This window comes from Vibrio sp. A1-1 (genome assembly GCF_021728175.1).
GTDB classification, from domain to species: domain Bacteria; phylum Pseudomonadota; class Gammaproteobacteria; order Enterobacterales; family Vibrionaceae; genus Vibrio; species Vibrio diabolicus.
Map to the genome: position 1 here is coordinate 230,686 of NZ_JAKKCL010000002.1, position 57,671 is coordinate 288,356.

At 44.5% G+C, this 57,671-nt stretch carries 53 protein-coding genes, 1 tRNA gene and 1 riboswitch (2 of these 55 only partly in view); of the genes, 17 read left to right on the forward strand and 37 right to left on the reverse strand.

Annotated elements, in window-relative coordinates; genetic code table 11:
• The 5 genes from L3V30_RS05100 to L3V30_RS05120 form a co-directional block, all read right to left on the reverse strand.
• Positions 1 to 461, reverse strand: the start of a protein-coding gene (locus L3V30_RS05100; RefSeq protein WP_237308470.1) for an efflux RND transporter periplasmic adaptor subunit. 679 nt of this gene lie to the left of the window's left edge; the window shows 461 of its 1,140 coding nt (coding positions 1–461); it begins with the start codon at positions 459 to 461; its stop codon lies off the left edge, out of view.
• A 463-nt stretch (positions 462 to 924) separates the two neighbouring features.
• Entirely contained in the window at positions 925 to 2,562 is a 1,638-nt protein-coding gene (locus L3V30_RS05105; protein ID WP_054867757.1) for a methyl-accepting chemotaxis protein, read from the reverse strand.
• Between the two features lie 360 nt (positions 2,563 to 2,922).
• A tRNA-Ser gene (locus L3V30_RS05110) sits at positions 2,923 to 3,010 on the reverse strand.
• Between the two features lie 143 nt (positions 3,011 to 3,153).
• A complete protein-coding gene (locus tag L3V30_RS05115) occupies positions 3,154 to 3,603 on the reverse strand; it encodes an L-alanine exporter AlaE (protein WP_237308471.1) in 450 nt (149 codons plus the stop codon).
• A 519-nt stretch (positions 3,604 to 4,122) separates the two neighbouring features.
• Positions 4,123 to 6,543 carry an ATP-binding protein gene (locus L3V30_RS05120; protein WP_237308472.1) on the reverse strand — a complete coding sequence of 807 codons (2,421 nt, stop codon included), beginning with the start codon at positions 6,541 to 6,543 and terminating at the stop codon, positions 4,123 to 4,125.
• A 53-nt stretch (positions 6,544 to 6,596) separates the two neighbouring features.
• On the opposite strand from L3V30_RS05120, the gene L3V30_RS05125 reads away from it, so the two are divergent.
• Positions 6,597 to 7,208: a YecA family protein gene (locus tag L3V30_RS05125; RefSeq protein WP_237308473.1), complete on the forward strand. Its 612-nt coding sequence runs from the start codon at positions 6,597 to 6,599 to the stop codon at positions 7,206 to 7,208.
• Between the two features lie 73 nt (positions 7,209 to 7,281).
• Here L3V30_RS05125 and L3V30_RS05130 read toward each other — a convergent pair whose 3' ends face one another.
• From L3V30_RS05130 to aspS, 21 genes are all read right to left on the reverse strand, one after another.
• Entirely contained in the window at positions 7,282 to 8,448 is a 1,167-nt protein-coding gene (locus L3V30_RS05130; protein ID WP_237308474.1) for a glutathionylspermidine synthase family protein, read from the reverse strand.
• Positions 8,449 to 8,456: 8 nt separating this feature from the next.
• Positions 8,457 to 9,026, reverse strand: coding sequence for a DUF1190 domain-containing protein (locus L3V30_RS05135; RefSeq protein ID WP_005390768.1), 570 nt, complete (start codon positions 9,024 to 9,026; stop codon positions 8,457 to 8,459).
• Positions 9,027 to 9,034: 8 nt separating this feature from the next.
• Positions 9,035 to 9,451 (reverse strand): DUF350 domain-containing protein, encoded by a 417-nt coding sequence (locus L3V30_RS05140; RefSeq protein WP_005390766.1) that lies wholly within the window; start codon positions 9,449 to 9,451, stop codon positions 9,035 to 9,037.
• On the reverse strand, positions 9,451 to 10,494 hold the full coding sequence (locus tag L3V30_RS05145; protein WP_237308475.1) for a potassium channel family protein: 1,044 nt from the start codon (positions 10,492 to 10,494) through the stop codon (positions 9,451 to 9,453). The genes L3V30_RS05140 and L3V30_RS05145 overlap by 1 nt, the downstream gene beginning before the upstream one ends.
• Positions 10,495 to 10,612: 118 nt before the next feature.
• Complete coding sequence (gene nadA, locus L3V30_RS05150) at positions 10,613 to 11,674, reverse strand: quinolinate synthase NadA (RefSeq protein WP_005390762.1); 1,062 nt, start codon at positions 11,672 to 11,674, stop codon at positions 10,613 to 10,615.
• Positions 11,675 to 11,927: 253 nt separating this feature from the next.
• Positions 11,928 to 12,680, reverse strand: a complete 753-nt coding sequence (ybgF, locus tag L3V30_RS05155) for a tol-pal system protein YbgF (RefSeq protein ID WP_006742904.1) — start codon at positions 12,678 to 12,680, stop codon at positions 11,928 to 11,930.
• Between the two features lie 15 nt (positions 12,681 to 12,695).
• The gene (gene pal, locus L3V30_RS05160; protein ID WP_005378293.1) at positions 12,696 to 13,220 is read right to left on the reverse strand and encodes a peptidoglycan-associated lipoprotein Pal; all 525 of its coding nucleotides are present in this window, start codon (positions 13,218 to 13,220) and stop codon (positions 12,696 to 12,698) included.
• Between the two features lie 30 nt (positions 13,221 to 13,250).
• Positions 13,251 to 14,603: a Tol-Pal system beta propeller repeat protein TolB gene (gene tolB, locus L3V30_RS05165; protein WP_005390758.1), complete on the reverse strand. Its 1,353-nt coding sequence runs from the start codon at positions 14,601 to 14,603 to the stop codon at positions 13,251 to 13,253.
• 12 nt (positions 14,604 to 14,615) lie between these two features.
• A complete protein-coding gene (tolA, locus tag L3V30_RS05170) occupies positions 14,616 to 15,683 on the reverse strand; it encodes a cell envelope integrity protein TolA (RefSeq protein WP_046874744.1) in 1,068 nt (355 codons plus the stop codon).
• Between the two features lie 13 nt (positions 15,684 to 15,696).
• A complete protein-coding gene (locus L3V30_RS05175) occupies positions 15,697 to 16,140 on the reverse strand; it encodes an ExbD/TolR family protein (protein ID WP_005378298.1) in 444 nt (147 codons plus the stop codon).
• A gap of 3 nt (positions 16,141 to 16,143) precedes the next feature.
• A complete protein-coding gene (tolQ, locus tag L3V30_RS05180; protein ID WP_005378301.1) occupies positions 16,144 to 16,842 on the reverse strand; it encodes a protein TolQ in 699 nt (232 codons plus the stop codon).
• Positions 16,832 to 17,251 carry a tol-pal system-associated acyl-CoA thioesterase gene (ybgC, locus tag L3V30_RS05185; protein WP_012841975.1) on the reverse strand — a complete coding sequence of 140 codons (420 nt, stop codon included), beginning with the start codon at positions 17,249 to 17,251 and terminating at the stop codon, positions 16,832 to 16,834. Before ybgC ends, tolQ begins: the two co-directional genes overlap by 11 nt.
• 172 nt (positions 17,252 to 17,423) lie before the next feature.
• The gene (gene ybgE / locus L3V30_RS05190; protein WP_046874743.1) at positions 17,424 to 17,726 is read right to left on the reverse strand and encodes a cyd operon protein YbgE; all 303 of its coding nucleotides are present in this window, start codon (positions 17,724 to 17,726) and stop codon (positions 17,424 to 17,426) included.
• Positions 17,719 to 17,826: a cytochrome bd-I oxidase subunit CydX gene (cydX, locus tag L3V30_RS05195; protein ID WP_000270284.1), complete on the reverse strand. Its 108-nt coding sequence runs from the start codon at positions 17,824 to 17,826 to the stop codon at positions 17,719 to 17,721. The genes ybgE and cydX overlap by 8 nt, the downstream gene beginning before the upstream one ends.
• A gap of 12 nt (positions 17,827 to 17,838) precedes the next feature.
• Positions 17,839 to 18,975, reverse strand: coding sequence for a cytochrome d ubiquinol oxidase subunit II (gene cydB, locus L3V30_RS05200; RefSeq protein ID WP_006742909.1), 1,137 nt, complete (start codon positions 18,973 to 18,975; stop codon positions 17,839 to 17,841).
• 17 nt (positions 18,976 to 18,992) lie between these two features.
• Positions 18,993 to 20,579: a cytochrome ubiquinol oxidase subunit I gene (gene cydA, locus L3V30_RS05205; RefSeq protein ID WP_012841977.1), complete on the reverse strand. Its 1,587-nt coding sequence runs from the start codon at positions 20,577 to 20,579 to the stop codon at positions 18,993 to 18,995.
• A gap of 461 nt (positions 20,580 to 21,040) precedes the next feature.
• Positions 21,041 to 22,045, reverse strand: coding sequence for a Holliday junction branch migration DNA helicase RuvB (ruvB, locus tag L3V30_RS05210; protein ID WP_164666256.1), 1,005 nt, complete (start codon positions 22,043 to 22,045; stop codon positions 21,041 to 21,043).
• 286 nt (positions 22,046 to 22,331) lie between these two features.
• The gene (gene ruvA / locus L3V30_RS05215; protein WP_012841979.1) at positions 22,332 to 22,943 is read right to left on the reverse strand and encodes a Holliday junction branch migration protein RuvA; all 612 of its coding nucleotides are present in this window, start codon (positions 22,941 to 22,943) and stop codon (positions 22,332 to 22,334) included.
• Between the two features lie 67 nt (positions 22,944 to 23,010).
• Positions 23,011 to 23,532: a crossover junction endodeoxyribonuclease RuvC gene (gene ruvC / locus L3V30_RS05220; RefSeq protein WP_012841980.1), complete on the reverse strand. Its 522-nt coding sequence runs from the start codon at positions 23,530 to 23,532 to the stop codon at positions 23,011 to 23,013.
• Between the two features lie 91 nt (positions 23,533 to 23,623).
• A complete protein-coding gene (locus L3V30_RS05225; protein ID WP_048626191.1) occupies positions 23,624 to 24,370 on the reverse strand; it encodes a YebC/PmpR family DNA-binding transcriptional regulator in 747 nt (248 codons plus the stop codon).
• Positions 24,371 to 24,512: 142 nt separating this feature from the next.
• Positions 24,513 to 26,291: an aspartate--tRNA ligase gene (aspS, locus tag L3V30_RS05230; RefSeq protein WP_237308476.1), complete on the reverse strand. Its 1,779-nt coding sequence runs from the start codon at positions 26,289 to 26,291 to the stop codon at positions 24,513 to 24,515.
• A 273-nt stretch (positions 26,292 to 26,564) separates the two neighbouring features.
• On the opposite strand from aspS, the gene L3V30_RS05235 reads away from it, so the two are divergent.
• From L3V30_RS05235 to L3V30_RS05265, 7 genes are all read left to right on the forward strand, one after another.
• On the forward strand, positions 26,565 to 27,431 hold the full coding sequence (locus L3V30_RS05235) for a DUF72 domain-containing protein (protein ID WP_074191082.1): 867 nt from the start codon (positions 26,565 to 26,567) through the stop codon (positions 27,429 to 27,431).
• Between the two features lie 92 nt (positions 27,432 to 27,523).
• Positions 27,524 to 28,261 (forward strand): carboxy-S-adenosyl-L-methionine synthase CmoA, encoded by a 738-nt coding sequence (cmoA, locus tag L3V30_RS05240; protein ID WP_237308477.1) that lies wholly within the window; start codon positions 27,524 to 27,526, stop codon positions 28,259 to 28,261.
• A gap of 85 nt (positions 28,262 to 28,346) precedes the next feature.
• On the forward strand, positions 28,347 to 29,318 hold the full coding sequence (cmoB, locus tag L3V30_RS05245; protein WP_237308478.1) for a tRNA 5-methoxyuridine(34)/uridine 5-oxyacetic acid(34) synthase CmoB: 972 nt from the start codon (positions 28,347 to 28,349) through the stop codon (positions 29,316 to 29,318).
• Between the two features lie 276 nt (positions 29,319 to 29,594).
• Positions 29,595 to 30,341: an ATP-dependent zinc protease gene (locus L3V30_RS05250; protein WP_237308479.1), complete on the forward strand. Its 747-nt coding sequence runs from the start codon at positions 29,595 to 29,597 to the stop codon at positions 30,339 to 30,341.
• Between the two features lie 11 nt (positions 30,342 to 30,352).
• Positions 30,353 to 31,858: an inactive transglutaminase family protein gene (locus L3V30_RS05255; protein ID WP_005390741.1), complete on the forward strand. Its 1,506-nt coding sequence runs from the start codon at positions 30,353 to 30,355 to the stop codon at positions 31,856 to 31,858.
• A gap of 3 nt (positions 31,859 to 31,861) precedes the next feature.
• The gene (locus tag L3V30_RS05260; RefSeq protein ID WP_006742116.1) at positions 31,862 to 32,830 is read left to right on the forward strand and encodes an alpha-L-glutamate ligase-like protein; all 969 of its coding nucleotides are present in this window, start codon (positions 31,862 to 31,864) and stop codon (positions 32,828 to 32,830) included.
• 219 nt (positions 32,831 to 33,049) lie between these two features.
• Positions 33,050 to 33,202: a hypothetical protein gene (locus L3V30_RS05265; RefSeq protein ID WP_005390736.1), complete on the forward strand. Its 153-nt coding sequence runs from the start codon at positions 33,050 to 33,052 to the stop codon at positions 33,200 to 33,202.
• Between the two features lie 142 nt (positions 33,203 to 33,344).
• Here the strand turns inward: L3V30_RS05265 and mukB are convergent, their stop codons facing one another.
• Genes mukB through cmoM form a run of 4 tightly spaced genes read right to left on the reverse strand, consistent with a single transcriptional unit; the run spans position 33,345 to position 40,648 of the window.
• Positions 33,345 to 37,808, reverse strand: a complete 4,464-nt coding sequence (mukB, locus tag L3V30_RS05270; RefSeq protein ID WP_237308575.1) for a chromosome partition protein MukB — start codon at positions 37,806 to 37,808, stop codon at positions 33,345 to 33,347.
• A 2-nt stretch (positions 37,809 to 37,810) separates the two neighbouring features.
• Entirely contained in the window at positions 37,811 to 38,536 is a 726-nt protein-coding gene (mukE, locus tag L3V30_RS05275; protein ID WP_005390733.1) for a chromosome partition protein MukE, read from the reverse strand.
• Positions 38,517 to 39,854, reverse strand: coding sequence for a chromosome partition protein MukF (gene mukF, locus L3V30_RS05280; RefSeq protein ID WP_182032611.1), 1,338 nt, complete (start codon positions 39,852 to 39,854; stop codon positions 38,517 to 38,519). Before mukF ends, mukE begins: the two co-directional genes overlap by 20 nt.
• A gap of 2 nt (positions 39,855 to 39,856) precedes the next feature.
• The gene (cmoM, locus tag L3V30_RS05285) at positions 39,857 to 40,648 is read right to left on the reverse strand and encodes a tRNA uridine 5-oxyacetic acid(34) methyltransferase CmoM (protein ID WP_031780158.1); all 792 of its coding nucleotides are present in this window, start codon (positions 40,646 to 40,648) and stop codon (positions 39,857 to 39,859) included.
• 114 nt (positions 40,649 to 40,762) lie between these two features.
• On the opposite strand from cmoM, the gene elyC reads away from it, so the two are divergent.
• A complete protein-coding gene (gene elyC, locus L3V30_RS05290; protein WP_199803836.1) occupies positions 40,763 to 41,548 on the forward strand; it encodes an envelope biogenesis factor ElyC in 786 nt (261 codons plus the stop codon).
• Positions 41,549 to 41,621: 73 nt separating this feature from the next.
• Here the strand turns inward: elyC and torR are convergent, their stop codons facing one another.
• Positions 41,622 to 42,332 carry a two-component system response regulator TorR gene (gene torR, locus L3V30_RS05295; protein ID WP_005390726.1) on the reverse strand — a complete coding sequence of 237 codons (711 nt, stop codon included), beginning with the start codon at positions 42,330 to 42,332 and terminating at the stop codon, positions 41,622 to 41,624.
• Positions 42,333 to 42,598: 266 nt separating this feature from the next.
• Here torR and torD point away from each other — a divergent pair, with 266 nt between their 5' ends.
• The 5 genes from torD to L3V30_RS05320 all read left to right on the forward strand — a co-directional run bounded on the left by torD (position 42,599) and on the right by L3V30_RS05320 (position 46,941).
• Entirely contained in the window at positions 42,599 to 43,246 is a 648-nt protein-coding gene (torD, locus tag L3V30_RS05300) for a molecular chaperone TorD (RefSeq protein WP_006742122.1), read from the forward strand.
• A 465-nt stretch (positions 43,247 to 43,711) separates the two neighbouring features.
• Entirely contained in the window at positions 43,712 to 44,716 is a 1,005-nt protein-coding gene (purR, locus tag L3V30_RS05305; RefSeq protein WP_005390722.1) for an HTH-type transcriptional repressor PurR, read from the forward strand.
• 285 nt (positions 44,717 to 45,001) lie between these two features.
• A riboswitch (cyclic di-GMP riboswitch) is annotated at positions 45,002 to 45,091 on the forward strand.
• Positions 45,092 to 45,207: 116 nt separating this feature from the next.
• On the forward strand, positions 45,208 to 45,798 hold the full coding sequence (locus L3V30_RS05310) for a TfoX/Sxy family DNA transformation protein (protein WP_005390721.1): 591 nt from the start codon (positions 45,208 to 45,210) through the stop codon (positions 45,796 to 45,798).
• Between the two features lie 115 nt (positions 45,799 to 45,913).
• Entirely contained in the window at positions 45,914 to 46,600 is a 687-nt protein-coding gene (locus L3V30_RS05315) for a TVP38/TMEM64 family protein (RefSeq protein ID WP_237308480.1), read from the forward strand.
• A 20-nt stretch (positions 46,601 to 46,620) separates the two neighbouring features.
• Entirely contained in the window at positions 46,621 to 46,941 is a 321-nt protein-coding gene (locus L3V30_RS05320) for a hypothetical protein (RefSeq protein ID WP_005390719.1), read from the forward strand.
• Positions 46,942 to 46,978: 37 nt separating this feature from the next.
• Here the strand turns inward: L3V30_RS05320 and L3V30_RS05325 are convergent, their stop codons facing one another.
• From L3V30_RS05325 to topA, 4 genes are all read right to left on the reverse strand, one after another.
• Complete coding sequence (locus L3V30_RS05325; protein WP_006742124.1) at positions 46,979 to 47,782, reverse strand: alpha/beta hydrolase; 804 nt, start codon at positions 47,780 to 47,782, stop codon at positions 46,979 to 46,981.
• Positions 47,783 to 47,892: 110 nt separating this feature from the next.
• Complete coding sequence (glgA, locus tag L3V30_RS05330; protein WP_237308481.1) at positions 47,893 to 49,350, reverse strand: glycogen synthase GlgA; 1,458 nt, start codon at positions 49,348 to 49,350, stop codon at positions 47,893 to 47,895.
• Positions 49,340 to 50,557, reverse strand: a complete 1,218-nt coding sequence (gene glgC / locus L3V30_RS05335; RefSeq protein WP_005390714.1) for a glucose-1-phosphate adenylyltransferase — start codon at positions 50,555 to 50,557, stop codon at positions 49,340 to 49,342. The genes glgA and glgC overlap by 11 nt, the downstream gene beginning before the upstream one ends.
• Before the next feature lie 610 nt (positions 50,558 to 51,167).
• Positions 51,168 to 53,798 carry a type I DNA topoisomerase gene (topA, locus tag L3V30_RS05340; RefSeq protein ID WP_005390711.1) on the reverse strand — a complete coding sequence of 877 codons (2,631 nt, stop codon included), beginning with the start codon at positions 53,796 to 53,798 and terminating at the stop codon, positions 51,168 to 51,170.
• Positions 53,799 to 54,235: 437 nt separating this feature from the next.
• Here topA and L3V30_RS05345 point away from each other — a divergent pair, with 437 nt between their 5' ends.
• Positions 54,236 to 54,484 (forward strand): YciN family protein, encoded by a 249-nt coding sequence (locus L3V30_RS05345; protein ID WP_005387884.1) that lies wholly within the window; start codon positions 54,236 to 54,238, stop codon positions 54,482 to 54,484.
• A gap of 65 nt (positions 54,485 to 54,549) precedes the next feature.
• Here L3V30_RS05345 and aroA read toward each other — a convergent pair whose 3' ends face one another.
• Both aroA and L3V30_RS05355 read right to left on the reverse strand, forming a co-directional pair.
• Complete coding sequence (aroA, locus tag L3V30_RS05350; protein ID WP_237308482.1) at positions 54,550 to 55,830, reverse strand: 3-phosphoshikimate 1-carboxyvinyltransferase; 1,281 nt, start codon at positions 55,828 to 55,830, stop codon at positions 54,550 to 54,552.
• A 289-nt stretch (positions 55,831 to 56,119) separates the two neighbouring features.
• The gene (locus tag L3V30_RS05355) at positions 56,120 to 56,596 is read right to left on the reverse strand and encodes a glycine zipper 2TM domain-containing protein (protein ID WP_182032776.1); all 477 of its coding nucleotides are present in this window, start codon (positions 56,594 to 56,596) and stop codon (positions 56,120 to 56,122) included.
• Between the two features lie 39 nt (positions 56,597 to 56,635).
• Here L3V30_RS05355 and aat point away from each other — a divergent pair, with 39 nt between their 5' ends.
• Together aat and L3V30_RS05365 are read left to right on the forward strand one after the other, a co-directional pair.
• A complete protein-coding gene (aat, locus tag L3V30_RS05360; protein WP_104971465.1) occupies positions 56,636 to 57,343 on the forward strand; it encodes a leucyl/phenylalanyl-tRNA--protein transferase in 708 nt (235 codons plus the stop codon).
• A protein-coding gene (locus tag L3V30_RS05365) for an arginyltransferase (protein WP_237308483.1) crosses the window boundary here: on the forward strand, positions 57,340 to 57,671 show its 5' end (the start). It continues 370 nt past the right edge of the window; only the first 332 of its 702 coding nucleotides appear in the window; it begins with the start codon at positions 57,340 to 57,342; the stop codon falls past the right edge of the window. The genes aat and L3V30_RS05365 overlap by 4 nt, the downstream gene beginning before the upstream one ends.

The window sequence follows — 57,671 nt, forward strand, 5'->3', positions numbered from 1 at the left end:
GCTTGCGCTTCCTTGTATGCTGCTTCTGCTTCATCCAAATCTTGTTGGCTGATGGACTTTTTGGTGATCAAGGTTCTGTAACGCTTCACTGTGGCATGGGTCGATTCTGCCGCTGCTTGAGCTCGGATTAATTCCGCTTCAGCGCTCAGCAAATCCGCTTGAAATGATGAATCATCAATTTGATATAGGGACTGTCCTTGTTCAACAAGGCCGCCTTCAACAAAATTTCGCTCTGAAATAATGCCTGTAACTTGCGGACGAACTTCCGCTTCTTTGAATGCACGGCTACGACCTGGCAACTCAACAGTTAACGCTTGGCGAGTTGGCTCCACCGTTAACACTTCAACTTCGGTTGCGGGCGCAGGACCACTACCTTGACTCGATCCTTCTTCGCTAGGTTGACATCCAACCACAAAAAGGCTCGACGCAATCAGCAGAGATAGCGTGGTTTTACGTCTCATGAATTTTTCTCTCTTTTACCTACAAGCCTTCAAGATTCCTTGCTAAAAACTTCTAGAATGACTTAATGATGACTAACGGATGTATATCCAGAACAAATTAATTAGGATGATAATTACCCAGTGTTGTACATACAACAAAATTTACAGTTCTATACGCTTACTAAAAACGTTTATGGTAAAGGTGTAATGAAGTTCTCAAATTTGAAGATTTTGGGTTGGAAATCACACTTTCCTGTGAGCAATTGCAATGGTTAAAAAGCAGCAAAAGTGATGATAAAAGCATCATCACGCTGTACAGAGTTTGTCACAGCTGTCTAGGATTATTTGCACCTCTGGTATACAAAGTTAAGTAAAAGAGGAATGTAAATATAGTCGAGCCTTCACAAGTCAGGTTCGACCCTTATCTAAAAAATAACCCGCTAAGAAGCGGGTTATTTCGTCAGTGAGACTGCAGTTCTCAAGCTTATACTTTGAACTGACTAACCTGATGATCTAAGCGCTGGGTTTGCTCTGATAACATGGCTAAAGATGCTTGCGCTTGGTTTACGATTTCCACAATAGATGTACTGCTATCTGCAATGCCTTGTACGTTGCTATTTACTTCGTCACTTACCGTACTTTGCTGGCTTGCAGCCGTTGCAATGTGTGTGTTCATCTCGTTCATACGTGAAATCGCGTTTAAGATTTCAGAAAGGGATTGACTCGCTCTCCCTGCCGATTGAATTGTTTCATCACTGCTATTTTGGCTACCACGCATCACTTCTACGGCTTGTCCCGCACCAGATTGTAGCTTTTCAATCATGGTTTGGATTTCACCCGTGCTCTGTTGTGTGCGACTGGCTAACGAGCGGACCTCATCTGCGACAACAGCAAAGCCTCGCCCTTGTTCTCCTGCACGAGCCGCTTCAATCGCTGCATTAAGCGCCAATAAGTTCGTTTGCTCTGCGATACCACGAATGACATCCAATACAGAAGCAATGTTACTCACATCATGATCCAATGTGTTAATGACGTGGCTTGCACTTTCGATTTCACTTGCGAGGCTACGAATTGAGCTAACGGTTTGATCCAAAATAACATTGGTATTGGTAAGTTCATCATTCGCTGTTTGGCTCGCAACCGCTGCTTCGTTAGCGCTATCGCTGACATTTCTGCTGGTGACTTGCATTTCATGCACTGCCGCTGCTACCGCCTCGCTGTCTTTTTGCTGTGAAACGGTCGAGTTCGCGATGGTCGTGGTCAACGAGCTAAGATTTTCCATCTCATTACGCAAGGTATTCGAACTTTCAATTACTTGAGAAACTGTCGCTTGGATTTTAGACACAAACTGATTAAACGCGTTCGCTAAATTGCCAATTTCGTCTTGTGTTTTCACATCGATTCGCTGGCTTAAATCACCTTCACCAGAAGCAATTTCTGTCATCGCATTTTTGATATCGTTGATAGGCTTCACGACGGTTTGCAACAACAAAAACGCCATCGCAATAGCGGCCAGAATAACAATCACAATGCCCGCTTCAAGAATTACCTGAGCTCTTGTTGCGGCTGCTGAGATTTCATCTTTCAATAGGCTTTGTTTTTCTTCTATCGCATCTTTCACAACATTAAGTTGCGCTCTTACCTCGATAAACTGATTTTCAAAGGTGTGTTTGTGTTCGTTGTAGTAACCAAGCCATTGTGATTGAGGTAAACGCAACATCGCTTCATAACTCGCCAACCATTTTTCACCTAGGGAGACAAGCTTTCTCACTTCATTACCGTGTGAAGAAGACATCACGCCAGCTTGCGATAGCTCAATCATTTTCTCCATACGTGGCAGCGCTTTGTATGCGTTGTCTTTGTATTCACCGATGTGGTGGTCAATATCGGTTTGAGTATCAGAAAGAGCAACACCTTGGATTGCAGATGTAGCTTGGTAAAGATCGCGGTAAGCATCCTCAATCGTTAATAAGTTCGGCACTATCTGTTCGTTAAGTGTTTCACTCAACTCAGATTGTTTCCAACTTGTCATAACGTTTAATACAGAGCTCACAATAAACAATCCAATAATCAGTGACAGCGGAATCACTATCTTCTGCTTGATCGTTAAGTTCTGGAACATGAATAGACTCTCTTTAATTATGGTATACAAACTGCCAGAAATTATATCAAACAAATAGAGTATCCCATTAGGTAAAAGACTCTATTAAACATGATATCTGATGACTTTTTGACAAGCGTTCTAATTTCAACAATTAATTGATTTTGTGGAAAATTTAATAAGGAACGCTCATCACAACATGCGAATAAAAACGCACTACCTGTACGGAAAATGTGTAACAAAAGATGAATAAAAAGGAGGCTTTTTTTGAAGGGCTTGCCGACTCAATGAGTAATTGAGAACCAATACGATATACAGCTCTGGGATTGAACTTGTCGCGTAATACGAAAAAGCCCCAGCATTTCTGCTAGGGCTCAAATGTGGCGGTGAGTGAGAGATTCGAACTCTCGATACGTTGCCGTATACACACTTTCCAGGCGTGCTCCTTCAGCCACTCGGACAACTCACCGAATCAATTTTTGTTAGCATCATTGGCTAACGAGGCGCTAATTTAATGATTATGTGCCTGATGGTCAAGGCTAAACATAAAAAAAAGCGCCCTTTTCCACTCGATTGCTCACTAAGTAACTAAATTGAGCAAAACTGGGTCATTTAGATACTTTGAGAATAACCGGGAACACGGAACCAACGGCGGCACATGTCCAAGAAGTACCCATACAACACACCCATACCGCAAGAAATAATGGCGTTACTTGTCACCGCGGTCACTATTTGGTCTGTAGACGCACCAACTGCGAATAAAATTCCTGCATAAACTGGAGACTGAAAAAGCACATAAGCGACCAGATCAGATACGTTTTTCATAAATGAAGACGGCGATACCTTGTTGCCCTGACGTAGCACCCAATCACGAAAAACGCCATACGGCCAAGCAATAGCAATATTCACTGGAATAGATAGTGTACGTGATGCTAAAGATTGCTCAAACGTCATCCCTGAAATCAAAACCTCGACAATCATCCCTGTGATAAAGCAAAAAACAACCATAGCAAAGGTATCCGCTGCGGCGTGACGAATACAAAATGGTCCGCGAGACTTCATTAACCAACCCCTAAAATTAAATACCACCAACAATAAACAAAATAAAACTATCAACCATCAAACAAATACATGACCAGTTAATAAGGCAATTAAATCACATAAAAAGCAGCGTATGGCACTGTATTTGAAATCAAGTTGTAAATTTATAACCATTTTTTAAAATGAAAGTAGTTTTTTTCACCACCAACAACTAAAAACGCCTAAAATGACGTAAAAATGGTAGAAAAATACGGATTTAACTTACACAAAAAGTGGGATAAGTGATTGTTTGGATGGAGGGTTAGGATAAAGTTCGGGGAATAAACGATCATTCTAATAACTTATGCTACTGAGTTGTTAAAATTCAGAGTATTCCCGATGTGAGCGCAACTAAGAGCCGCACCGTTTCTCTTATGACAGGATCCAACAGCAGAGCTAAGCTCATTGAAAGTAAGGAAAAAAATAGACGATTCAGCTAAGGTTAGGTATGAAGAGTAAAGACAATTCATGATTGCGTTGAATCGCGCTATATGGATTAAGCTATGATGATGCGAGCAAGAGCGTTAATGTATCGATATCATCTTGGTTTGGAGACTGCTGACGCTTTAAGTTACGCCTTATTCGCTCGGCAACTAAAGAAACGTCTTTATTAGCATCAGGGGTGACTTGAGCAATAATCGCTGAAATAGCCTCTAGCGCTTCGTTGAGATGACCATTATCTAGAGCAACATAGAAGTTTAGTAGCCACTTTTCCGCATCAAGGATATCCGTTGTATTATCACCAAAGTCCGACTGGTATTGGTATAACCGTGCTGCATGGAGATATAACGCATCATTTAATTCAGACTCCACAATTGGTTTCGCAATTATGTGGTCGGCTCCTACATTTATCATGCGCTCTTGTGTTTCTTTGAATACATCCGCTGTGCAGCCAAAGATCAGTACCGACTTTACAGGCGAACTCATCGCTCGAATGGCTGATATCGCCCCAACACCATCAAGAACAGGCATATGATTGTCCATTAATATCAAATCAAATGACTGAACGGCCACCTCATCGACGGCAAGCTGACCATTTTCAACACTTGTGCACTCAAAGCCTTTGGCTCTTAGGAAAGTTTCCATAATGATCGCATTTGTTCGGTTGTCTTCGACAATGAGCGCTTTCAAACCTTTGCAATTCAGCTTATGTGCATTGACTGCTTCCACTTTCCCAGGCTCACAAGGCGTAAGCGCGATCTCGACGGTAAAGGTTGTCCCGACATTCTCTTGACTCTGCACAATCACATGCCCTCCCATATGCTCGGCAATTTCTTTTACTATCGCCAAACCAAGCCCTGTACCACCAAACCGCCTAGTCGTCGAGGACTCCGCTTGTTCAAAAGGACGGAAAATGCGTTTTTGCGCTTCTTGAGAAATACCGATACCCGTATCTTTCACCGCGAGAATAAGCTTGGTACCTGCCTTGCTCGATTTCTCGGTCAGCTCTACCTCTACGATGCCTCGGTCGGTGAACTTGACAGCGTTGTTTAGTAGGTTAAACAATACTTGGCGCAGACGGGCTTTGTCATTGTTGTACCAGCGCCCTGTTGGTAAATGAGACACGACTCTAAAACGAAGGCCTTTTTCTGCACATAGTGTTTGATAAACACTTTTTATGCTGCCGATGATCGACTCAATTGGGAAAGGCGTATTTTCGAATTCAACATGCCCTTGCTCAATTTTTGAGTAATCTAAAATCTCATTAAGTAACGTCATCATATGATCACCTGAGTCATAAAGTGTTCTCAGGTGCTTACGTTGATCATCGGTGAGTGGTGTTTTTAACAATATCTGAGCGGTTCCTAATACACCGTTCATTGGCGTGCGAATCTCATGGGATAATGTGGCTAAAAATGCCGTTTTAGCGTTCGTCGAAGCCTGGGCTTTTATTCTCTCTTGCTCTAGATAGATGGTTTTTTCATTGAACTTCTCGATGAGCTGTCCAATTTCATCTTCGCTATCGTAATCAATGTCTATGATCCCGCCAGTTTTCGAGTCATCAATCTTAGCCGCAATACGGACAATCGGTTCGACAATGTAACGATTCAGCAAGTAATACCCGACCAGTACACACAAGAGTAAGAATGGAATGATCCTCCCCTCAACACTCATGACTTGTTCAAACACTTGATCGGCTACTTTAGCTTTCGCGTTGACAACTTCCATCCGCCAATCGAACTCTCCGAAATCAAGCTCACTGACATAAATTTCGTCTGTTAGTTGGAAGTTGTGCTCAATAATCACGTTCGAGTCAGCATCGCGAACCACCACACCTAAAGAATGCTGGTTAGTATGCTCTCGAATAAACTGAAAAAGTGCATCAAGTGATAAGTCTACCGTTACAACGCCAGCGAATTGACCGTTTTGATAATATGGGGAAGACGCAGTAATCATCTGAACCTGAGTAAAAGTGTCGATATAAACCGTAGACCAACTCACAGAACCAACTGGCGCGTCGGCTGCTGCCTTATACCATGGTTCATTGTCATAACCGCCAGATTCAGGATTATTGTAGGAGTGAATTTGGTCAATACCGCCATCACTGTTTTTATTGAAGAATAGGCTTTTATATCGCCATTGTTCAGCTTTGAGTTCTGGTTTAGGCCATACGCCACCACTGACGTGCATCTCATCACTCAATTGGAGAATATGCGGAATTGTTGTGTTGAGAGATTGAATATTTTCAGTCCCCTGGGCGAGTCCTGCAAGGCTGCTCAATACACCGGTAGAGCTAAGGAGAGGCTCTTTAATCTCTAGAGCAAGCAGTTGGGTGCGTAACTCTAGGTTTTGCTCCAGCTTTTGCCTAACCGGAGGCTCGACAACCAAATAAGCAACAGAACCAATCGTTGCGATAAAGAAGCACAGGTACAGTGTCAGGGCGAGAATGCTTTTTTTTCTAAGTGATGAGCGAATTTCCATAGATGTCTGTGAATCATTCCCTAATATCGATTTATCACAAATTGATTGGTAAGATGAGCGCAATCAACCAGCCCATTAACAAATGGTATTCTATTTTGAAACTACAAGACATCCTTTCTCTCCCAGAACTTGACGGTAAACTACTAAACCTAGCAAAAACTCAAGGCTTTGTAACAGCGATGGCTGCAGCGCCAAACGTATTAATGCCTCAAGAGTGGTTGCCATTCTTATGGGGTGGTGAAGAAACAGCGCCATTTACTGACGGTGAGCAACTAGAGCAATACATTGATGAGATTGTGCAAATGTGGAACCAAACTCGTCCTGCTCTCCTAGAAGGATTTTGGCAGTGGCCTGAAGGATGCGCGTTAGATGGACAAGATATTGTAACAAGCCAGACCCGTGATTTCTGTGAAGGTGTATTACAAGGTTGGCAACTTGCTCGTGATGACTGGGAAACACTAATGCCAGAGGACAGCGAAGATAATGCTCTGCTCGGCGGTGTTTTGCTTTCTCTTACGATGCTTTACGATCCAGAAACGACCATTGAAACGTTGGCAGAACAAGGCATGGAAGGCTTAGAACAGTTTGAAGAGATCTTCAATGCCATGCCAGTGATGCTATGTGGTCTTACTCAGCGCGGTGTTGCATTAGCTGAAGAACAATAAGACACAACGCTGTCGACCATCAAGATTGAACCGCTGAATAGACAAAAGCTCTCTGGATGGAGAGCTTTTTTGATCATGTTAAAATCACATGTGGAATATATCGCGCCATATCTTGCGTGACTAAGCTAGTGTCTTCCCGAATCGAAATCCCAGCTGCTCTATCGTTGACTAGCCAGCTACCAATTAACGTATGGCTTTGCCCAAACTTGGGTAACGGATGATACTGCTGGACGATATTGAATTTAGATTCATAAGGCCCTGCCGTTTTGAGTATGCGTTTCCCACCTTTGACGATCTCAATATTTGCGCCTTCTCGAGAGAATAGTGGTTTGATTACAAAATCTTTCAAAGTGTTCGCTTTTGAATCGTTAGCAAAATAGGCAGGTAAAAGATTAGGATGATTCGGAAAGCGCTCCCACAATAACGGTAAAAGTGCTTTGTTGGATAGAATCGACTTCCACATGGGTTCTAACCAATTCACTTTCGCGGTCGCTAAGTATTTCGCATATTCCTCTTCAAACATAAACTCCCACGGATAAAGCTTGAACATCCAACGAATCGCTCTGTCATCTGCATCCACGAACTGACCATCTTCCGTCGCACCAATATCTTCGACATAAACAAACGCCGTCGCTAACCCAGCTTCGCGCGCGCAATCTTCTAAATACTGGACAGTCCCTTTATCTTCTTCAGTGTACTTGCAGCAGCTAAAGTGAAGGGTTTGCCCGGGTTGATATTTGGCTATCTCGGAAAAACGCTCAATCAAAAAGTCTTGAAGAATGTTGAATTGATCCGCGCTCTGATGAATTAGACCTTTATTTACAACATCCTCTAACCACACCCACTGCCAAAAACCCGTTTCAAACAGGCTGGTCGGCGTATCCGCATTGTTTTCCAGTAACTTAGCTGGCAAAGTTCCGTTGTATGCAAAATCCAGACGCGAATAGAGCGAGGGTTCATTTCGGTGCCACGAAGAAGCGACCTGCTCCCACATAAATTCAGGGATCGCACATTGCGTCAGCAACCGCTCACTACGAACCACCTCGTCCACAATAGCCAGACACATCTGATGCAGCTCTTCAGTGGGTGCTTCAATATCGTTCTCTATTTGCTCAAGCGTGAATTGATAGTAAGCACTCTCATCCCAATACGGTTGGTCATACATGGAATGGAAGCCAAAACCAAACTGGCGTGCTAACTCACGCCAGTTTTCTCGTTCTTGTATTTCTCGTCGAAACATAGTGCTTATTAACCGCCTCGGCTGACCGATACCGCTTTACCAAACCCGCCTCGAGACATTGCTCTACCAATAGTTCCGCCACCACGTTTATTTAGGTTACTGGTCGCAACCTTCGTCGGCTGATTACGATAGGAACCAAAAAATTGTCCGGCACCATTATAGAATTTGGATTTATAGCGATACATTGGTTCAGAGTAATAGCTCTTGTTGTAACCTTTCAAACCGCTCAGTGCTCGACTGTAAAAGAAGCCCCCAAAGTGAGGCACATAAGCTCGGGAACTGGAACTGTAGTAACAATCGTCTTCGTAAAAATCATTTTCACATTCGAACTCATTGTTGTAGCGAGGGGCATTTCGTTCGGCGCGAGCCAAAGCTTCTTGATAAGCAATGTCACACTGCTCACTGAACTCTGGCGAGTTTGATTTGCATTCATCAGCGTCAGAAAAAATGTAGCCTTCGGTTTTCGATTCTTGTGTCGCAAAGAAGAAAATACCGCCAAAAGCAGCAAAGGGAATAATTTTCCCAAGCTTTAAACTTTTGTCCATGGAAGAACGTTTAACGTTAGAACTCCGCTTCATCGTCCCTCCTAGTACGTCATACAAGCGGCATTTAATACACCGACCGATATAGAAACAGCCGCTAATACAATACCGGCAGGCAGCTCATCTTTTTCGATACGCTCAGTCACTTTTGGAAGTAAAACAAAACGTACAATCGCAAATGCAATGATCTGCGCCAGCATTGCAACAACGCCCCACACCATAAAATCGACAATGTTGACTGAGTTTTTTGCAGCCCCCGAAATCGCAATACAATAACCAAGAAATGCGCCACTTAGTGCAATCGCAGCCGCTGTATTTTGCTTTTCTTTGATCAGGTGCCATTCATCGTAAGGCGTAAGCTTGACGTAGATGAACTTAAACGCCAAAACGAAAATAATAGAAACAGAAAAATAGAGTAAAAAATTGGGAAAACCTGCTAACAGGTCAGCAATCATGTGCATTATTGTTCCTTGTTCATTTCTTTCCATGCAAAATCTTCAATACGTTCATCTGCAATGTAAAACAGCTTGGTACTCGGTGGTACTTCTGCACCTAAATCTGGGTTGAGTTGGATACCATGGCCAATGTCAAAAGCAATTAGCGTGGCATGATGACGCCTTTTGAGAAAAACGAAGAGACTCTCAACAGTAGTTACTGGCAGCCTTTCAGGATAAATGACCGAGTATTGAGTCATACCTCGTGTTGAAGCTAATAGCTCTTGGTGAAGTGCACTTGAGCCCGGATCTACCGCCGCTTTTGCCAGCATTTCCGCGCCAACTGCAGGTATGCATTCCGCTTTCGGACAATGTTGACTTAAAAGACGGCCTAACGCCTCATCTTTAAAGTAAGCGACCAAATGTGCGGCAGGATTCACAGAAGCACAGTACAGCGCGGCTGACAGCGTGATATCGTCCGATAGGTTATCAACAATAACGCAAGCTGCTTCAGCAATATTGGCGTTTTTCATCTCTTGTGAATCCGTGTAACTGGTCACTTTGATAAAACTGATCTCGCCTGGCAACGGGTTTTCTATTTCTGAACGGCTGCACAAAACAATCGGACGCTTCCCCTCTTCTTCATGTTGTAACATGCGAATAAGGTGCATCGTTCTCGATCCATTCCAACCCAACAATACAATATGGTTTTCCACTCTTACTCTCCGTTTTCCTAAAATACCCGCTCTCCAGTAATCCATCGCTGCTCCAGCGACACGTCCCAATAATGCAGCGAATAGGCTCAAACCGCCTGGGATCACAAACAGAACAACAACCCATTTACCCAAATCTGTCACTGGAGAATGATCGCCATAACCCACCGTACTCGCCGTAACCATAAGGTAATAGATAAAGTTAGAGAAGTTGTCTGTTAATGCGGTTTCACCAGCGAGAACGAGCAGTCCCCATGAAAGGCTCACATATAAGCCACTAAAGATGAGAAGACTTCGGTTGCTCAATTTAAAAAGGTGTGAACTAAGCCACTTTTTAACTACTAACCACACCGCCATAAATTTATAACCTCGATATTCATTGATTGCATCAATAGTAACTCATTGATAGTAAGACACAAAAAAACCAGCCATATTCGGCTGGTTTTTGAGATTTACTTTCAGTTACGCCTACTTTTTAAGCATTACCTTTCACTTGCATATTTAGCTGCTCAGCAAAGTCCAACATACGATTTAACGGAATGAGCGATTTAACACGCAATTCTTCATCAACAAAGATCTCGTGTTCTTCACCGCCTTCGCTAAGCGCTTTCTCTATCGCTTTCAAACCGTTCATTGCCATCCAAGGACAGTGTGCGCAGCTGCGACATGTTGCGCCAGCACCTGCGGTTGGCGCTTCGATAAGTTCTTTCTCTGGCACAAGTTGCTGCATTTTAAAGAAAATGCCTTTGTCTGTCGCAACGATCATTTGTTTATGAGGAAGCGCTTTCGCTGCTTTGATCAACTGACTCGTCGAGCCAACGGCATCGGCAAGTTCTACGACACTTGCTGGTGATTCAGGGTGAACCAAAATAGCCGCATCTGGATACACGCTCTTCATTTTGCGTAGCGCATCAGCAGAGAACTCATCATGAACCACACACTCACCTTGCCATAGCAGCATGTCTGCGCCAGTTTTATTAGCGATGTACGACCCTAGGTGACGGTCTGGTCCCCAGATGATTGGCTTGTCTTCAGCGTCTAAGTGTTCCACGATTTCAAGCGCAATGCTTGATGTAACGACCCAATCGGCACGAGCTTTAACTGCGGCAGACGTATTTGCATAAACCACAACCGTGTGATCAGGGTGAGCATCACAGAACTCACTGAACTTATCCGCTGGACAGCCAAGATCGAGCGAACATTCCGCTTCCAACGTTGGCATTAGAATTCGCTTTTCTGGTGTTAGGATTTTGGCCGACTCGCCCATAAAGCGAACACCGCCAATGATCAGTGTGCTTGCAGGATGACGATTACCAAACTTCGCCATTTCCAACGAGTCACCAACAAAACCACCCGTTTCTTCCGCTAGGGCTTGAATCTCAGGATCGGTATAATAGTGTGCGATAAGTACCGCATCCTTTTCTTTTAGCAGCTTTTTAATGCGCTCAATGTAAGACGCTTTTTCTTCTTCGCTTAATGGAACTGGCTTCGGTGGGAATGGGTAAACAGTGTCGATTTTATCTAATATATGGCTCATTGCTCTTGCTCTACGCAACTTCCTTTAATCCGAGTATTGTAACCTCGTTAATTTTCAAAAACCAACTTGTCGCGGGGATTTCTAGCTATCTAGCCGTATATCTTTGTTACAGGTAGCATTTCTGATTGAAAGAATCCGTTGCAAGATGGGGGTAAAAGGCTCGATGCCATTCCTCTCGATTTATTCGATCACCACCGATAAAGAAACGGAAAAGAAAAAGGAAGCCGAAGCTTCCTTTTTAAAACATAACGTCTTACAGCTTAGAGCTGGCAAGTTTTGCAGATGCACTACCTGGGTATTCATCAACCACTTGTTGGTAGTACTTTTTCGCTTGAGCTGCATTGTTATTACGCTCAGCGATTTCACCTAACTTGAGCAAAGCATCGGCTCGCTTATTGGAGTCTTTATAAGACACCACCGCAGCAAAGCTCTTTACAGCATCTTTGTCCTGCTTCTTAGCGAAGTACAATTGGCCTAGCCAATAGTGAGAGTTCGCTGAGTATGTGGAGTCAGGATAATCTTTCTGGAACTGCTGGAACGCTGCAATTGCGCCAGTGTAGTCACGTTTCTTGAGAATGAGGTCGACTGCATTTTGGTATGCCGTTTGCTCATCAACATTTGGTGTGTACTGACCACCTGTTTTAGCCGGTTTCGCTTCTTGCGCAGGCGCGGATTTGATTTCTCCACGCACACGATCTAGCTCGACAAACAACTCTCGTTGACGTTGCAACATTTGCTTCATTTCGTAGCTATTTCGCTCTAATTGACCACGTAATTCACTGATCTCTTGTGACATTTGGTCAATTTGCTGTTGCATTTGGAGCTGAACGCGATTGCGGTTTTGTAGCAAGCGCTCTAGACGCTCTACTTCCGTTTCAGATGAACGGCTCTTAGAGACGGATGATGTGCTGTTGAGATCGGATACTGGAGCTGGTGCAGCGAACGCAAAGTTCGCTGCACTTGCCAGTAACGTAAGCGCAACAGCGCGCTTAGTGTTACTGAACATGAGGATTACCTCGAATTAGTATACTAGAACCGCGCGACGGTTCTTAGCGTAAACTTCATCTGATTGACCTAGAAGAAGTGGCTTCTCTTCACCGTAGCTAACGATTGAGATTTGGTCAGCTTGAACACCTAGTGCTTGTAGGTAGTTCGCTACTGCTTGTGCACGACGCTCACCTAGAGCGATGTTGTACTCAGGAGTACCACGCTCATCAGCGTGACCTTCGATAGTTACGTTAAGTGCTGGGTTCTTGCTTAGGTAAGAAGCGTGAGCCGCTAGCATCTCTTCGTAATCTGCTGCAATTGTTGAGTTATCAAAAGCAAAGTAGATTGTTTGAGTTTCACGTAGAGCTTGCTCTTTTAGCTCTTGCTCTGTTAGCTGACCGCTTTGATCAATTGGCGTAGCTACTGTTGTTTCAACTGCGCCATTGTTGTTTGTTGCTGCACCAGTGTTAGAAGCAGCGTCGTCGCTTGAACTACACGCTGTAACAGCCATTACAGGAAGCGCGATTAGTAGCCCTTTTAGAACCTTGTTCAGTTGCATCTTATTTTCCTTTATTAATCAAACTTATTACTACAAAAACGGTGACCATGCAGGCGCTCTAACACGCCCATTTGTTGCCGGTAATCTAGCTTTGAATCGACCATCAATTGACACCATCGATAGTACGTTTTTCTTGTTGTAAATCGAGCTATACACAACCATGCCACCGTTTGGGGCAATACTAGGAGACTCATCAAGCAAGGTCTTAGTTAAGACTTGAAGAGCACCAGTTTCCAAATCTTGTTTCGCCAAGTTAAATCCTGCGTTACTGCGGTTCACCATTACTAGGAATCGCCCATCAGGAGTAATCTGGCCACCCAAATTTTGGCTGCCTTGCCAAGTCAAACGGTCAATAGAACCGCTGCCCAAATTTACTTGATAAATCTGTGGTTTACCACCCCTATCCGATGTGAAAATCAACGATTTTCCATCTGGATGCCAGAACGGTTCAGTATTATTTGATCTGCCACGCGTAATTTGCGTCAGCTTGCGAGTGTTAAGATCGAACGTGTAAACATGAAGCGAGCCTGTCTTAGAGAGAACAATCGCTAACTTATTGCCGTCAGGCGAAAATCTTGGCGCACCATTATGACGTGGGTATGACGTAATCTTCTCACGCTCACCGGTGTAGATGTTCATGATAAAGATTTCTGCTTGACCATTTTGGAAGCTAACATACGCAAGCTTTTTACCATCTGGCGACCATGCTGGTGACATTAATGGTTGCTTAGAACGTAAAACCAAGCGCTCGTTGTAACCATCGTAATCAGCCACACGAAGTTGGTAAGGGAAACGGTCTTTATCATTCACCACCACGTATGCAATACGGGTCATGAAGGCACCACGGTCACCCGTTAACTGCTCATACACCAAATCAGAGATGCGGTGAGCGTACTCACGCATGCGAGGGCCTTGAACGGTCGCGACCTTATTGAACAGCACATGATCTTTTGACAGTACTAATTCGCCATCGCTACCAAGCGCTTTACTTTTTCCACCCGTTAGCTGACCACGCACAATATCAACAAGTTGATAGTTGATAACGTAATCACCTTGAGCATTTTGTTTGATTGAGCCAGTCAGCAGAGCATCTACACCTAAATTAGTCCAGGCATCAAAATTGACTTCTGATTCACTGAACGGAGTTTGTGGCATCTTGCTCGTTGGAACGGGGCTGAACTTACCACTGCGTTGCAAATCCGAGGCAATAACAGCAGAAATATCCGTTGGAAGCGCTTGAGTACCCTCCCACTTAAACGGAACAACAGCAATTGGTCGTGCTGAATCAATACCATCGGTAATGACCAACTCTAATGCGGCATTCGCCACATTTGTCATACTGCTAAACAGTACAAACATTCCTAGTAAAAGGCGTCTAATCACGTCTTATTCCTTTTAGTCCAAAGCAACAGTTATGTTGATGTCTTTTAGTCTTTCGTTTACCGCAGCTTCTGAAGATTTAGGGAACGTCCCTACCTGAGCTATCGCTCGCTTCGCCGCTGCACATACTCGAGTATCGCCACTCAAAACGGTAACACCAGAGACCATCATATCAGTTCCTGTCGGAATCAATTTGATGTTTACCCTACACTCCTTTCCCAGCAAGTAGTCATCCTTAATCAACTTTTGCTGAATATTTTGAGTATAGATGGATGACATTCGAGAAAGTTCATCGTCAATAAATTGATTTCGAGCAGCACTATTTTTACTAACCTCATCCTCAAGACCCGCAAAAATATCATCTAGCGCGGCTTCTTGTGCTTTACGCTCGCGCTCCGCACGTTCTGCAGCTTCTCTCGCTTTGCGCTCTCGCTCTGCCGCTTCTTTTGCCGCTTTCTCTTTTGCAATGCGCTCTTTTTCAGCTTTTTCAGCGGCTTCACGCTCACGACGTGCTTTTTCTTCCGCTTCTTTTGCTGCCTTTTCACGAGCTAGACGTTCTTGCTCAGCTTTTGCTATAGCGGCTTCTTTCGCTAAACGCTCCTGCTCAGCTTTACGCACAGCTTCTTCTTTTGCCTTACGCTCTTTTTCTAGCTTAGCAGCTCGCTCTTTTTCTTTGCGAACGCGTTCTTCTTCCTGCTTGCGCTCTTGTTCTTTTTTCTTACGTGCAGCTTCTGCTTCTCGTGCTGCTTGAGCATCTTTCGCTTGCTGTTCTTTCAACTTGCGAATTTGCTCTTCTTCAGCTTTACGGTTTTTTTCTAGCTGCTCTGCTTCGCGTCTCAATTTATCAAGACGCTCTTGTTCTTTTTTTGCTGCCTTTTCGCGTTGCTGGCGAATTTCTTTCGCTTGTTGCTGCACAAGTTTTGGATCGATGACAACAGCTTGAACCATTTGCCCTGTAGGCTCTGGTTTAGACATGTTGAAGTCCGTCCCCCAAAGCAGGGCTGCAACTAGAATTGCATGCAAACCAACCGATATTGCTATCGGTTTGGCGTATTGGTTGGGTTTCTTCTTGTGATCTTTCATAGATAATTGATGTCTATTCCCTGATATCGGTCATTAGACCTACCTTAGGGATACCAGCTCGACTTAGTTCATCCAGCAATAGCACAACATCGGCATATGGTGTTGCCGCGTCGCCACCTACCGCAACTGGTGAATCTGGCTTAACCTCTCGCTCCGCTTTCACTCGCACAATAACATCTTGCAACGACAAACCTCGCTGAACTTCTTCATCATTTACGCTTAGGCCTAAATTACCCTCGCTATCAATTTCGATTATGATAAAACTACTGTCAGTTTCGCCAGCAAGGTCTTGCATAGATTCAGCGGTCGATGTTTTCGGAAGATCAACATCGACGCCTTGAGTCACAAATGGAGCGGTCGCCATAAAAATGATCAACAGTACGAGCATTACGTCAATGTACGGAACAACGTTGATCTCCGCTGTCATTTTTCGCTTTTTAGGTTGATAACCCGCCATGCTTTATTCCTTATCCGCGCTGTCTCGGCCAGCCATCGCTTGACGATGAAGGATGCTGTGGAATTCTTCAGAGAATGTTGCGTAAGTGTGCTCTAGTTTGCTCACTTTATTGCTTAGGCGGTTGTAGGCCATTACAGCCGGAATAGCCGCAAATAGACCCATCGCTGTCGCGATCAATGCCTCGGCGATACCCGGTGCAACCATAGACAACGTAGCTTGTTTTACTTCACCCAACGCAATAAAAGCGTGCATGATGCCCCAAACGGTACCAAATAGGCCGATGTAAGGACTGATAGAACCGACTGTCGCTAAGAACGGTAAGCTTGTTTCTAGTTCATCAACTTCACGAGAGACAGCAACGCGCATTGCGCGGCCAGTGCCTTCCATGATGTACGCTGGTGAGTTTGCGTTGCTCTTACGTAGACGAGCAAACTCCGTGAAACCTGCGTAAAAAATTTCTTCTGTGCCTTCAATTTCGTCTTTACGCGCTTTTACTTTTTGGTAAAGCTGAGAAAGATCAGTACCCGACCAGAATTTGTCTTCAAACTGCTCTGCATTCTTTGAGGCTTGAGAAAGCACTTTGCTGCGCTTGATGATCATTGCCCATGACACAATTGACATACCAAGCAACGTCAGCATCACAAGCTTTACCAACAGACTGGCCTGAAGAAAGAGATCTAAAATGGAAATATCAGCAGTCACTATTTGTTAGCTCCGAATTTATAAAGGTTGGAATAGCTATTGGTTTCATTTTCTTATTATCGATACATGCTACCTTAACAGAGGCCTTGCACAATATCTTGCCTTGATCATTGACCAACTCTTGACAGAATTGCAGGGAAGCACGTTTTATTTCTGACACTCGGGTTAATACTGTCAAATGCTCGTCCAGCCTTGCCCCTTGGTTGAAATCAATATCCATGTGTCGGACAACAAAGCCGATATTTTGTTCCAGTAACACATGTTGAGAAATGCCTTTGGCACGTAACATTTCTGTCCGCGCGCGCTCAAAGAATTTTAGATAATTAGAATGATATACAACGCCGCCCGCATCGGTGTCTTCATAGTAAACGGTGATCGGCCAGCGAAAGAGATTTGATGTGCCTTGCAAGGGAGTCCCAATATATTCAATTCTTTAAAGTAATTACTATAACTGAAGCGACAGCAATTGGTACCGAGCTAAGGGAATATTTTTGAAATTTGTAGAAAAAATAAAAGCTAGGCGAAATACCTAGCTTTTATTCGATGATTTAGTAACCGACTTTATTACAGCGTATTTCAGCCTAAAAGAAATAAAGTGCCGTTAAATAAATTAAGATAGCTAACGAAAAGTAGGGACTAAACAAAACTTGCCAGTACCAGTTTCTCGGTTTGAAGCCCACACCGTAAACCATGCTTGAGCATACAGACCAAATCAGTGCTGGTGCGATGATTGAGTTAAAACCACCAATTGCTTGATGGTAAGCTTCAGGATCCCACATCACCAATCCTACATGCATAAAGCCAAGGATGAGAGATAAGACTCTTAACAGAGTCTTATCCATCGGAGCGTGAAGTTGCGCTACCTTATCAGCGAGATTACTCACTGTCTTTATCCATCATTTCTGAGTGCTCTAACCAAAGAGCGTTGATGATACCGAATGCACAAGCAAGTAGTACACCTAGAATCCATGCGAAATACCACATAGTAAATGCTCCTTAGTAAAGTGAGTTTTTGTTGTCTTCAATGTACTGATCATCAAGGCGACCAAACATCTTGTAGTAAGTCCAAGACGTGTAACCAAGGATGATTGGTACCATAACAAACGCAACGCCTGTCATTAGGTTCAGAGTCAGTTCAGATGACGTTGCATCCCACATTGTTAAGCTGTGGCTTGGCATTAAGTCTGAAGGCATGATGAATGGGAACATCGCAAAGCCTGCAGTAAAGATAACGCCAGCAACACCCAGACTTGAAGTAATGAACGAAATCGCACATTTTTCAAGACGAGATGCCAATACGGCAAGAAGCGGCATTGCAACACCTAGTACAGGAGCAGCCCATAGTAGTGGGTAGTTTTCAAAATTCTTCATCCACGCACCAGCTTCACGGATTACCTCTTTGTTTAGAGGGTTAGAAGCTGCATTAGTGTCGATACCGCCAACAATGACGTAACCATCGATATTTTGGATCCAGAAACCAGCCGCTACAAACGCTGCAACCGTCAGTAAACCTGCCAACTGAGCAACGTTGCGAGCACGCACATGCACTTCGCCCGTTGTTTTCATTTGTAGCCAAGTCGAACCTTGCATCAAAATCATGAACAAGCTAACTAGGCCACACAGCAGTGCAAATGGGTTTAGAAGACCAAAGAATGAGCCATGGTATGTTGGCATCAAGAACTCACTCAATTGGAATGGTACACCCTGTAGTAGGTTGCCAAACGCTACACCAAAGATGATTGGTGGAACAAAACCACTGATTGAGATACAGATATCCCAGGTATTGCGCCATTTTGGATCTTCAATTTTAGAGCGGTAGTCTAGGCCCAGAGGACGAAGCCATAGCGCTGCTAGTGTCAAAATCATCGCTAAGTAGAAGCCTGAAAATGACGTTGCGTAAACCAAAGGCCAAGCTGCGAACAGTGCACCACCAGCAGTGATAAGCCAAACTTGGTTACCATCCCAGTGAGGGGCAATTGAGTTAATCATGACGCGACGTTGCGTGTCGTTTTTACCGATAATAGGTACAAGCGCGCCTACACCCATATCGAAACCGTCTGTTACTGCAAAACCAACTAGTAGAACACCGATTAGTACCCACCAGATGAGTCGCAAGATTTCGTAATCAAACATCTTGTTATCTCCTTACCTTACGCTTCTACTTGGCGACTAACTTTGTCTTCAACAGAGTCAGCATTTTGCTCGAAGTGGTAGCGACCCGTTTTCAGGCTACTTGGGCCTTTACGAGCGAATTTCAACATTAGGTAAACTTCTGCAACCAGGAATACCGTGTATAGCGCCAGAATTGCGAATAGTGAAGTCCAGATTTCGCCAGCAGTTAGTGCAGAAGCTGCAACATGCACTGGTAAAATTTCACCTACAGCCCAAGGCTGACGACCGTACTCAGCGACGAACCAACCCGCTTCAATCGCAATCCACGGTAGTGGGATGCTGAATAGTGCAGCTTTAAGAATCCATTGTTTTTGTTCGATCTTCTGACGACACGTTTGAATAAACGCCGCACCGAAAACGAATAGCATGATGAAACCACAAGCAACCATGATACGGAATGACCAGAATAGCGGCCATACTGTTGGGATTGAGTCATCTGCAGCAGCTTGGATTTGCTCTTCTGTCGCATCAACAACATTGTCTGTGTAGCGTTTTAGAAGTAGACCGTAACCTAGGTCACCCTTCACTTCATCAAACGCAGTCATATTTTCTTCTGATTTATCACCCGCACGAAGCTTCTCAAGAAGTTCATAAGCGTACATACCGTCACGAATACGATCGACGTGCTCATCACGTAGGTCACGAAGACCTGTTACTTGCTCATCAAAAGAACGTGTCGCGATGATACCCATTACGTAAGGGATCTTGATTGCGTAATCGGTGTGCATGGTTTCTTGGTTAGGAACACCAAATAACGTAAACGCTGCTGGAGCTGGCTCTGTGTGCCATTCTGCTTCAATTGCAGCAAGCTTCACTTTTTGAACTTCACCAAGCTCGTAGCCAGATTCATCGCCAAGAACGATGGTAGATAAGATAGCCGCAATACCGAAAGAAGCAGCGATAGCAAACGAACGACGAGCAAACGCAATGTCACGACCTTTTAATAGGTAGTATGAACTGATGCCTAGAATAAACATTGCGCCACAAGTGTAACCAGAAGCAACCGTATGCACGAACTTAACCTGAGCAACTGGGTTTAGTACAACTTCAGAGAAGCTCACCATTTCCATTCGCATGGTTTCGAAGTTGAAGTCCGCGCCTACTGGGTTTTGCATCCAGCCGTTTGCGATAAGAATCCAAAGTGCAGAGAAGTTAGAGCCCAGCGCCACAAGCCAAGTAACCGCTAAGTGTTGACGTTTAGATAGACGATCCCACCCGAAGAAGAATAGACCAACAAAAGTTGACTCCAGGAAGAATGCGACAAGGGCTTCGATCGCTAGCGGCGCACCGAAGATGTCACCTACATAGTGGGAGTAGTAAGACCAGTTCGTACCAAACTGGAATTCCATGGTAAGGCCTGTCGCCACACCAAGTGCAAAGTTAATACCGAATAGCTTACCCCAGAACTTGGTCATGTCCTTGTAGATTTGCTTGTTCGTCATTACGTACATCGATTCCATAATGGCCAGAAGGAAGGCCATACCAAGGGTCAATGGTACGAATAGGAAGTGATACATCGCTGTCAGTGCAAACTGCAACCGCGATAGATCAACTACGTCAATCATGGTAACTCCTATGTGTCGGCTGAATGACACTCTCTACATATTGCAATCCATATTCAAGTGTTATTTACACTTGAAAAATGTTGAATTATCACAACTCATTGTTGCAAAAATGTGCTTCATTGGTTAGTTAATTGTTAAGCATCAGCTAATATAGCTAGGGCTAATATTACTTGTAAAAACAGATTGTTTCAAAAGGTTTATAGCCGGAATGCGCTTTGATATACATCAATGTTTATGCGCGGAATTTGCACAAAAATCCATCACATTGATCCAGATCAACCAGTATTAGATACGGATGTTAAGAGAGAGTAATCAGGAGAGAAATTAACCAGTTGCGAGCAAACATAGAGTTAACAATCAATGCTTTTTACTTACTAAACTGGTATGAGAAGAAATTCAAAAAATGTGAGTTTGGTCAACTTTAATGAAGCGCTGGGCAGCAAAGGCCCAGCGCGGGAATCTTATTTTTCAATTCCGAAATGCAAATACGCACGATCTGTCGCGATTCTTCCACGTGGAGTGCGTTGTAAATAACCTTGCTGAATAAGATAAGGCTCAAGAACGTCTTCGATAGTATCCTTTTCTTCACCTATCGCTGCCGCCATGTTATCGAGTCCGACCGGACCACCACCAAATTTCTCCATAATTGCGAGTAGCAGTTTGCGGTCCATATAATCGAAACCTTCGGCGTCCACATCAAGCATATTCAGCGCTTTGTCGGCAACCTTTGCACAAATGTGACCATTTCCTTTCACTTCCGCATAATCGCGAACACGACGTAGTAGGCGGTTAGCAATACGTGGTGTGCCACGTGCACGTCTTGCCACTTCCAATGCACCTTCAGGTTCCATTGACAAACCTAAACAATCCGCGCTGCGCTGCACAATATCTTGTAGGTCTTTTATCTTATAAAACTCAAGACGCTGAGTAATACCAAAACGGTCTCGTAATGGTGACGTTAAAGAGCCTGCTCGGGTCGTTGCACCAATCAAAGTAAACGGCGGCAAATCGATCTTAATAGAACGAGCGGCCGGACCTTCACCGATCATAATATCCAGTTGATAATCTTCCATCGCAGGATACAGGACCTCTTCAACCATTGGGCTTAAGCGGTGAATTTCATCAATAAATAGAACGTCATTTTCTTCTAGGTTGGTTAGTAACGCTGCTAAATCGCCTGCTTTTTCAAGAACTGGCCCTGAAGTAGTACGGATGTTTACTTCCATCTCGTTGGCGACAATATTTGCTAGCGTGGTTTTACCCAAACCCGGAGGGCCAAAAATTAACAGGTGATCAAGAGCTTCACTACGTAACTGAGCAGCTTTGATGAAGATCTCCATTTGGTCACGAACGTGGTCCTGACCTTGGTAATCCGCCAACTTCTTTGGTCGAATAGCACGGTCAATGACATCTTCATCACGAAAGGCAGGGTTTTCTGGCGCGATTAAACGATCGGCTTCAATCATCTTTTTACCTTGAAAAATGGTTACCTGAGAGAATAATGCCGCTCGTTTAACAGCAAGTGGCATATTTCTGTATCTCGTCATCCTGTACAGCGACGAAGGAGCGTGATACAGGATCTTCTATCCTAGCGGTTTATGGTCAAATTGTTTCATTAACCGCTCAGCGTGCTGCTATTAGATTCCCAGTCTCGCTAGGCTCGCTGGAATGACACAAAAAACATCGTTAAGCGATTGGCGTTAACCTTAGAGAATGAGTTATCTTGAACAAATGCTCACTGTGAAACCAGCGTTACACCATTGATTTTAGAGCTTCACGGATCATTTGCTCACTGCTCATGTCCGGTTTAGCGATCTGAGACACCACTTTCGACGCTTGAGTCGGCTTGTAACCCAAAGCTAGAAGCGCGCTAATTGCCTCTTCTTCCGCGTTGTTGGATGTCGCACCAGAATCCGCAGGAGCAGCATCCGTAAATGGTGTAAATAGATCGCCAGCGCCCCACCCTTTCAAGCGGTCTTTCATTTCAACAACCAATCGCTCTGCGGTTTTCTTGCCAACGCCTGGAAGCTTAACCAGCGTAGAAACGTCTTCATGTTCCACACAAGTAACAAATTGCGTTGCTGTCATACCAGAGAGAATACCAAGACCGAGTTTAGGACCAACGCCATTGGCTTTGATCACTTCACGGAAAAGTGCTCGTTCTTTTACTGTGTTGAAACCGTATAGCAATTGTGCATCTTCACGGACGACAAAGTGAGTATAAATAATGGCTTCTTCGCCAACATTTGGCAGCTCGTAAAAACAGCTCATTGGCATCTGGACTTCATAACCAATGCCATTAACTTCAATTAATACTTCAGGTGGTTGTTTTTCAATCAGTGTGCCACGAAGACGTCCAATCACTATAAATACTCTTTGGAAATGAATTTGCGACAGGATAATAAAGAACTGGATAGACATCCAGTTAATTTTATCGGTAGCGCCCTTTTCTGGCACTGGTTGCTTTGCCCGCTAAGGCAACGAGAGTTTTGTTCGTATTGGCATGACAAATCGCCACACCTAAAGCATCGGCTGCATCCGCTTGAGGCTTGGCGGGCAGTTTAAGCATCTGCTGAACCATATGCTGAACTTGCGCTTTGTCCGCACCACCAGTACCGACTACAGCTTGCTTAATAAGACGCGCGGCGTATTCGTATACCGGCAACTCTGCATTCACCGCAGCAACAATTGCGCTGCCACGAGCCTGGCCAAGCTTTAATGCTGAATCCGCATTTTTAGCCATAAACACTTGTTCAATCGCAAATACGTCCGGTTGAAACTGAGTAATGATTTCCGTGACGCCAGCGTAAATCTGCTTAAGACGGCCCGGAAGTTCTTTTTCTGAAGTACGAATACAGCCACTACCAAGGTATTGCAAATGGCGTCCATTTTGACGAATGACCCCATAACCGGTAATGCGTGAACCTGGGTCAATGCCCAAAATAATTGACATGAATGTTCCTAAAAATGAGGCCGAATGCAGCCTCAATTTCTTATTATTACTTTCTAATTTCGGAGCGAATACCGCTCACTGCACATTGAGTTTACTCTAGAGAGGCTGCAACGTCGTCAGAGATGTCACCGTTGTGATAAACCTCCTGAACATCGTCCAGATCTTCTAAAGCGTCAATCAAACGAAGCAGTTTTGGCGCAGTGCCCACATCCAGTTCTGCTTTCGTTGAAGGGATAAGCGACACTTCGGCGTTCTCCGCCTCAAAACCTGCAGCATCAAGGGCATCTTTTACGAGTCCAAAATCGCTTGGCGCGGTGTAAACATCAATCGAGCCATCTTCTGATGTTTCGATGTCATCAGCGCCACTTTCTAACGCCACTTCCATCACCGCATCTTCATCTAAACCTGGGGCGTATGAGATCACGCCTTTCTTGTCGAAAAGATAGTTTACACTACCATCCGTACCCAGATTGCCTCCTGACTTCGAGAACGCATGGCGTACGCCAGATACTGTGCGATTTCGGTTATCCGTCATACATTCGACCATGACCGCAGTGCCACCTGGACCATAACCTTCATAGATTACGGTTTCCATATTGTCGTCGCCTTCACCGCCAGCACCTCGGCTGACAGCGCGGTTGACAGTGTCACGCGTCATGTTGTTAGACAACGCTTTATCAATTGCAGCTCGCAAACGTGGGTTATTTTCTGGCTCACCGCCTCCCTCTTTTGCCGCAACAACGATTTCACGGATTAATTTGGTAAAGATTTTGCCGCGCTTCGCATCTTGCGCTGCTTTACGGTGACGAATATTCGCCCATTTACTATGACCTGCCATAATTCACCTTTTAATGTATTTTGACGCTTAATAGCAAACATGAGCTAAAAAGCGTTGCTTGGGAAATTGCTTTGGAAGTTTCTTGGGTTTATTTAAACAAAAACTCCCGCAGTTGCGGGAGTTTTCTTCAAATGTTGTGCGCTTATTCTGCGTCTTTTTCTTTCGCTGCAGTCACTGCGATTGCTAGCTCTTCTAGCGCTGCTGGGTTCGCAATGCTTGGTGCGTCTGTTAGTAGACACGCCGCTGCTGTTGTTTTCGGGAATGCAATAACATCACGGATGTTCTCAGTACCACATAGCAGCATCACTAGACGGTCAAGACCGAATGCAAGACCAGCGTGTGGAGGCGTACCGAATTTCAGTGCATCAAGCAGGAAGCCGAACTTAAGCTGTTGCTCTTCAGGTGTGATGCCTAGAATATCAAATACGGCTTCTTGCATATCTGCGTTGTGGATACGAACAGAACCGCCGCCAACTTCGTAGCCATTTAGAACCATATCATAAGCGTTAGAGTTTGCCGCAGCTGGGTTCGCTTTTAGCTCTTCCGCAGTCACACCTAGAGGCGATGTGAATGGGTGGTGCATCGCGTGTAGGTTGCCTTCGTCATCTTCTTCGAACATTGGGAAGTCAACCACCCATAATGGAGCCCATGCAGATTCGTCAGTTAGCTCTAGGTCTTTACCTAGCTTCAGACGCAGTGCGCCCATAGCTTCTGCAACGATACCCGCTTTATCAGCGCCAAATAGGATGATGTCACCAGATTCCGCTTGAGTGCGATCTAGGATGCCGTTGATCACGTCTTCGTTTAGGAATTTAGCTACTGGAGATTGGATACCTTCCATGCCTGCTGCACGGTCGTTAACCTTCATCCAAGCTAGACCTTTCGCACCGTAGATACCAACGAATTCACCGTAGCCATCAATTTGCTTACGAGTCAAAGAGGCACCACCTGGAACGCGAATAACGGCAACGCGGCCTTTCTCGTCGTTTGCTGGGCCAGAGAATACTTTGAACTCAACGTCTTTCACTAGGTCAGCAACGTCTACTAGCTCTAGTGGGTTACGTAGGTCTGGCTTGTCAGAACCGAAACGGCGAATCGCTTCGCTGAATGGCATTACTGGGAACTGACCTAGGTCTACGTTTAGTAGCTCTTGCCACATATCGCGAACCATGTTTTCCGTCACTTCACGTACTTGGTCAGCCGTCATGAATGACGTTTCGATATCGATCTGAGTGAATTCTGGTTGACGGTCAGCACGTAAGTCTTCATCACGGAAACACTTAACGATTTGGTAGTAACGGTCAAAACCAGACATCATTAGAAGCTGTTTGAATAGCTGTGGAGACTGAGGAAGCGCGTAGAAGCTGCCTTTGTGAACACGGCTAGGTACTAGGTAGTCACGCGCACCTTCTGGTGTCGCTTTCGTTAGTACTGGTGTTTCGATATCTAGGAAGCCGTTGTCATCTAGGAAACGACGAACAAAGCTAGACGCTTTAGCACGTAGCTTGATGCGATCGCTCATTTCAGGACGACGTAGATCTAAGTAACGGTACTTCAGACGTTGCTCTTCAGAGTTCTTTTGGTTGAAGTCTAGAGGCAAAACGTCACTGCGGTTGATGATTTCAAGACCTTTCGCAAGGATCTCAACTTCACCTGTTGCCATGTCTTTGTTTGCTTGGCTTTCTGGACGAACGCGTACTTCACCCGTTAGTTTGATACAGAATTCATTACGAAGTGTGTTAGCCACTTCATACGCATCCGCCATATCTGGATCAACAACTACCTGAACGATACCTTCGCGATCTCGCATATCAATAAAAATAAGACCGCCTAAATCACGACGACGGTTAACCCAGCCGCAAAGTTCTACAGTTTGTCCTGCAAGGGACTTGTTCAGGTGACCACAGTAATGGGTACGCATAATGAAATTCCCAATCTCTCAAATGTTGTTAACTACGCTCTGTCAGCCTCATTGCCAAGCAGAGTAAAGGTTCAGTTATACGCTGAATGTCCACGAAAATCGACTACTCAACATACAATTACGTGTGTTTTATCATTCACTGGTGCTTTTTAGTACAACAAATGTTCAAAAGCGCACCAAAGCGAAAAAATTGGTGGGGATTATAGCGTGAAATTACCTATTTCAGCAAAACTCTCGTAAAGTATTCACACGAGTAGCAAGCAGTAAAGAATAATGGATAACTTACCTCTTCGACTTGGATTGACGATGTGGTCGCACAATCAATGGCAACAAAGCTTTTACGGCAGCGGGACAAAGCCCGCTGAACGTTTAGAAAAGTATGCACAGGTGTTCCATACCGTGGAAGGCAACACGACATTTTATGCCACGCCGACGCTCAACACGGTGCAAAACTGGAGAGCAGCAACCCACGATGATTTTCGCTTTACTTTCAAACTTCCTAAAGCCATCACTCATGAGCAAATGCTAAGAGGTTGCAGCGAACAGCTGAGAGACTTCATGAAAGTCATGGAGCCGTTGCATGACCGTGTGGGGCAATGGACAATTCAATTGCCAGCCGCATTTGGTCCTGAGCACCTTGATCGACTGAAAAAGTTCTGTGCGAGCTTTCCACCTAACTTCCCTCTTGGTGTTGAGGTTCGTCATATGGCATTTTTCTCCAAAGGTGAAGAAGAGCGAGCGCTTAACCAATGGTTAGTAGAAAATAACATTGACCGCATTATTATGGATAGCCGCCCTGTCTTTGCCGCTAAGCCAGACAATGAAGCGATCATTGATGCGCAAATGAAAAAACCAAGAGTACCAGTCCACGCCATTGCTACCGCTTCACACCCTTTGATTCGCTTTATTGGTCATCCAGAAGAACAGCAAAATTACGAGTTTTTTACACCATGGCTCAGCAAGTTGCCGCAATGGATTGCAGAAGGTAAACAGCCGTATGTCATGATCCATACTGCGGACAATATAATTGCGCCGGAGTTGGCAGCCAATCTGTATAAAGACATACAAAAGCGTATAACACTTCCTGACTTGGCATCTTTCCCGGCTAACGATGGCAACTCGCAGTTGCAGATGTTCTAACGCAACACATGACAGAGGCGTGAAATTCCCATAAAATACGCGCCTTTTGGGTGCCTGACGTTTTCAGGCGGCTTGTATGCAGAGACTTGGTTATGAACCCTAAGAGCAATCCAGATACTATTTTTTCGGCTCCAATCGATAAAATTGGGGATTTCACGTTCGATGAACGCGTAGCGGAAGTATTTCCTGACATGATTCAACGATCGGTGCCGGGTTACAGCAACATTATTTCTGCAATTGGTATGCTGGCAGAGCGTTTTGTAAAACCTCACTCAAACATCTACGACCTAGGTTGCTCTTTGGGTGCTGCTACGCTGTCTATGCGTCGTCATATCAAACAAGAAGGCTGTAAGATCATTGCGGTCGACAATTCACCTGCGATGGTTGAGCGTTGCAAATTACATGTAAACGCGTACCGAAGCGATACTCCTGTAGATGTGGTTGAAGCGGATATCCGTAATATCGATATTGAAAACGCATCGATTGTCGTACTGAACTTTACTCTGCAATTTCTTTCTCCAGACGATCGTTACGCCCTGCTTGAACGAATCTACGCGGGTCTACGTCCAGGCGGAATTTTGATTTTGTCGGAGAAATTCGTCTTCGAAGATGAAGTGTCAAACGAGCTGTTAATTGACCTTCACCACGACTTTAAACGTGCAAATGGTTATAGCGAACTAGAAATCAGCCAAAAGCGCAGCGCGATAGAAAACGTAATGCGCCCAGATTCAAAGAAAGAGCATAAAGAGCGTTTCGCTAAAATTGGCTTTTCTAGCTACGATGTTTGGTTCCAATGCTTTAACTTTGGCTCTATGTTCGCAATTAAATAAACCGTGCATACAAAGGCCCTGAATCACGCCACTTTAGGCTGTTATTTAATAATTTTAATACCACCAACTCAGCGATTAACTAACTATGTTTAACTTTGCAAACTTCTACCAATTGATTGCCCAAGACACACGTCTTCAACCTTGGCTCAATGTGCTACCACAACAGCTAACGGATTGGCAAAATGCAGAGCACGGTGACTTTGGGCGCTGGTTGAAAGCACTGAACAAGATTCCAGAAGGCTCACCGGATCAAATTGACATCAAGAATTCAGTGACCATCAGCAACGACACTCCTTTCCATGAAGGTGAGCTGAAGAAATTAGAGAACTTACTTCGTACATTCCACCCATGGCGCAAAGGGCCATACCACGTACACGGCATTCATATTGATACTGAGTGGCGCAGTGACTGGAAATGGGACCGTGTGCTTCCGCATATTTCTCCATTAAAGAACCGCAGCGTACTCGATGTTGGTTGTGGTAACGGCTACCACATGTGGCGCATGCTGGGTGAAGGTGCACGCTTAACCGTCGGTATCGATCCATCTCACCTGTTCCTAATTCAGTTCGAAGCAATTCGTAAACTAATGGGCGATGACCAACGTGCGCACCTACTGCCGTTGGGTATTGAACAACTACCTAAGTTAGAAGCGTTCGACACGGTATTCAGCATGGGCGTACTTTACCACCGTCGCTCTCCACTGGATCACTTGGTGCAGCTAAAAGATCAATTAGTGTCTGATGGTGAACTCGTACTAGAAACACTAGTGATTGAAGGTGATGAGAATGCAGTGTTGGTTCCAACTTCTCGTTACGCACAAATGCGTAATGTCTATTTCTTCCCTTCAGCAAAAGCGCTGAAAGTGTGGTTAGAGTTGGTAGGATTTGAAGATGTGCGCATCGTTGATGAAAGCGTCACTTCGGTTGATGAGCAACGTACCACAGATTGGATGACGCATAACTCTCTACCAGACTATCTAGATCCGAACGACCCAAGCAAGACTGTAGAAGGTTACCCTGCCCCTCGCCGCGCGGTTCTTGTCGCTCGCAAACCATAATTCGCTGAGATTCCTGACATTGTCTTAACTCATTTTACGAGTTAAGACATTACCCTCTTTCCTCGTACTGAGCGTGTTTGTTTTTCGAGTCCATTTGTTACATCAAAACATAAGCACGCTCTAAATAAGGATGCGCTTTTATGTCCTTGATTTTTAGCTTTTCATCACTATTCCTCAAACAATAAGTAATAGAGAAACATTCTTACTTGTGAGGCTTTATCGATATGAGCTAAACTCCTAAAAAATAAACAACTTAATCCAATCCCAAGGTTTTCAATGTTATTACGATTGACCCCGATTGTTGCCATCGCCTTACTATCTGGATGCTCACTAACCAAAGGCGAACAGTACCACCAAGAAACGTTAGCGGCTATTCAAACTTCAGAAGCGAATGTCAATAATCGCATTACTAACTTAGAGCTTCAGCTCAGCAACCAATCGGACTATATCGACAGCCTTGAAGAACAAGTCGATAAACTACAGGTTGAACTTCTGACATTTCGTGATGAAGCAATGGCAGAAGTGAAAAAGCCAAAAGAGCCGATTATTGTCCAATCTCCTGCTCCTGTGGAACCAACACCAACTCATGATATTGTCCTTGGCTCAATTGAAAAGGTCACTATCGACTCCATTAAGCAGACTTTTGATGCACGTGTCGACACCGGTGCCGCAACCTCATCTTTAAATGCAGTTGATATTGAAGAGTTCGAAAGAAACGGCAAAAACTGGGTTCGATTCCACCTGGCAGATACCAGTAAATCTGAAGAAGAAAAAAATACTTGGATCGAAGCGCCAGTCATTCGTTACGTAAAAATTCGCCAAGTTACCAGTGAAGAACTAGAACGTCGCGCTGTAGTCGAACTTTGGGTGTGCGTTGGAAAAATTCATGAAAAAGCGCAATTTACGTTGGCAGATCGCTCGCATATGAACCATCCTATTTTACTGGGTAGAGAATTTATGCGCGACATCGCACTTGTCGATGTAAGTCGTACCTATATCCAAACGGACGAAGATAAAAAATAATAAGGTAGATTATGACGTCAAAAATACCGTTTTACCTTTCAATCATCTTATTGGTGATTGCGGGCATTGCTTTGAGTGTTTTCAGACATGAAAACTACGGCGTGCCTTGGACACCAGGCGAAACTCGTCAGGTATGGGATGTAGAGGCACGTATTGAGTTCAATGCTAACGGCAATGAAGTCAAAGCTTCACTCGCAGCACCTCATACACAAAGTGGTTATACGCTTATCGGTGAATCCGCTTCCTCTTCTGGTTATGGCGTTTCCTACATTAATTCTGATTCTGGACGTCGTGCCGAGTGGTCAATTCGTCAGGCCAAAGGTCCTCAAACCATTTACTACAAAGCGCAGTTCTTAGTGGACCCTCAGGCTAAAGTTACGCCTCTACCGCCAACGGAAGACATTACGCCACCAACACTATCAGCGCCACAAGCCGCGGCGGCAAATGCCCTTGTTGAGCGTGCGATGAGTCGCTCTGCCGACAATGTGACCTTCACTCGTGAGCTCATCAAAGCGCTTAATGACCCAGACAGTCAAAATTCATCGCTACTACTGAATGACTTCAGCCGTACTGATGCACTACATAATATTTTGCTTACCGCAGGTATACAGAGCAAAACCGTCGGTGTTATCGAACTAGAAGATGGACGTCGACGCCAAACCATTCAACCAATGGTTCAGGTTTGGTCAGGTAAAGATTGGGTACTGTTCTCACCAAATTCCGAACAGAAAGCCGTGAAACCAAACTTATTAGTTTGGGATGAGTCGAATGTATCCCTGCTTGATCTTGTTGGTGGTAAAAATAGCCAAGTTCATTTCTCAATGATCAAACAAGAAATGACTCCACAGCAAGCGACGAACAACAAGATAGAAGCTGATGGGCTGCTGAATATTTCAATTCATAGCTTGCCTCTTGAAGAACAAGCGATGTTTAAGACCATCATGCTGATCCCTATCGGTGCCCTTATCGTGGTGTTCTTGCGTGTGATTATCGGTCTAAAAACATCCGGTACTTTCATGCCAGTACTGATTGCTGTTGCGTTTGTTCAAACCCAGCTATTAACGGGTATTGTCGGTTTCTTACTGATCGTTGGCACAGGCTTGATTATTCGAAGTTACTTATCGAGGTTGAACTTACTGCTTGTAGCACGGATATCAGCGGTCATTATTACCGTTATTATGATCATTTCGGTGTTCACAGTAGTCGCATTTAAGATGGGCTTAACGGAAGGCTTAACAATTACGTTCTTCCCGATGATCATCTTGTCATGGACAATTGAACGTATGTCTATCCTATGGGAAGAAGAAGGCGCGAAAGAAGTCGCTCTGCAAGGTGGGGGCTCACTGCTCACCGCAGTATTGGTTTACTTAGCGATGACGAACTCATACATTCAGCACCTAACCTTTAATTTCATTGGTCTACAGTTGATTGTTCTGGCCGGTATTCTATTGCTAGGTACTTACACAGGTTACCGTCTAACTGAGTTACGTCGTTTCAAACCACTAGCGGAGGACTAAACGATGTTCGAAAGTTTTACTTCGCCAGCTAAGCTTCGCCATAAAGGCATTATGGGGATGAACAAACGTAACCACAGTTATATCGGCCGTTACAATGATCGTTCTAAGTACCCATTAGTTGATGACAAGCTCAAGACTAAAATCATTGCGCAGGCAGCAGGGGCGACAGTCCCTGCCCTGATCGGCGTTATTCATAACCAAGCAGAAGTAAAGACAATCCATAGAATGGTGCAAGATTGGCCTGGTTTTGTCATCAAGCCCGCTCAAGGTAGTGGTGGTAAGGGTATTTTGGTTATTACCTCGCATAAAGATGGGGTCTATACCAAACCTTCCGGCTCTACAATTGGTAAGGACGAAGTTGAACGTCATATCAGTAATGCGCTTGCAGGCCTTTTCTCTCTTGGTGGTAAAAACGACGTCGCAGTCGTTGAGAACCTGATTAAATTTGATGATTGTTTCGATGGCTTCAGTTATGAAGGCGTGCCTGATGTTCGAATCATCGTATTTAAAGGCTACCCTGTTATGGCAATGATGCGCTGTTCTACGGCGGCGTCGGACGGTAAAGCAAACCTTCACCAAGGCGCTGTGGGCGTGGGCATTGATATCGCCACAGGTAAAGCAATCCGAGCGGTGCAATTCGACCATCCAGTCACCCACCATCCGGATACAGGCAAAGACCTTTCTACCCTCCAAGTCCCGCACTGGGAGCGCTTGCTTGAGCTTGCGTCTAGTGCGTGGGAGATGACAGGGTTGGGATACATGGGTACGGATATGGTGCTAGATAAAGAGGAAGGACCTATGGTTTTAGAGCTCAACGCTCGTCCTGGCTTGGCAATCCAAATCGCTAATGGTGCAGGCTTGCTTCCTCGTTTGAAACACATAGAGAGCCTCGGCACACCTGCCGAGTACCCAAAGCCGATTGAACGTGTCGCCTACGCAGCAGAGCAGTTTGGGGTAAAACCACAGTTCTAATCGCCAATCGCAATACCATTCGCCAGTAATTGTTCGGATTGCTGGCGTTTTTATATCCGTTTCCAAAACCGTCTACCTACTAATCTTATTAAACAAACCCATCTCACCTATAACTTGAATCAATGATCGAGCTAACAGAATCAACATAGATCGTTTCTTTTCTCCTTTAACTTTTGAGTATGATGAGGTCTCCCCTTACTCAACTTGAGAGGTTGAGAAATGCTAACAAAAGAAACAGATAACGATGAACCAGAGCTTGAAGAACAAGAGAGCTTAGACCAGCATTTACAACGCTTGTCTGAGCTTTCTGTCCAAGCACTTGAAGAGCTTGCTGAAATGATCGATATCAGAGACGATATTTCAGAGGAATAAAACTTAGCCTCCCCGCTAAGTTCTATTAATAAGCCGAGACTGTCGTCCTACAGTCTCGGCTTATTTTATACGCTTTGAAGCCTCCCGCTAACAAATACAAAAACGCCCGCGTTCATTGCGGGCGTTTTGCTAGATTCAGAGTTTACGATTCAAACTCTTCGATCATCTCTTGCGCTTCGGTCTTAGGCTTATCCGTTTGACCAAAACCACGTAGACCAACTACGTGTACGTGCTCATGGTCTTTAAACACCTTACGCACCAACTTGTAGGTAGTCCCTTTCTCTGGGCTGATGTTTTCTGGTGCCGCGATAAGAAGTTGCATATCCAGACGGTCACACAATTCGAACAATGTCGCGATCGATTTCGCATCCAGACGCGCTGCTTCATCCAAGAAGAGCAAACGACAAGGCACAATGTCTTTGCTGCGCAGACGACGAGACTCTTCTTCCCAGCTTTGCACTACCATCAGTAGGATTGACTGACCAGTACCGATCGCTTCACCTGTTGATAGCGCGCCAGACTCGGCCTGTAGCCAACCGTCTGTACCACGGTTCACTTCTACACTTAGCTCTAGGTAGTTACGGTAATCCAGTAGCTCTTCACCCAGAACTTGCGGTGAACGTTGGCCCATATCGATGTGTGGGTTCACGCGTTGGAACAGTTTCGCCATTGCTTCAGAGAAGGTAAAGCGAGTCGATTCAAACAGGTCTTTATGCTGCTCTTGTTGTGTCGCTAGACCGTTCAGTAGCACTTCGTGACTTTCACGGATCTTCACGTTTAGACGTACGCCCTTCACCTGACCAAACGAGATGTTCGACAAGCCTTGGTTCAGCATACGAATACGGTTTTGCTCACGCTGAATCGTCTTCTTGATGATGCTCGCTACCGACTCAGAGCTGATCGCTAGGCGGTTTTCACGTTGCGTTAGCTCTTCCGTTAGACGCGCCAGTTCCACTTCCATCTCTTCGATCGCTTCTACTGGGTCATCGGTGCGGATGATGTCCTGACGAATACGCTCACGAAGGTGTTGGTAAACCGCAATGTAGAACAGAACTTTACGCTCTGGGCGAGCGTTGTCTTCAGACAAACGGAGTGCATCACGCAAGTCATCATTGTTTGCAACAGCAAGACGCAGCGCACCCAATGATTTATCCGACATGGAACGCAATTCATCTGCCGACATATACGCCAGTTCACGTTTGTGTAGACGACGCTCAACATCGTTTTCACGCGCTAAGCGAAGTACTGAACACCAACCCGCTTTCGCTGCAACGACAAATTTGCGCAGCTCTGCGTATTCTTTCTGTACTTTCTTCAGACGTTTCGCTAAGCCTTTCATCTCAAGCTCGGTCGACGTTATCGTGCGCTCGTATTCACTCTTACGACTACGTGAAGTATGTAAGCGTTCGTGCAGCTCGTCACGACGGCGCATTGCACGCTCTTCCGCACCTTCGTCGGCATTTACGCCATACTCTTGCAGCTCTTGTTTGAACTCTTGTACGGTTTCTTGCTTAGCTTGATGCGAACTCTTCAAAGACGCCAATACTTGGTTGTATTGGTTCATTTGTCCTTGTGCTTGCTTCAACTCTTCACGAGAACGAGTACGAGTCTGTTCAGCTTGAACCAACTTCGCTTTTAGCTGCTCACTCAGTTCGCTGCTCTTGTTCAGTAGGTCTACTGAATCTGAGTAAGCGAAGTAGTGACGACGTTCAACCAGATCCGAGAGTGCAAAGATTTGCTTCTTAAGATCTTGTAACTGTTCATCTGCTGCTTTGTATTCTGCTTCTAGTGCATCGAATTGCTCTGGGTCAGCATCAAGCGCAGACGCAATATTCTCTAGTTGCGCGACGGCTTTTGCATGATTGTTTAAGAAGTTTTTCGCCTCTGCAAGCTGAGCGATTTTCTCTTCTAGCTCATCAAAACGCGCTTGCAATGATTCATCTTCAACAAGCACCATGTGTGATGCTAGCTTGTCCAGAGAAGACAGTGCTTGCTTACTAGTTTGAAGCTGAGAGCGTTGCTGCTGCTCTTTTGCATCCAGATCCGCCAGCACGCGAGCGATTTGGTTACGCTTATCACGAATGGTTGCCAGTGCTTGTTCTGGATCGGCGTCAAAAGCAACCTGAATGTGGTTAGACACAAATTGGTTAAACGCTTGGTATAAGCGCTGCATTTTCTGAGAATCAAACGCCGCTTTTGCGTGTTTCTCTACCACTTCTTCTCGTTCGTTACGCAGCAACTCTAGACGCTGCTCACGTGCTGCACGACCAAACAATGGGATCTCAGGCAAGCGAGAGTAACGCATTTGGCGATCGTTCATGCGAACACAAACCGCGCCTTCTAGCTCTTCTGCATCGAACGAGCTGTCATCAAAGGCATCGATGTCGCCTTCAATGATGTACAAGTCTTCTGGACAGTCGTCTAGCTCTACCAGTTTCTCTTCGATACCTGACAGGTCAGAAACAACAATAGCGTGACGAGCCGGACCGTACATCGCACTGAAGTAAGGCGCGTCATCAATCGTGATGTCATCGTAGATCTCAGACAGTAATACACCGCCTAAAGTATCAGCCAAACCTTTCAGGCGAGGGTCGTTTGAACCACCAGGGGAAGCAAGACGTTCAATCTCAGTGTCAAGCTGACTGCGATGCTCAGCAAGTTTATCTTTAGCTAAGGACAGCTCCCTTTCTTGCTCAAGAACAACCTGCATGTGGTTCATTACCGCATGGCGATCCTCAAGGTCTGCCCCGCTCTGCTCTCTCAGTTTCTCTAGCGCATCATTAGCCGCAATCCAAGCTGGCGCTATCGCTTCAAGTTTACTGATTTCTGCCGCCGCGTTTTGCTCTAGGCGGCGCTGTTCACCACGCTGATCACGAACTTCTTCTTGAGCTATCTCTAGTGATTCGATTTGCATCGCATGACGTTCACGTTCTTGTTCAAACGTAACTTCATCGGTTAGCTCGACGTGATATTGCTTTTTGTATTCAGCAACCAGTTCACGCGCTTGACGTTGCTGGTTAAGGCTGCGTTCGAGATCACGGTGTTGTGCTCGCCATTGCTGTTCGTTTTGTGCAATTTGCTGTGACTCTCGAGCTTTAGCGATTGCCAATTTTGCGTGCTCAGAGGCTTCTTTGCGCTCAACTTGACCAACGATGCTTTGTACCAGTTTAAGCGCGGTTTCAAACTGCTCTGCCGCTGCAGAAGACATGTCTAGTTTGTGCTTAACCGATAGCAACGCATTGGTGCTTTCTGATTCTTTGCTCTTAAGCTCAGAGACAAGCGCTTGAGCCGATTCCGCCGTTAGGCTGTCATCGCCAAGTAGCTGCTTCGCTTTCTCCAGCGCTTGAACGGCTTGTTGATATTGAAGGGCGCGAGTTTGCTGAACGTCAAGAGCTTGCTGGTAATCAGCAAGTTGCGTCTTAAGGCTGTCCACCTCTTCTTCTGCAACGGTCGCTTGCTCTTCAGCCATCATCACGCGTTCTTGCGCTTCTTCCACTACCATCATTTGTTCTTCAAGACGCTCGCTCAGCTCTTCAAGATCTTCTTGGTAGCGTTCGATCTTCTCTTGCTGACGCAGCGCGTTTTGCACCAGTTGCAAGTGATCCGAAGCTGCTTGATAGTCTTGCTCTAAAGAAGATTCTGATTCGATCAGCAGTTCCAGCTCTTCTTGAACGCGGTTAAGCAGGTTGTTTTGCTCAATCAAGGTCTCGCGAGAACCAAATAACTCTGAACGCAAAGACAGTGTCTGTTCTAGTTTTTTACGACGCTCGTTGGCATGGCGCATATAGTCTGCTGCCACGTAGTTGGTCGACTCTGTAATCAAGTGCTTGAACAAGTCACGGTCTGCTTGCGTAGTTTTGATCGCTTCTAGCGTCATGCGGTTTTCACGCAGCGCCGATTCCATATCTTGGAACGCTTTCTTCACACCACCGTTTTGTGGCAGAAGGTAGTCACGTAGCGAGCGCGTAATCGCACTTGAAATACCACCGTAAAGCGATGCTTCGATCAGACGGTAGAATTTAGAGCGGTCACCAGAGTTGCGCAGTTTCTTCGGAATTACACCGAATTCAAACATTTGTGCGTGGTAATCCACGATAGAAGAGAAGGCTTTGAACTGAACGCCTTCAAATTCCGCGATCGATTCTTTTACTTCGTTGATTTGACGTACACGAGCTTGAGTCGCAGATACGCTTTCAACCAAGATATCCGTTGGTTTCACATGGCTTGGAAGACCTTGGATCACAAACGGTTTGATGTCTACTTTCTTATCACGACCCGCTACTTGCTGCAGTTTTACGGCAAAAAGTAGGCGTTGGTTACGTGAGTTCACCACGTCTAGCGCTGCATAACACGCCCCCGGTTGTAGCTTACCGTATAGACCTTTATCGCGAGACGATTGGCTGCTGCCCGCTTCGGTTGTGTTACGGAAGTGCAGTAGCGTTTGGTCAGGAATCAATGCGGTGATGAATGCCGCCATTGTGGTTGATTTACCTGCACCGTTACCACCTGATAGCGTGGTGACCAGACCATCGATGTCAAACGTACGGGCAAAGAAGCCGTTCCAGTTGACCATGGTCAGCGATTGGTATTTACCGCGTTCAATCATGCTCATGCTTCACCCTCTTCTGTTGTTTCTTCTTGGGCTTGGTCGTCTTGTTCTTCTTCAGACAATAGGCTGCCTTGGCTTGGCTCTTTGGTGTGCACTACCGCTTCACCATCACGGATCAGACGTAGCTGCGCTTCACGCATATCATCGCCAATACGTACATCGGCACCAAAGCGGAATACAGCTTCACTGATGCTGAATTTACCGGTCTCACCGATGTTGATGATCATGCCTAGGCGACGTAGACGACGAAGTGACGTACGTACTTTTTCAAACAGCTTTTCTTTATCAAGGTCAGAACCGGTAGCACGGTTCGTCACTAGCTTCATCAGCTTGTTTTCATCAGCCAGAGCAAGTAGCTCGTCGTACAACTCTTGGTTAGTGAAGATGCCTTCGTGCGCAAGACGCTCTGGGCTTAGGTAAAGGAAACACAGTACCTTACCCACCAGCATATCCAGCTCAGAAAGCACACTGCGGCCAATCAAAGAAGTTGAACGAGGACGAAGGTAGAAGAAACCTTCTGGCGCTTTCACCAATTCGGTATTGTAGCGCTGGTAGAAAGAAGAAAGCTCAAGTTCGAAATCCGACAACAACGCGTGGTTATCCAGATCTTCACTTGAGATATGACGCCCTGCTCGTAGCATGCTGTCTAGCGCTGGGAACAGAGGGTTAGAGATTGCTTTTGCCAGATTCTCTGACATGTATTCATTAGTATCGGTCGATGACATTCGCTTGTACCTTTGCCCCAAATTCGTTGATCGCTTTCCAGTCCGGTTGAATCGCTTGGTAATCCGATTCTGAATACCCCAGACGTACGGCTTGATCAACGATAATGCGAGCTAAATCAAAATGATGAGTGTAAGGGTGCAGTGCAAGGTAATCTCGCAGTACCACGCTCAAGTCGATTGGTGTGCCTTGATCTTTATGCGCTTTTAGCATGTCACCAATTCGTTCAGACAACTCATCATTGACTTGTTGAAACTCTTCGTATTCTACTTCCATCGGAACTTGACCCGTTACCTCGTCATCACGCAGGACTAGGGCCTCATCACGAAGGTCAGAAAGCCTTTCCGCATCTGCATAAGTCAGATACCAAGGCGCATCGAAGTAATCTTTGACGGATTGACGTAGACGCGAGCTAAACGCACGGTTCTTATCCATATCAATTGCAGTACGGATGAACTTGTGCACATGTCGGTCGTAACCAATCCAAAGGTCGATCGCTTGCTGGCCCCAGCTTGTGATTCGATCCAGCTTCATTTGCAGACCAAACAACGCTTCTTCGATGAACTCTAGCTCAGGATCGCCGTACACAATTTCTTGAATATCTAGGATCTGAGTTTGCAGTTCATCACTGGCGGCTTGCAGCGTATCTTGAAGTTCACGCAACGTGCTCGACGTTTCTGACAGTAGCGCTTCACAGTTGTTGATCGCTTCGCGCCAGTCTTTATTTAGCAGGTCGGCAATTTGTTGTTTTACAGATTGCTGCTGCTCATCCATCACACGCTGGTTAAGATCGATTTGATCGAAGATTTCGCCTACAGAATATTTTAAAACTCCGTATACGTTTTTCTTCCAGTGGCCCGGTGTGCCACCTTTTTGTGCTGCCTCAATCGCTTTCGCCATTTCATCTGCCACCATAGACAGTTGAATAGAAAGGCGCAGTTTCGAGAACTCACGATGACGCACGTAGTAATCGGTAATTCCTATCGCTAAAGGCGACAAGCGGTAAATGCTCGCTCCATCAGTAATCTCACTGACAAAACGGCTAATAAGGCGCTGCTTTACCATCTCGTTGATGGCGTTGTTAGCACGAAAAGCGGATGCTTCGCCAGTCTCATCAAATAATCGAGTGACGATGGCAAACGCATCATGCAATTCACCTTCACCCAATTCTTCATCGAACCTTTCATTACTCAGTACGGCAATGGCTATTAAGAATGCCAATCGCTCTGTGGTCAGGTTCAACGAGAAATCGTGCTGCTTAACCCAGCCAACCAACTCATCGATTGGTTGCTCTGCAGCATTGAGAGTCATCTCACTCATTGTTATTCCTGTTTATCGTTCTTTTTAGCCCACACATGAATGTAGCGGCCTAATGAGAGGTATGGCTCTTGTCGACAAAGTTGTTTTTCTAGCGCCAACACATCTTCAAACTCGTAATCGCCCATGTATTGCATATTACCTATGTAATCACTAAATGAGCGGATACCAGATTTGCCACAAATACTAAAGCCTGAATCTTCTATCCATTGGTAGACTTCTTCAGGTTTTAAGCCTTTTTGCGGCTGTAGTTTAAATCTTTTTCGGTGGGGCATGCCGTCTAATATATGAGGAATGTTGCCACAAACCACGTTTTTATAGACTAAACCATGGTGGTTATAGAACATCACTGATGCAATGCCTCCCGGTTTTACTTGTTCTAGTACCGTTTCAAGTGCGGCCTTAGGATCGACCAACCACTCCATGACGGCATGAAACATAACAAGATCCACCTGTTCACCCATATGCTCACCAATGGATTGGACAGGCGAATGAATCAGGCGATACTGCTCAAGCAAACCGTTTTTTTCAATATCCTGCTTAGCCAACTGCAGCATTTCCGAAGATAGATCACATAAAGCGATTCGATGTCCGAGCTTAGCAAGCTTTTGCGACATTTGTGCCAAACCACCACCAGCATCCAACACCTCTAGGGGTTGCTGGTCTGCATCTAATTCACTTAGAATCTGTAGAAAATCTTCCCACACAATGATTTGGCGGATCTCCCCTTTGTCGGAGCCGTAAATATTTTTTGCAAATTTGTGGGCGATATCGTCGAAATTGCGGTCTTCTGTCACTTCTGCTGAGTTATCATAACGGATTGTGCCGCTATTCTGGCACAAGGAAAGCAGGAATAAAGAGGGGTACCCTCATTTTTATTATCAATTGATGTTTTTTCGGACTATTTATGTATGTTTGAGCTGAAAAAAGTAGTGTCAGCCTTGCTTATGCCACTTCCGGCATTGCTGCTGATAGGCTTGTTGGGTCTTGCTCTCATTAGTTTTACCACAAAACGTAAAACTGGCTGCTTCGTTGTTCTATTCTCTTTTGTTGGCATTTTTCTTATTGCCTTCCAACCTGTTTCAACCAAGCTTCTTATGCCATTAGAGCGAGAGCATAAAGCCTTTTTGCCAGTTTCTGGCACCATCGACTACGTGATGGTTTTAGGGAATGGTCATGTTATCGATGACGAAATTCCACCCACCTCGCAGTTAAGCCGTGCAGCATTAATGCGCTTAACTGAAGGCATTCGTATTTTAAGAATGTATCCAGGTGCTAAATTAATTTTGTCTGGCTATGCTGGCGGATCTGAAATTAGCCACGCAAGAATGATGGCGAACGTTGCCCTTGCGTTGGGAGTCGCGAAATCCGATATCATTTTATTAGAAGATGCGAAAGATACGTGGGAAGAGGCGCGTCAAGCGGCTGCATTCGTTCAACAAAAGGAGATTGTGTTAGTCACTTCTGCGAGCCACATGAGCCGTGCATTGTATGAGTTCAACGCAGCAGGCATTAAACCAATCCCAGCCCCGACCAACTTCTTAGCTATTAGCGAAATCAGTCAACCTTGGGATAAATACTCACCTAAAGCGCGTTACTTAGAACAAACAGAGCTTTATTGGCATGAGTACTTGGGCAGCATTTGGCAAAGGTTGCGTGATACTGTCGGCCAAACACCAATGGTTGAAGCAAAGTAGTACTATCTTGAAACCACAAAAAAGGAGAGCCGAAGCTCTCCTTTTTCTTTTTTAAGACTTAGGTTTGTTCAGTTTAATCACCAGCAAACATATAGCCTTCGCCGTGCACCGTCACAAAAATTTGTGGGTTCTTTGGATCAAACTCCATTTTTGCGCGCATACGTCGAATAAGAACATCAATAGTACGATCATTGGGAGCATCAACTCGGTGGCTGATCATATTCAAAATACGCTCGCGACTTAACACCTGGTTAGGGTAAGACGATAACGCCACCAAAAGTTCGTATTCTGCTTTGGTCAATTTTACGGGTTCGCCGTTACGGCTCAGCGCACGACGTTGAATGTCGAATGTCCACTCTCCAAAACGTACAATATGTTCTTCACTGGTTTCGTTCGCTTTCGCGCTACCGCTACGCGCTGCTGAAATACGCCACAGCAAGTTTTTAACGCGAACCAACAATTCCCTCAGTTCAAAAGGTTTTGTCACATAATCGTCAGCGCCCATTTCTAGGCCTACGATTTTATCAATGCTATCCGTGCGTCCTGTTACTAATATGATACCAATATCCGATTGGCTACGTAATTCACGAGTAAGCATCAGGCCGTCTTCACCCGGCAGGTTGATATCCAGCATGATTAGGTCTACATCACCCGCTTGCAGGACCTCACGCATTTCTGCGCCACTCTCTGCTTCGCTGACTTGGTAACCCTCATTTTGGAAATATCCCGCAAGCTTACTACGAGTTACAACATCATCTTCTACGACTAATACGTGATAGCTCATTTACACCACTTTTCTGTCTTCTTATTATCCAAGACGTATTCTATTCATAACTAGTAACATTTCTAGTCATAGATACATTAAAAAGCAAGATTTAGCGTTTTTATTGATTCAAAACAAGCTTACCCATCGCTATTAATAAACGTTAATTTTTGACCATAAAACATAATAATTATAGTTACTGCTATTCATTTTAATTGATTACACTTAGGGGATATCCCTAATTGACTTTGTGATGCACAACTTGAAGCATCATTCAGGAGCCCAAGATGCAAGAAGTGAAAGCTTTTAATGAAAAACGCGCTGAAATTTACTGGTGGTTTTCGAGCTTGTTCGCAAAAGAGCTAACAGAGAAAGAGCTGGAAGCCTACCACAGTGTTGAAATTCGCAGTTTTCTAGCAGGTTTAGGTGAAAATGAGTCGCTGAAACCAGCCGTTGATAGCCTAGTTGATGCGCTAAACCGATTGCAAGATCGTGAAGACGCTCAATTGGAGCTTGCTGCTGACTTTTGTGAACTGTTTTTGAAGACAGAAAAATACGGCGCTCTTCCTTACGCATCGATGTACATCGGTGAATCAGGTTTGCTGAATGACAAGCCCGCCGAGGAAATGGAAAAGTTGATGGCAGAATTTGGCGTTCAAGTAGATGAAAATCTAAAAGAGCCAGCGGACCACTTAGCCGTTGAACTAGACTTTCTCGGCAACATGATCATCCGCTCAAACGAACTTGAGCAAGAAAAACACATGGAAGAAGCCTTCGTTAAACAAAACGACTTTATCCAGCAACAGTTGATGTCTTGGTTACCTCAGTTTGCAGACAAATGTAAACAATTCGACGAATTTGGGTTCTACTCGAGCGTCGCGAAACTATTAGTTGCATTTTGTAAACTAGACAGCGCTTACCTTCTTGGTGAATAATTGCCGCCTATTTTTAAGGAGCCCGCCTATCGGGCTTCCTGTATACCTGAAATAACTGAATGTAAGTAAGTTGGGTATATTATTCGTTTGCCTTAACTTAGCTCAAAGACGCTTGGTTATTTAGCAGTCAAAATGTGACTTCAAATACACAAATCTCTTGCTGAAAACATTGCTAGTCAGTCCACATAGGGCTAAAATGTGAGCGCAAACGATTAAATATGATTTATATGTAAACCGCTGAAATATAGCGGTTTTTGTGTTTTTTAACAGGTTGATGGCAATTTCTAATCAGATAGAAAAAAGATAAAATTCATCGACCGATGCTGCTACGTACCCTTTTGTCGTGCTTGGACCAACCGCTGCCGAAACACTTAGCGCCAACCTTAGATTGCTGGGTGTAAACCATTAGAGCATCAGGTACATCCAACACGACATATTTCAGTAGCTCGATACAGGACACCATTTATGGCCACTATAAAAGACGTTGCTCGCTTAGCCGGCGTTTCCACTACGACAGTTTCGCACGTTATCAATAAAACGCGTTTCGTTGCAGAAGCAACGCAAGAAAAAGTAATGAAAGCCGTGGACGAGTTGAATTACGCGCCAAGTGCTGTTGCACGCAGCCTAAAGTGCAACTCAACTCGTACGATTGGCATGTTAGTAACGCAGTCAACCAACCTATTCTTCTCAGAAGTGATTGACGGGGTTGAGAGCTACTGTTACCGCCAAGGCTACACTCTGATTCTGTGTAATACGGGTGGGATTTACGAAAAACAACGCGATTACATCCGTATGCTGGCTGAAAAACGTGTTGATGGCATCCTAGTGATGTGTTCTGACTTAACCGAAGAGCTTAAAGAGATGCTTGACCGTCATGCCGACATTCCTAAAGTGGTCATGGATTGGGGTCCAGAAAGCTCACAAGCGGACAAGATCATGGATAACTCAGAAGAAGGTGGCTACATCGCAACCAAACATCTGATCGACAATGGCCATACTGATATTGCTTGTCTAAGCGGTCACTTTGAAAAACTTGCTTGCCAAGAGCGCATTGCAGGTTTCCGTCGCGCGATGAGCGAAGCAAACCTAACTGTAAATGAAGATTGGATCCTTGAAGGTAACTTTGAATGTGATACGGCCGTATTAGTCGCAGATAAAATTACAGCAATGGACAAACGTCCGACAGCGGTATTCTGCTTTAACGACACAATGGCTCTGGGCCTAATGAGCCGCCTACAACAAAACGGCATCAAAGTTCCTGATGATATTTCAGTGATCGGCTACGACAACATCGAGCTTGCGGAATACTTCTCTCCACCGTTAACAACTATCCACCAACCTAAACGTCGTGTGGGTAAAAATGCGTTCGAGATCCTACTTGAGCGAATCAAAGATAAAGAACACGAAAAGCGAATTTTCGAAATGCAACCTGAGCTTGTAATTCGAAACACCGTGAAGAAAATGAACTAAAATTCGCCAAATATAACGATGTCAAATAAGCGCTCTAAAAGGGCGCTTATTTTTTATCTCTAAATAACTTTTCCCTGACTTAGGTTTGTTAGACAAAAAGCCTCGAATCTCTAAGTCTCTGTTTTATATGTAGGTAAATCACACTCCCTCACAACCTCGAGATCATCCCGCCTTATTCTCAAATATGCACAAACATGCGCTTGTCGACACTTTTTATTGAACCAAAATCACACTTTTACGGGTAAAACGTGATGTTAATTCAATATACGAAGTATGCTCACTCTGTCACGCACAGGGCAAACCATTCGAAAGGGTGGGACGCAAAGCCTCCGGCCTGAACCATAGTACTATATGGAAGGTAGCGGGGTTACCGATGGCAAGTGTGCAAGCGATGACTTTACCCTGTAATGACATTGCTTTTGCGCATGTTTGCTACTCTCTCGGACCTGACTTTTGGTGGCGTAATATTAATTACACCGAGATAACAAAACATGGATAAACCGATACTCAAAGACTCTATGAAGCTATTTGAGGCACTTGGTAATATCAAGTCGCGCTCAATGTTTGGTGGCTTCGGACTATTCGCTGATGAAACAATGTTTGCACTAGTTGTAAATAATCAGCTTCATATAAGAGCAGACCAACAAACTTCATCTGACTTCGAGAAACAAGGGCTAAAGCCTTACGTTTATAAAAAACGTGGCTTCCCAGTCGTTACAAAGTACTACGCAATTTCCAACGATTTATGGGAGTCTAGCGAACGCTTAATCGAAGTAGCTAACCAATCGTTGAAAAAGGCAAAGCTTGAAAAAGAACAGCAGGCAACTACAAAGCCTAATCGCTTAAAAGATTTGCCTAACTTACGACTGGCGACTGAACGCATGCTGAAAAAAGCAGGCATTGAGTCAGTAGAAAAACTGGAAGAGGAAGGTGCACTTAACGCTTATAAAGCGATAAGAGATACGCACTCTGCAACCGTCAACATTGAGCTGTTATGGGCACTAGAAGGGGCTATTAACGGTACTCATTGGAGCGTTGTACCTCAAGCTCGCCGAGATGAGTTGATGAACGGCCTCCAATAAAAGTCGGCCTTAAAAACTATCTTGTAAAACCGCAGTCTAATCTGCGGTTTTTTTGTGAAATTTTTTCGACTTTCCTTCTGTCTTATTACATATATCCCAAATTGGAATCATAAATATGAATAAGAAACTGATATTAGGCCTAATACTGGTCGCGATCATTATCTTTTTAGGCGTTAACTTTAGTCAGTATTTAACGTTGGAAAATGCAAAAGCCCAACAAGAAGCGCTGACCACATACATCGATCAGAACTTTGTTTTTTCGGCAGCTATTTACTTTTTTGCCTACATTGCAATTACCGCTTTTTCTATTCCTGGTGCTGCTGTGGTTACATTACTTGGTGCGGCTCTATTTGGTTTTTGGACGAGCTTATTACTGGTTTCTTTCGCCAGTACTGTGGGTGCAACGCTAGCATTTTTAAGCAGCCGATATTTGCTGCGTGACTGGGTACAAAACAAGTTCGGCAATAAGTTAATCGCAATTAACCAAGGTGTCGAAAAGGACGGTGCATTTTATCTATTTTCCTTGCGTCTCATTCCGGTATTCCCTTTCTTTCTTATCAACTTGTTGATGGGCTTAACGCCAATGTCTGTAGGTCGATTTTACCTTACTAGCCAAGTAGGTATGTTGCCAGGCACTGCAGTTTACTTAAACGCCGGTACTCAGCTAGCAACAATTGAAAGCCTGTCAGGCATTATTTCACCTGCGGTATTGGCCTCTTTTGCGTTACTGGGGCTGTTTCCAATCATCACTAAATGGGTTATGAATAAAGTAAGGCCAACACCGAGTCAGCAAAACTCATAATTAGTAAGTGGACGTGTTTAATGAAAATATTCATTGCTAAAAACCCAGCAGAAGCGCATATCGTGTGCGAATTATTGAAAACCGAGCAAGTCTACTGTGAAGTCCGCGGAGAAGGTATTTTCGGTTTAAAAGGAGAGCTGCCGTTTAGTGATGATACCGATCCTTATGTCTGGCTTTTTGACGCCAAACAACAAGTAAAAGCAGAAGGAATAGTACAAGCCTACCGCAAACAATCCGATGGAAATGAGTATCAAGATTGGCAGTGCCCGAAGTGCCATGAGGTAAACGAGGGGCAGTTTGGTGCTTGTTGGCAATGTGGACATCAAATAGGGGAGCCTTAATAACTCCCCTACTCCTACTCAATCGATTTATTCAGCGCTAAGCAGAAACCGTTTGCTGCTTAATAAATTCGATGGAATGTTGATTGAAATCTTCAGGGCGCTCAACATTACAAACATGACCACAGTTGGGGATCTCTCGTAAAACACTAAGCTTATGCGCCGCAACCATTTCTTTAACAGGCTTAATAAACATGTAATCTCTGTCGCCCATTAAATAGAGTGTGGGAATGGGTAACTCTCGATCTTTAAAATACTTCATTAAAGGATTTACATCAGCAGCAAGAATAAACCAACGTTTAAATTCTTTTTGGCAAAGCTTCTTGGCCTCACGAATAAAAAGATGGCGAGACTCTCGCTGGCTTCTCTGTGGCATAACAATGTACGCAAAAAGTTTGTAGAGCCACATGTACGGCAGAATGTGCTTACAAAAATTACCTAATTTAACCAATATTTGAGAACGAGTATTGAGCCTTGTGACAGCGCCACCGAGTACCATTGAACGCACGCGCTCTGCTGATAATTCAGCAAGGTTTCGAACAATAATGGTACCAAGTGACATACCGACAAAATGAGCGGATTGGATCTTTAAATGGTCCAATACTTTCAAAATATCTTGGGTAACTTCCGTAAAGGTATAACGGCTGGCAATGAGCTCTTTAAGTAACTGATTTGACTTTCCATGACCTCTTAAATCGATCAGCAATAAGTTAAAATGTTGCTTGTAAGCTTTGATTTGCTTGAACCAGATAGAAGAGCTACCGCCAGCACCATGCACAAATACAACCCACTCATGACTAGTAGGGTGCAAATAGGTTTTATGAAAAAGTAGCGGCTGGGTCATATTCAAGTATCAAAAAGGTCGTGCTATTGAGTAAAAAGCCATCCTACCACACTCCCCTTACTCAAGATAATAAAGGCACCTCATTCGGTGCCTTTCGTTACAATTTTAAGTCAATTTAACGCCGAATTGTAAAGTTGCAAATAAGCTTCTGCGGACTTTTGCCAACAAAAATCTTGTTGCATCGCGTGCAACTGTACTTTATTCACTTCAGGTTCGTTTTGAGCATAGAGCAACAGTGCCCTTAGCATCGTTAACAACAATGCCTGCGGTGTCGGTTCGAAAAAAACAAACCCCGTCGCTTCAGAAGGGTTCACATCATAATCGTTGACACTGTCTTTTAGACCACCGACACCACGTACTATCGGCAATGTACCGTAAGCCATACTATAGATTTGATTCAAACCACATGGTTCAAACTCAGAAGGCATCAGAAAGAAATCAGAACCCGCTTCAACGATATGCGCAAGTTCATTATCATAAGCTTCTACGAAGACAAATTTACTAGAAAACTGTGCAGCAACCTCTTCTAGCTGAGCGGCTAGTAAAGGGTCTCCGGTCCCAACGACAACTAGTTGAACATCGTGCTTCAAAAAATCAGCCAAAGCAGGCAACAAGTAATGCACACCTTTCTGCTGGGTCAACCGACAAACCATACCAAACATAGCTACATCTTTTTCAGGCAAATTTAGCCGCAGTTGTAATGCTTGTTTACACGCTTTCTTGCCTTGCGTCATACTTTGTTGGTCAGCGCAGTAATTAACTGGCAAGTAAGTATCCGTTTCCGGGTTCCAAGCACTGTAATCACAACCGTTCAAAATACCAACTAAGTCCTGCGCGCGTTGCTGAAACTCCCAAGCCATTCCATGACTGCCAAGCTCTGTTTTGAGTTCCTCTGCGTACGTAGGGCTGACCGCGTTTATCTTATCTGCATTCATTACACCAGCTTTGAGCATCGTAATATGCGTTGCACTCACCGCAGCATCGGGAACGTGTCGACAATGAAACTCTGGCAAGCACTGCACGTCTTCATAACTAAATACGCCTTTAAAGACCGCATTGTGAATTGAAATGACGCTTTTAGTATGAGCAAAAAACGGATCATTGCCATACCTGTGCTTGAGCAAAAATGGAACAAGACCAGTGTGCCAATCGTTCGCGTGTATGATATCCGGCTGAAAAGCAAGCTTTGGCAACATGTCTAAACATGCCGCACTAAAAAACGCAAAGCGCTCACCGTTATCGGTATACGCTTGGTTGTTCTCCGCATACATCGATGGTCGATTGAAATACGGCTGACAATCAATCAGATAAACAGGATTTTGACCTAGCATGAGCCGCAGAACTCGATACTCCGTATGCGGCCATGATGTTAGTTCTGTTTCTAATACAACTTCTGCGTCAGCGAGTTTATCAATACTGCTGTACGCAGGGATGGTAATTCTTACGTCTTGCTGTAGGTTTTGAAGGGCTTCCGGTAGTGCCTTGGCAACGTCTGCCAAGCCACCACTTTTAATGAGACCTTCAACCTCAGAAGCTACAAACAGAATAGATAAGTTGTTAGTAGCCAACTCGAGCTCCTTTCGGAATAACAACAATGCCCTCCTCAGATACATGGAAGTGTTTTTTATCTTCTTGAAGATTCACACCAATCTGAGTACCAGGAGCAATATCGGCATCCTTATCGACAATCACACGACGTAAAACACAGCCTTCGCCAATTTTCACGTCACCAAGAAGGATACATTCGCTGATATCGCAAGCAGATGCAATATTACTGCGGAACCCAAGCACCGACTTTTCTATTCTTGAGCCTCTGACGTAACTGCCATTACATACCAAACTGTCGATGATCTGAACACGGCCATTATCAGAGTCTGTAAATGTCGCTGGCGGCAGTGGAGGATAATAAGTATGCAGCGGCCATTTACGGTTATATAGTGAAAACGGTGCGTCTTTTTCTAGCAGATCCATGTGCGCCTCCCAGTACGCATCAATGGTTCCCACGTCACGCCAGTACACCTCTTCTCTTTCACCGCTGATTTTGTTAGTACTGAAGTCATACACGAACACGTCACCTCGAGGGAACATCTTAGGAATAATGTCCTTCCCAAAATCATGTGATGAAGCTTCATTATCCGCATCTTCAACCAACTCAGAGAATAACACCTGAGCCTCAAAAACGTAGTTACCCATTGAAACTAAAGCGTAATCAGGATCGCCAGGAATTGACTTCGGGTTTGCTGGTTTCTCTTCAAAGCCTATCATGCGACCTTCACTGTCCACTTCGATAACCCCAAATTGCGACGCCTCTTTTAGTGGCATACGCAATGCTGATACCGTGAGAGAAGCCTGTTTCTCTGAGTGGAAGTTCAGCATTTGTTTAATATCCATCTTATAGATATGGTCAGAACCAAAAATACAAACTTGCTCTGGTTCCTCTAGTTCCATAAAACGGAGGTTTTGATAGATCGCGTCTGCCGTTCCTTCGTACCAACGCTTACCAGTGCGCATTTGAGCAGGAATAGGATCGATAAAGCGGTCAGTGATGCCATTAATGTTCCAGCCCTTTTTTAAATGATGGAACAAAGATTGAGATTTAAATTGGGTGAGGACGTAAATGCGCATTAAATCCGCATTTACAAAATTGTTTAGAGCAAAATCGATCAATCGATAGCTACCACCAAACGGTACCGAAGGTTTACTACGAGATTCTGTTAAAGGTCTCAAACGAGAGCCTTCACCGCCAGCAAGAATCATTCCCAAAACACCAGCCATTTGTTGTTCTCCATATCGTTATAGCTTGGATTTGGTACTCGCTTGAATGAGTCATACTCGGGGAGTCAAGCGAATACATTTACTAACCGTATCAGGAGTTTCTTTGAACTCTTACAACACGATAAAAAAGCTACGGCACTTCCAGTATGCAACGTCCACTCTTTTCTTATTTTTCGACGCAAAATGCACACAGTTGCACTAATTTTTGTAATAAATTATCTAAGCAGGTTCTAAATTACAATTTTTAATACGCCATTCTGTGTTCCATACAGTTCTTGCTTACTCAAGACGATATCTAGATCACACATGCAAAAGCAAACGATTACATTATGAAAACAATTTACGAACGGATTCACTACACCACCGACTTTTTGAGCTTAATATATAACAAATATATGAACGCAAAATGAAAGTTACGACGAATGTTTTTTACATAAAAAATACGTTCGCTACCAATAAATCGTGACTCTGGTGTTTTCTAGCGACAATGGTGCTTGTTAAAGTGAGGAAAGGTCGATTAGAGGAAGAATGCGCAGGAGAAAACTGTCGGCCCCTACGCAAAAAAGGCAGCGATATCGCTGCCTTTTTACATTACCTTAATGGTGCATTTTTATGCTTTCGCTTTTTTACGCTTATCTGTGACTTCCCACTTACCTTCAACAAAGAGCGCTGTCCAACCAGATGGTTTGCCGTTCTCTTCCGAACGAACGTAGTTCTCTTTTGTTTTGCGACTAAAGCGTACAACTGCAGGACGACCATCAGGATCTTCTTGCGGTGCGGTCGCTAGGTATTTGAACTTCTCAGGTAAACGCTCTTCAAAACGTGCCAGTTCAGCAACCAAAGGAGCACGTGTCTCGCGCGATTTAGGGAAGTTGCTTGCCGCCATAAATAGACCTGAAGCACCATCACGAAGTACGAAATACGCATCTGAGTTTTCACATGGTAACTCGGGGAAATGAACAGGATCTTCTTTCGGTGGCGCGACTTCGCCATTCTTCAGAATCTTACGAGTGTTCTTACACGTTTCACTCGTACAGTCCATGTATTTACCAAAGCGACCGTTCTTAAGCACCATATCTGAGCCACATTTGTCACATTCAACAACTGGACCATCATAGCCTTTGACTTTGAACTCGCCGTATTCAACAAGGTAGCCCTCACAGTTAGGGTTATTACCACAAACATGCATCTTACGCTTGTCATCAATCAGGTATGCGTCCATCGCCGTTTCACAGATCGGACAACGCTTTTTAGCACGAAGCGCGGCCGTTTCAACGTCTTCTTCTAGAACGTTAATAATACCCTCTTCGTCACCCAAGTTGATGGTTGTCTTACAACGCTCTTTTGGTGGTAACGCGTAACCAGAACAGCCTAAGAACACACCTGTCGAAGCAGTACGGATACCCATTGGACGGCTACACGTCGGACACTCGATATCCGTCATGACGATGTGGTTTAACTTCATACCGCCTTCTGACTCATCCAGCTCCGCTTTTTCAAGATCGCCAGTAAAATCAGCAAAGAAGTTGTCTAACACAGCTTTCCAGTTCACTTCACCTTCAGCGATTTGGTCCAATTTCTGTTCCATACGCGCAGTAAAGTCGTAGTTCATCAAATCGTTAAAGCTGTCATCAAGGCGGTCGGTAACAATTTCGCCCATTTTTTCGGCGTAGAAACGACGCTGATCAACTTTTACGTAACCACGATCTTGAATCGTAGAAATGATCGATGCATAAGTCGAAGGACGGCCAATACCTCTTTTTTCCAGCTCTTTAACCAGTGCTGCTTCAGTGTAGCGCGCAGGTGGCTTTGTAAAGTGCTGTTTAGGGTCAAGTGACTCTAAGCTTAGCTTATCGCCAAGTTGTACCGCAGGAAGGATTGTATCCTCGTTTTTGCCCATTGGACGTTGTACACGAGTCCAACCGTCAAATTTAAGGATACGGCCTTTCGCTTTAAGCGTGTATTCTGCTGCTTTTACGCTGATGGTTGTTGAATCGTATTCTGCTGGCGTCATTTGACACGCGACAAACTGATTCCAAATCAAAGCGTAAAGTTTGTGCGCATCAGCATCGACACCTTGCAGGTCTTCCGCTTTAACACCCACATTTGATGGACGGATCGCTTCGTGCGCTTCCTGTGCACCTTCTTTACTGCCATACGTCAGCGGTTTCGCTGGTAAGTACTTATCACCAAACTCAGAACCAATAAAGTCACGTACAGCGTCCACAGCCTCGGCACTTAGGTTAGTCGAGTCCGTACGCATATAAGTGATATAACCAGCCTCATAGAGGCGCTGAGCTAGCATCATGGTCTTTTTCACACCGTAGCCCAGACGTGTACTCGCTGCCTGTTGAAGCGTAGAGGTGATGTAAGGTGCTGAAGGCTTGCTCTTTGTAGGGCGGTCTTCACGCTTACATACTTCGTAACTTGCATTCTCAAGCACAGACATCGCTGCTTTGGTTTCTGCCTCATTAACTGGCTTAAACGCAGAACCATCTTTCTGAGCAACAAGCAGTTTAAAGTCCGCTTTGTCTTTCGTTTTCGTATTCGCATGAATATCCCAGAATTCTTCTGGTACAAACGCGTTAATCTCACGCTCACGCTCAACTAATAGTTTCACCGCAACAGACTGCACGCGACCAGCAGATAAACCACGAGCCACTTTCTTCCAAAGTAGAGGTGAAACCATAAAACCAACGACACGATCCATGAAGCGACGCGCTTGTTGGGCATTTACACCATCCATGTTCAGCTCACCAGGTGTCTGGAAAGCTTGTTGGATCGCGTTTTTCGTAATTTCGTTAAAAACTACACGTTTGTATCGCTCTTCATCGCCACCGATGATCTCACGAAGGTGCCATGCGATTGCTTCCCCTTCGCGGTCCAAATCGGTTGCGAGATAAACGCAATCTGCGTCTTTGGCGAGTTTTTGTAGTTCGTTGACAACTTTTTCTTTGCCTGGAAGGATTTGGTAATTCGCTTCCCAGTCATGATATGGGTTAATCCCCATTTTTTTGATCAACGCTTTGCGGTCTTTCTCTTTTTTAACGCGCGCTTTCTCTTCCGGACTCATCCCTTTTGTTGAGATGGCTGCGGCTTTTTTCTCACCAGTGCTTTGACCGGCCGTAGGCAGATCACGCACATGACCAACACTAGACTTAACAATAAAGTCTTTACCAAGATACTTATTTATCGTCTTTGCCTTGGCTGGTGACTCCACTATAACGAGTGATTTACCCATAACTGACTCTAACGTCCTTCATAATAATGCGGGTAGAAACCTTGTTTAAAGGCCACCCGCATAATGTTCTATTTCATTGCTTCTTTTTTTACTATTGTGCGAGATGAAAAGAAGATCAACTGCTTTTTTGAAATTCAGATCCGATTGGTTGACAATTCATCGTCTTTATACTTCAAAGAGACAGGGTTCTGAAAGGTATTGAGCGGCATATCTAAACAGGCAAACTTAGCATCCGCTAATCCAATGCAATAAATTTTGTTACGCATCACAAAATAGTTTCGTTCAGTGGCTCTGTCATATCCTCCAACTAATCATACTTTCACTCTAAAAATTGATCTGTTTAGGCTAAGTGAACGATTAACTGAATTAATCATGCAAACCCATTTTAGTTGTAGGTATACTCAGCGTTCTCAACTGAAATGAATGGTAGAAAAAGTATGTCAGATAGAACGTTTATCGAAGAGTTCGACCTTCTTTTGATCGCTAACCAAATCATCCAAGAGCACGATGATTACATCGAGGGAATGCGAGCAACAAGCGTAGAAGAAAAAGAAGGTGTTTTAGTTTTTAAAGGTGAATACTTCCTTGATGACAAAGGTTTACCAACTTCAAATACGACTGCAGTATTCAATATGTTCAAATACTTAGCGCATCACCTTTCCAAGGAATTTACGCTGGTTAAATAGTAGCGGAAAACAAAAATAGCCAGAGTGTTATTCACTCTGGCTATTTTTGTTTCAGGTCAGAATATTTAGCAGCTTAAAGCCTTAAGTTTGTCGAAGTAGTCAGGGAACGTTTTCGACGTACACTTTGGATCGTTAATCGTCACAGGCGTATCACTAAGTGCCACCAGCGAAAAACACATCGCCATTCGATGATCATCGTAAGTATCAATCGCAGCATGCTTTAACTGAGAGACAGGTTTGACGATGATGTAGTCTTCCCCTTCTTCCACTTCCGCACCAACTTTACGTAATTCCGTCGCCATAGCTGACAAACGGTCTGTTTCTTTTACACGCCAGTTATAAACGTTACGAATAGCGGTAGTGCCTTCGGCAAATAACGCTGTTGTCGCGATGGTCATTGCAGCATCAGGGATATGGTTGTAATCCATATCGATGCCTTTCAATTGACCAACACGTGAAATTACGTAGTCATCACCCCATTCAATTTCTGCACCCATTTTTTCAAGCGCATCAGCAAATTGAATATCACCTTGAATGCTGTTTTTACCGATACCCGTGACTTTAACTTCTCCGCCTTTGATGGCTGCCGCCGCTAAGAAGTAAGAAGCAGAAGACGCGTCACCTTCAACCAAGAAATCACCTGGAGCGATGTATTGCTGACCGGCAGGAATCACAAACTCTTGATAGTCGTTGTTGATCACATCGACCCCAAACTGCTTCATGATATGCAGGGTGATATCGATATAAGGCTTAGAAACCAACTCGCCTTCGATGTTGATGCGAATTTCACCTTCAGCCAATGGCGCAGACATTAAGAAAGCGGTCAAGAACTGACTTGAAATGGATCCATCGATAGAAACTGTACCTGCTTTTAGGCCAGTACCGACTATTTTGAGAGGCGGAAAGTTCTCGTTCTCCATGTACTCAACCTTCGCACCAGCATCTTTCAGTGCCGTGACAAGGTGACCAATTGGACGCTCTTTCATACGAGGTTCGCCCGTCAGTACATACTCCCCTTCTCCAAGACAAAGAGCCGCAGCTAACGGTCGCATCGCAGTGCCAGCATTACCGAGAAATAACTCTACCGGTTCTGAGACAGAAAACGGACGCCCAAGGCCTTCAACGAGACATTCTGTTTTATCTTCGGAAAGTTGGTATTGAACGCCGAGTTTAGTCAGCGCATTCAGCATATGACGGATATCATCACTGTCGAGGAGATTAGTAAGGCGAGTTTTGCCTTTAGCAAGAGCAGCAAGTAAAAGAGCTCGATTAGAAACGCTTTTAGAGCCAGGAAGATTCACTTCCCCTTGAATTTTATTGATAGGTTGTAACGTTAGGCTTTCCATTAAAAGTTGATAATCCTTTGTGCCCTCAACATACGATTTTTATGAGAGCTAAACAATTCTTCGTGAATTCAGACTACCCAAAAAAACACGACAAAACCAGAGCAAATCGGCGCTAATTTATGAATATACTCAAGTAGCCTAAAGATGCAGAATTAAAGGCATTGCCAGCGATGTAAATAAGAGCGAAAGAGGCGCGACGAAACAGCAAGCTATTTCGACTTTATTTGACGATAAGCCAGCCCTACTGTGCATGCCTGGTTAGGCTACCTTAGGTTAAAATAACGTAGGATTAATAAGCGATATCAACCCTGACTCCATCATCAAAATATAAGATACGAACTTCATCCCCTCGACTAAATAGCATATTTTTATCAACATCTTGGATAACATTAATCAGCTTGTCGCCCTTCACTTTGATGAGTAGCTCAACTAACTTATATTCAACCGTGTATTGGTAATTACTTTGATTTTGTGCAACCGCTGCACCTGCAAGTGCACCAACTGCCGTCGCAACTTCTCGTCCAGTACCGCCACCAAATTGATTGCCGACTAAACCGCCTATTGTGGCACCAAGTAGCGTTTTCCAACCATTATTTTTCGATTGAACGACCTCTTGCTGAGTAATATAACGGACAGAGTCAACCTTCCCATACACCACTTCATTTACCGGCTTGGCAACATTTCTTTCATAGGCTGCGTTGGCGACAAGTGGTAAAAACAGTATGATCCCAAGCCATACTTTTACGATATTTCTTAACCAGGTCATCATAAACTCCTCTGACTCCAATGTTGGTAACGACTTCTTATGGCTATTTATTTAACTGAACTCGATGAAACGTTCAACTTTCCCTCACCCTATAAAGCACTCAGCGATCCCAATGGTTTGCTTGCTTTTGGCGGTGACTTAGATCCCATGAGAATCCTCAATGGTTACTATCAAGGCATTTTCCCTTGGTATGGTCCTGGAGAACCTATTCTATGGTGGAGCCCTTCCCCACGCGCTGTTTTTGATCCCTTAGCGTTTAAACCGTCTAAAAGTCTCAAAAAATTTCAGCGTAAACATAACTATAAAGTAACGCTCAATTTCGCGACAGAAGAAGTGATTAGACTATGTTCATCAACACGTCCTGCAGAGGAAACTTGGCTCAACGAGGAAATGCAAGCGTCTTATATTGAGTTAGCTAAACTTGGTCACTGTCACTCTGTAGAAGTATGGCATGACAACGAGCTCATTGGGGGACTATATGGCATCTGCGTTGGTCAACTTTTTTGCGGAGAGTCGATGTTTAGCCTAAAAGATAACGCATCTAAAATTGCATTGTGGTACTTATGCAACCATTTGGCGTCAAAGCAAGGTCAATTAATCGATTGTCAGGTTATGAACTCGCACTTGGCATCACTTGGCGCATTTGAACTAGAGCGTAACGAGTTTATGCAAAAACTACTATCTTTAAGAGAAAAACAAACACTATTTGATACCTATAAGCCCCAAGTTTTGCAGGATTCAGTATGAGTACGGATATACAACATATTCGAATTGGATTAACGAATAATCACCCTTGCAGTTACTTGCCTGAACGGCAAGAGCGTGTGGCGGTGGCACTTGATGTAGGGCTGCATACTGAAGAAAACTATCAACTGCTGATGGCCAACGGTTTTCGTCGTAGCGGAGATACTATATATAAACCGCATTGCGAGCATTGCTCCGCTTGCCAGCCAATTCGAGTCTCGATTCCGGATGTGACGCTATCAAAAAGCCAGAAGAGGCTGCTCAGTAAAGCACAGCCTTTACGTTGGGAAATGAAACCCGAAATGGATGAGGAATGGTTTGCGCTTTACAG

Bases quoted from the DNA above. Each gene is read 5' to 3' on its own strand.
- L3V30_RS05105 (WP_054867757.1), bottom strand. From the start codon at position 2,562: ATGTTCCAGAACTTAACGATCAAGCAGAAGATAGTGATTCCGCTGTCA.
- L3V30_RS05115 (WP_237308471.1), bottom strand. From the start codon at position 3,603: ATGAAGTCTCGCGGACCATTTTGTATTCGTCACGCCGCAGCGGATACC.
- L3V30_RS05120 (WP_237308472.1), bottom strand. From the start codon at position 6,543: ATGGAAATTCGCTCATCACTTAGAAAAAAAAGCATTCTCGCCCTGACA.
- L3V30_RS05125 (WP_237308473.1), top strand. From the start codon at position 6,597: ATGAGCGCAATCAACCAGCCCATTAACAAATGGTATTCTATTTTGAAA.
- L3V30_RS05130 (WP_237308474.1), bottom strand. From the start codon at position 8,448: ATGTTTCGACGAGAAATACAAGAACGAGAAAACTGGCGTGAGTTAGCA.
- L3V30_RS05135 (WP_005390768.1), bottom strand. From the start codon at position 9,026: ATGAAGCGGAGTTCTAACGTTAAACGTTCTTCCATGGACAAAAGTTTA.
- L3V30_RS05140 (WP_005390766.1), bottom strand. From the start codon at position 9,451: ATGCACATGATTGCTGACCTGTTAGCAGGTTTTCCCAATTTTTTACTC.
- L3V30_RS05145 (WP_237308475.1), bottom strand. From the start codon at position 10,494: ATGGCGGTGTGGTTAGTAGTTAAAAAGTGGCTTAGTTCACACCTTTTT.
- nadA (WP_005390762.1), bottom strand. From the start codon at position 11,674: ATGAGCCATATATTAGATAAAATCGACACTGTTTACCCATTCCCACCG.
- ybgF (WP_006742904.1), bottom strand. From the start codon at position 12,680: ATGTTCAGTAACACTAAGCGCGCTGTTGCGCTTACGTTACTGGCAAGT.
- pal (WP_005378293.1), bottom strand. From the start codon at position 13,220: ATGCAACTGAACAAGGTTCTAAAAGGGCTACTAATCGCGCTTCCTGTA.
- tolA (WP_046874744.1), bottom strand. From the start codon at position 15,683: ATGAAAGATCACAAGAAGAAACCCAACCAATACGCCAAACCGATAGCA.
- L3V30_RS05175 (WP_005378298.1), bottom strand. From the start codon at position 16,140: ATGGCGGGTTATCAACCTAAAAAGCGAAAAATGACAGCGGAGATCAAC.
- cydX (WP_000270284.1), bottom strand. From the start codon at position 17,826: ATGTGGTATTTCGCATGGATTCTAGGTGTACTACTTGCTTGTGCATTC.
- cydB (WP_006742909.1), bottom strand. From the start codon at position 18,975: ATGTTTGATTACGAAATCTTGCGACTCATCTGGTGGGTACTAATCGGT.
- cydA (WP_012841977.1), bottom strand. From the start codon at position 20,579: ATGATTGACGTAGTTGATCTATCGCGGTTGCAGTTTGCACTGACAGCG.
- ruvB (WP_164666256.1), bottom strand. From the start codon at position 22,045: ATGATTGAAGCCGATCGTTTAATCGCGCCAGAAAACCCTGCCTTTCGT.
- ruvC (WP_012841980.1), bottom strand. From the start codon at position 23,532: ATGTCAATTATTTTGGGCATTGACCCAGGTTCACGCATTACCGGTTAT.
- L3V30_RS05225 (WP_048626191.1), bottom strand. From the start codon at position 24,370: ATGGCAGGTCATAGTAAATGGGCGAATATTCGTCACCGTAAAGCAGCG.
- aspS (WP_237308476.1), bottom strand. From the start codon at position 26,291: ATGCGTACCCATTACTGTGGTCACCTGAACAAGTCCCTTGCAGGACAA.
- L3V30_RS05235 (WP_074191082.1), top strand. From the start codon at position 26,565: ATGGATAACTTACCTCTTCGACTTGGATTGACGATGTGGTCGCACAAT.
- cmoA (WP_237308477.1), top strand. From the start codon at position 27,524: ATGAACCCTAAGAGCAATCCAGATACTATTTTTTCGGCTCCAATCGAT.
- cmoB (WP_237308478.1), top strand. From the start codon at position 28,347: ATGTTTAACTTTGCAAACTTCTACCAATTGATTGCCCAAGACACACGT.
- L3V30_RS05250 (WP_237308479.1), top strand. From the start codon at position 29,595: ATGTTATTACGATTGACCCCGATTGTTGCCATCGCCTTACTATCTGGA.
- L3V30_RS05255 (WP_005390741.1), top strand. From the start codon at position 30,353: ATGACGTCAAAAATACCGTTTTACCTTTCAATCATCTTATTGGTGATT.
- L3V30_RS05260 (WP_006742116.1), top strand. From the start codon at position 31,862: ATGTTCGAAAGTTTTACTTCGCCAGCTAAGCTTCGCCATAAAGGCATT.
- L3V30_RS05265 (WP_005390736.1), top strand. From the start codon at position 33,050: ATGCTAACAAAAGAAACAGATAACGATGAACCAGAGCTTGAAGAACAA.
- mukB (WP_237308575.1), bottom strand. From the start codon at position 37,808: ATGATTGAACGCGGTAAATACCAATCGCTGACCATGGTCAACTGGAAC.
- mukE (WP_005390733.1), bottom strand. From the start codon at position 38,536: ATGTCATCGACCGATACTAATGAATACATGTCAGAGAATCTGGCAAAA.
- mukF (WP_182032611.1), bottom strand. From the start codon at position 39,854: ATGAGTGAGATGACTCTCAATGCTGCAGAGCAACCAATCGATGAGTTG.
- elyC (WP_199803836.1), top strand. From the start codon at position 40,763: ATGTTTGAGCTGAAAAAAGTAGTGTCAGCCTTGCTTATGCCACTTCCG.
- torR (WP_005390726.1), bottom strand. From the start codon at position 42,332: ATGAGCTATCACGTATTAGTCGTAGAAGATGATGTTGTAACTCGTAGT.
- torD (WP_006742122.1), top strand. From the start codon at position 42,599: ATGCAAGAAGTGAAAGCTTTTAATGAAAAACGCGCTGAAATTTACTGG.
- purR (WP_005390722.1), top strand. From the start codon at position 43,712: ATGGCCACTATAAAAGACGTTGCTCGCTTAGCCGGCGTTTCCACTACG.
- L3V30_RS05310 (WP_005390721.1), top strand. From the start codon at position 45,208: ATGGATAAACCGATACTCAAAGACTCTATGAAGCTATTTGAGGCACTT.
- L3V30_RS05315 (WP_237308480.1), top strand. From the start codon at position 45,914: ATGAATAAGAAACTGATATTAGGCCTAATACTGGTCGCGATCATTATC.
- L3V30_RS05320 (WP_005390719.1), top strand. From the start codon at position 46,621: ATGAAAATATTCATTGCTAAAAACCCAGCAGAAGCGCATATCGTGTGC.
- L3V30_RS05325 (WP_006742124.1), bottom strand. From the start codon at position 47,782: ATGACCCAGCCGCTACTTTTTCATAAAACCTATTTGCACCCTACTAGT.
- glgC (WP_005390714.1), bottom strand. From the start codon at position 50,557: ATGGCTGGTGTTTTGGGAATGATTCTTGCTGGCGGTGAAGGCTCTCGT.
- topA (WP_005390711.1), bottom strand. From the start codon at position 53,798: ATGGGTAAATCACTCGTTATAGTGGAGTCACCAGCCAAGGCAAAGACG.
- L3V30_RS05345 (WP_005387884.1), top strand. From the start codon at position 54,236: ATGTCAGATAGAACGTTTATCGAAGAGTTCGACCTTCTTTTGATCGCT.
- aroA (WP_237308482.1), bottom strand. From the start codon at position 55,830: ATGGAAAGCCTAACGTTACAACCTATCAATAAAATTCAAGGGGAAGTG.
- L3V30_RS05355 (WP_182032776.1), bottom strand. From the start codon at position 56,596: ATGACCTGGTTAAGAAATATCGTAAAAGTATGGCTTGGGATCATACTG.
- aat (WP_104971465.1), top strand. From the start codon at position 56,636: ATGGCTATTTATTTAACTGAACTCGATGAAACGTTCAACTTTCCCTCA.